This is a genomic window from Pseudomonas marginalis (genome assembly GCF_008692035.1).
GTDB lineage: Bacteria > Pseudomonadota > Gammaproteobacteria > Pseudomonadales > Pseudomonadaceae > Aquipseudomonas > Aquipseudomonas marginalis.
Genome location: NZ_VTFG01000001.1, coordinates 2,977,501 through 3,033,505 on the forward strand (window position 1 = coordinate 2,977,501; position 56,005 = coordinate 3,033,505).

Here is a 56,005-nt window from a genome sequence, read left to right on the forward strand (position 1 = left end):
GGGACGACCTGGTGATGGATCGGTATGAGCGGGAGGTGTTCGGATTGCTGGTGCGACAGGGGGATCTGCCTGGAGTTCTGCTGAAGATAGACGAGTGTATGGCGCAGGCGCTGGTCGCTTTGGGTGGGGCCGATACGGTATTGGGACGTGAGCTGCAGCGGTTGTCTACCGACGTACAGCAAGCCTCCACGCTGGAGGAACTCAAGCCACTGCTCGCGACACTGAAGGACTACCTTAAAGCCATTCAATAACGGACTCACCACAAGGACCTTCACATGATCGACTTCAATAACAAAGGCTTCTTCAAACTCAAGCAAAACAACGAATACGCCGAACGCGTCGCGGCCCTGCTGCTGGACGGCGAAGAAGTCATCGACGCCTACAAAGCCATGCGCGACGGCGTGGTCTTCACCACCAAACGCATCATCGCAGTGAACGTACAAGGCATAACAGGCAGCAAGAAGGACTTCACCTCGCTGCCGTACAAAAACATCGTCGCGTACTCGGTGGAAACGTCCGGGACGTTTGACCTGGATTCGGAACTGGAGATTTACTTTTCGTCGTTGGGGAAAGTGAAATTTGAATTCACCGGCAAGACCTCGATTGTTGAAATCTCGCGCTTGATCTCCAAGCACTTGCTGAGCTGATCAGCAGGCATGCTTCAGAACATCACCGATGACGCCTATTGATCGTCACCCACGCTGTTGAACCGAGCCCGATCACCTAAAAGTAAACCGAGGCTGACGACACGCAACCTCATCAAATAAGTGGAGCCCCCAGTCAACAGCTGACGCTACCCACATTCACCAAGCCAGAACTCAGAAGCATGAGGCTACCGCCCCCCAATCTGCATTTCCTACACCGTCGCCCCTTATTTCACTAGCCCACGTTCACAAACCCTGTCGTTATTCCGTCCTGCTTGCTCCGGCCAGTGCCCCACACGCTTTGCAAAAAAAGCCTGTCGGGCCTGGCGCCGCAGTTGATCAGGGAATGATTATGGCGAGTGACAGGGATGCGAAGCCGCACGGTGTCGAGCACGGCTGTGCGCCGAATGAAATTTGGCTGTTCTTGATCCATCACGACGCAATCATTCGTCAGCGCTGTCGACGGTTGCTGCGCCGCCCCCAGGATGCAGAGGACGCCTTGAGCGAGGTGCGCCTGCATTTGTTCAACCTGTTGAGCAAGGCCCCCGAACGCTTGAATAGCGTGGAGAATGTGCCCGCCTGGCTCAAGCGGGTGGCGCACAACTTTTGTATCGACCGCCTGCGCAAAACGCCGGTCACCTGCAGCCTTGAATGGCTTGATCACGATCTGTATGAAAGCGTCACCTGGCAACCTCCGCATGATGACCCGGAACGCAATGCGTGCGGACAAGAAGCCTTGCAGGCCCTTAACCTGGCCATCGGCCGGTTGCCGGCGACACTTTCGCAGGCGTTGGCGCTGCGTTGCATCGATGGCCTGGAATACGAAGGTATGGCAGGCACGTTGCTGATCAGTGAGTCCAACGCCCGAAAGCGTGTGCAACTGGCACGGCAGCAATTACGGGGTTTACTCGGTCCGATTTGCGGCACTTGATTCATTGGCAAGCCCGCAAGAACAAGCCTGCCCCAAATCATTGGGGCAGGCTTTTCCATACTCAGAAAGCCGCGATCGGGAAGGCTGAACTCACCCACCAAACCAAGGCAGCACCAGGCGCAGGGGGAATACCGTTGAGATAGCCGCCAACCGTAAATGCCAGCCCTTGCTCATCAACACAATAAGGATTGGGAACGACGGCGATCACCGTCGGCGCGGAAGGCCCGAAGAAAATCTGGCTGTTTCCCCCACCCATCACCAGGCCAGAGCTCAAGTGCATGAAGGCATAGCGAATCGACGCGACAACCTGCTGTTGCGTGCAACTGTCGGGGAAGAACGTGGAAGGCCCTGCCTTGGCCACCCACGTCCCCGTCGCCACGTTAAACACTTCTACGTTGGCGTTTGCATAGCGGTAATCGTTAGGTTGATTAAGCCCGTAAGGCACCATGTATGTACGAGGACCGATGGTACGCGCGGCAACCGGGTCAAGCGCCAGCGGCCCCACCAGCGGATCATGGTTACCGGGCCGAGAGTGAAACCCCACCGCATTGCCAGCGGCGTTGATCTCGCCACAGAAGATATGCCGTTGGTTTATCTGCGGGTTGCTCCGGCTGTTAGGGATAGCCACGTTGCTGACCTGCACCGGTAGCGGGATCACCGCGGCTGAAGCCGCAGCGCAGTCCATCTGCGCAGCAGCCGACAGGCTCAGTAGTGCGCTGGCCACACCCATGGCAACGACGGTAAGTGCGTGCATGACAAGACTCCTTTCTGACAATCGGGACGGAATGCCCCTTCGTCAGGACGCAACGCGACTACCAGTTGTGAAGCGTACATGACCGCGTCTGCACGGCTTTCTTGCACAGCGAGGAAGAAGCTGAAACAGATCTTCACAAGCGGTGACGCGGTACGTCAGGAGGGATAAGCCAAGGCATGTTGCTCCGGCTTGAACAGGGAACAAGGAGAAGGACAATGACCACATTCAATGTGAACTTCGCTGTCGATGATATGGAAGGCAAGACCGTTCTGGTATTTCTCAAACCCCAACAGCCTCAGCGCGATTATCGGATTCACGCCTGGCAGATCCTGACCGGCTCTGCCGGTGCCACTGAGTCGTTCGACTACGAGGCCATCATCGAAACCGATGTCACCACCCTTGGTGAAAAAGACAGCAATACCATCATCTCGGGCCGTCGCACGCTTAACCCTGGCACCTTGCTTCAGGCGGTCAGCCCTAACGGATTGTCACCGTACCTTGAGCCGGCGGCGCTTTCACTGGCCAAGGAGAAACTCACACCGCAGCAGTGCGGCATCATCAACAAAACCAACCCGTACCTGCAGTTCGACAGCAACTGGTACGTCAACGGTCGGCCTGTAGTGACCATGCCGAAAGTGGACTCGAGCATGACCGTAAGCTTTGAATACGAGCCCAATTTTTACTTCATGGTGGCAACGCCTCCGATGGTCGGGCAAACCTATATCGTGCAGAACTTCTCGGATATGACCCAGTTCATCGCGCCCATCACCGCCACTGAGGTGAACGTGACGGTAAGCCGTGCCAGCGGCCTGTGGTCGTTCGATTTCGCGCCGATGTAACGTTGAAACACGCGGCGAGCAAATCGCCGCGTGCCTTACCTGCCCCCCCGTCCCCCTCGTAGCCTCACTCCCTAGCACAAGGAAGTGAGCCATCCATGTCAGAACGCTTTTATCCCCCCACCGAAGAAGAGTTACTCAAACAGCGAATCCTGACCCCACAGCCGTCGCGGGCGCCGTATTCGCCATCTGTTGATTTTTACGAGCCATCCCCGCGTTCGCAGATGCGCTTGCATATCGAGCAACGCGAGGACGGCACGCTCAAGGGGTATGGGTTTACACCGGCAATAATCCTGATTGGCAAATGATTGATGTGGTGCAGTTCCAAAGCCGTGGCGATCAGTTTGTGGCGGATTTGGGTGAGGGTGTCGAGCTGATCTGGACACCCGCCGTTGATCCAAGTGGCACGCTGGGTATTCCGACCCTGGAGGCTGCGCCACAAGCACCGGTGATCTGGATTTACCCGCCGACGGATAAAGCGGCGCAGATTCTGGTGAACCCGATTTATCCGCCGTCGTATCGGGATTTTATTCTGGTGTTCCCGGTGGAGTCGGGGATTCGACCGCTGTATGTGGTGGTTAGTGTCAAGGCTGGGGATCACAAGTACCACAAGGCTCCAAATACTGAACAAATAACTGGCTTTGGAAACCTGATAAAAGCAAAACCCATGGCTCCCAGACAGGGCGGTGCCGGGCTGAGAGAGCGTTGGATTGAGGAAAAAGGCAGGAAAGTTTATGAATGGGATTCCCAACATGGAGAGTTGGAAGTTTATCTTGCAAGTGATGGGTCGATAGACGAGGACGTCAATAACGGTATGTTTGAACTGCGGCGTGAATGGCTATCACTGATACAGACACACTTCTCTCATGAAATTGCTCTCTCAGAAAGCGACTACTTCATCGCGTTTGATTACGAAGGTGCAAACGAATAACACAGACTTAGAGAATTCATCTTCATGCGCAGACTGTCGTTCAGGCAGGCCTCCAAGAAGTTGGCTTTCACTTCATCCACGAGGACGAAAAAGGAAACGTTTTCGAATCAGAGCATTGGTACTTCGGCGAAGTCAGCACAACCGATGAAGACCCTGGCGGAGAGCGCTGGAAGTATCAAACCTTCAGGTCCTTCCAAGCGCATCATCCGCATTTGTTCGGCCGTCCACCTAACCCTCTTTCGCCTCACTCCCCTCCCCCCCAATCAGAACCCGTTTCCCCGGATCCGTAATATCAAACACCTGCTGCGCACACGCCGAAGGTTTGAACTGGAACTCCACCAGATACACCTTGCCCTTTTCAGGCTGGAAGCTACTTAACAGAGGCCCGCAAATGGCGTAGATGCCAGGGCGTGAGTCGGTGGACGAACTGGCAACGATCAGCTTCTTGCCAGGTTCTGCCTGGATCTCCAACTGCGGGAAGCGCTTGAACCCAGCGCTGGCCACCGTCTGGTTGAGCTTTGCAATCCAGTTGAAGACGCGGCCTTCACCTGTATCCATCACCGTGCCCAGGGTTTCCATGCGTTCATCGGGGTCGCCTTCGCGGCGTATCGAGAACTCGACGGGAGCGGTGCCGCCGTAGGCTTTCATGATGACTTTGGCATGCTCAGCATCGACGGCCACGGCTTTCTGGCGCAGCTGGATGCCGTCCTTGAACAGGCTGGGCGATGAGTCGCGTTGGTTGGATTGGCAGGCACATAGCGCCAGGGCCAGGGAGAGCAGTGCGATTCGCTTCACGGGAGGATGTCCTTATCTTATCAAGGTGAACGATGATGACTGGACCTGCGATTAAACAGAATGTTCCGCCATGATCGCCTCAGGTCTCGTTAAACACCAACCGCGCACACAACCCGCCCTGCTCCCGGTTATGCAACGCCAACCGGCTGCCGATCTTGCCCACGATCATCTCCACAATCGCCAGCCCCAGCCCAGCGCCATTGGCATTGCCACGGCTGTAGAACCGCTCGAACAAACGCCCCATTTCCGCCTCATCAATGCCCGGCCCCTGGTCCTCCACGCTCAGGCAATGGGCGCCAATCACCACTTTCACTTCGCTGCCCGGCGGGGAGAAGTTGAGGGCGTTGGTCACCAGGTTTTGCAGGGCGATGGCCAGTGCCACCGGTTCGGTTTCGATCCAGCAGTCTTCATCCCCTTCCAGCACCAACTCCACGCCTTTCTCCATGGCCAGCGGTGTCAGTTCGGCGAGTTCTTCGCGCACCAGCTCGGTGAGTTGTACGCGGCTGCGCTTGGGATTGTTCAACTGCGGTTCGATACGCGCCATGGTCAGCAGTTGGCTGCCAATACGGGTGGCGCGATCGACGCCGTTGACCAGGAAGTCCAACGCTTCGCGCCGCTGGGCCTCGGTGCCGGCACTTTGGGCGTTTTGCGCATGGATGCGCAGGATCGCCAGGGGTGTGCGCAGTTCGTGGGCGGCGTCGGCGATGAAGCGGCGCTCGCGTTCCAATAGGTCATCCACCTGGACCAACAGCCGGTTGAGCGCGGTTTGCATCGGTTCCAGGTCGCTGGGCAGCGGCTTGAGGTGCAGCGGTTGCAGGGTCTCGGCGGTTCGCCCGCGAATCTTGCGGGCCATGGCGCGCAAGGGCTTGAGGCCCCAGCCGATCACCAGCCAGATCAACACCGTGAGCAGCGGCACGCCGATCAAGGTGGGCCAGAGGGTGTGGCGCATGATGCGCTGGATCACGTCCTGACGAATGTCGTCGCGCTCGCCCACCCAGATCAGCAGGCCCTGTTGCGGATCGGCGAGGAGAAAGGCGCACCAGTCGTTGCCGTTGTCCATGATGTCGTGGGACCCGAGGGTAGCCGGCGGTGCGACCAACACCGGCGCTTCGGCGGAGCGTACGAGTAATTGGCCGTCGCTGCGCCACACCTGGAAGGTCAACCGGGTTTCATAAGGGTGAGCGACGCCGTCTTCGCCGACACGGCTCATGGCCTGGTCGAAGGCCTGGTACAGGCGGTCCCAATCAGCCTCGCCGGGGTCGCGTTGGCGTAGCACGCCTTGCAACAGGCGCGCGCTTTGGGCGAGTTGGGCGTCGTAGACTTCTTCGATTTCGTGGTGGCTGTCGCGCAGCACCAGCCAGCTGATCAGGGCGTCGCCCAACAGGATCAGCACCAGGACAGGGATGAGGATACGAGCACGCACGGAGGTCATGGTTTGAGCGCCAGTACATAGCCAACGCCGCGCACGGTGCGGATCAGCTCGGTGGATAACTTTTTACGCAGGTTGTGGATCAACACTTCCAAGGTGTTGCTCTCGACCCGGTCCTGCCAGCCATACAACGCGCGGGACAGGCGCTCGCGGGTCACCACTTTGCCGGGGCGCACCATCAGTTGGTGCAGCAGTTGGTACTCCATCGGCGTCACGATGATGTCCGCGTCCAGGTACCGCACCTGCTGGGTGGCCGGGTCGAGGCTGACGCCGGCATGTTCCAGCATCGGTTGCGCGCGCCCCTGGCTGCGGCGCAGCAGGGCACGCACGCGGGCCTTGAGTTCTTCCACATCGAACGGCTTGACCAGGTAATCATCGGCACCGGCATCCAGACCGGCGATGCGCTCGGCGGTGCCGTCGCGGGCGGTGAGGATCAGCACCGGCAGGTCGTGCTGCTCGGCACGCAGTTGCTGCAGCAGGTCCAGGCCATCAAGGCGCGGTAGACCTAAGTCGAGCAGCAAAAGATCGAAGCTTTCCGTGCGCAGGGCATGCAGGGCCGCAACGCCATCCTGCAACCAATCCAGGGTGTAGCCCTCAACGCCCAATGCCACGCGAATCCCTTGGCCAAGGGCACGATCATCTTCGACAAGGAGTAGGCGCATAGCAAAGTCTCTGTAGGAATCGGCGGCATCATGCCGGGTTCTGGGCGGGGCTATTCCAGCCAAGATGTTACGGCGCGTTGCCAACTAAGGTTGCCCTAAGGTTGGTTTTGCACTGTTAAATCTCCCACATCTGCTGAGAGCTTTTCCATGCGCAAAATTCTCCTGCTGTCCCTGATTATCGCCAGCCCCCTGGCCGTTGCCGGTCCGCAATGCACCACCGCCGAACGCTCGCAATGGCAAGACGAAAAAGCCTTCCAGGACAAGCTCAAGGCCGAAGGCTACGAGATCAGCAAGTTCAAGGTCACCGATGGCAACTGCTACGAGATCTACGGCTTCGACAAGGACAAGCGCAAGGTGGAGATCTACCACGACCCGGTCACCGGCAAGGCCGTGAAGACTGAGATCAAAGGCTGATGCCAGGCGAATCCCTGCGTCTGTGGGACCCACTGGTGAGGCTGTTTCATCTGTCGATCGCCGGGGTCTTCGTCGCCAATTACTTCTTTAACGAAGCGGGCGACGACTGGCATGTCTGGCTGGGCTACTACGCCATGGCCTGGCTGCTGGTACGAACGGTGTGGGGGTTCATCGGGCCGCGCAGTGCGCGCTGGGCGGACTTCTGGCCGACCCCGAAACGCTTGAACACCCATCTGCGCTCGCTGCTCAACCGCCGCCCGCAGCATCGCCTGGGCCACTCGCCCATCGGTGCGCTGGTGATGCTGTTGATGTTGCTCGCGTTGCTGGTCGTCGGCATCAGCGGCTTTTTGATGCAGGAAGTGGATGCCCTGTGGGGCGCCGATTGGCCCCTGCAAATCCATGAGACCGCCGCCAATGTGCTGTTGGGCCTGGTGTGCATCCATGTGCTGGCCGCGGTGTTTGAAAGTATCCAGGTGCGGGACAACCTGCCGTTATCCATGCTCACCGGTCGCAGGAAGCGCCTGCCGGATGAGCGTGCGCAGTAATCCTTTTCTCGACAGGTCCTCTATGCGCTCCGCCTTACTGATCTGCAGCCTGCTCGCCGTCTTCGTGGCCGCGTGGCTAAGCCATCCGCCCCATGTGCTGGCCCCCTTTGCCCAAGTGACGCCAAACACCTCGAAGGTGGCGGCGCCGCCGCAATACACCAGCCGTTTTGTGTCCTCGCAGCTCACTGACTTTGTCCACGCGTCCTCGGTCACCGCCCTGCCCGGTGGCGACTTGATAGCCGTGTGGTTTGCCGGTTCCCGTGAAGGCGCCGCCGATGTACAGGTGCGCACCGCACGCTTCGATGCGCGCAGCGGCGAATGGGGTGCCGAGCAGGTGCTGGCCACGCGGGAAAGCACCCGCGCCGGCACCCAGCGTTATATCCGCAAGCTCGGCAACCCGGTCATCGCCCTGGGGCCGGATAAACGCCTGTGGATGTTTTATGTCTCGGTGTCGGTCGGCGGCTGGGCCACCAGTGCGATCAACCTGATGGTCTCGGATGACCTCGGCGCCAGTTGGTCCGCGCCCCGACAGTTGGTGACCTCACCGTTTTTCAACATCAGTACCCTGGTACGCGCCGCGCCGGTGTTCCACGCCGACGGCTCCATCGGCCTGCCGGTGTACCACGAGTTCATGGGCAAGTTTGCCGAGTACCTGTACTTGAGTGCCGACGGCGCGGTAATCGACAAATTCCGCATCAGCCGCGGCAAGAATTCCCTGCAACCGACCATCGTGCCGCTGGATGGCAAGCGTGCCGTGGCGATGTTGCGCTACGCCGGCGACACCCACCACCGCGTCCTGGCCAGCCGCACCGAAGATGCGGGGCAAACCTGGAGCGAGCCATACCCGCTGGAACCGGCAAATCCCAATTCATCGTTGGCGGCGGTGGGTACCGAGGATGACGGGCTGCTCGTGGCCCTCAACGACCTGCAGGACGGCCGCTTCAAGCTCAGCCTCTACGGCACCGACGCCCAGCTCAGCCAATGGCGCACCGTGGTGCAACTGGATGAGTCACCCGACCCGCTCGGCCAACCGTTCTCCCCCGAGGCCTATAAAGCAATCATCGGCGAAGGCTTCCGCGCCTCCAGCGGCGCCAAACGCCTGCCGCTGGAACAGCGCTTTCTCAGCAACCTCGATTACCGCGTATGCAAACCCCAAGGCTGCGATTTCGAATACGAGTACCCGTACTTCAGCCGCAGCCCGGACGGCATGTACCACGTGGTGTACTCGTGGAATAACACCTTTATCAAACATGTCAGCTTCAACGAAGCCTGGCTGGCGGAGCGTCTGTGATGGTTTCTGTGTGGCAGGCCCATTTGAGTTTTGTGCTGCTGGGGTTTGTGCTGTTGAGCGCGCTCAGGTTTACCGCTCCCTGGCGGCCATGGCTGCTGCCGGTGCTGGTGGCGGTCAGTTTTATCCCGGTCAACGCGCTGCCGCTGGCGGCGTATGTGCGCAGTTTTACCGATGACCTGGCGATCAGCACATTGGTGCTGTTGGCGTGGGTCGTGCTCAGCCGCCTGGGCTTAGTGCAACCGCTCGCTCGTCGGCATCAAGTGCAGACGTTGCTGCTGTTTGGCCTGCTGAGCCTGGTGCTGTACCCGGCCACGTTGGGCCTGACCTACTTCGACCCGTACCGCTGGGGCTTCAACCCGCGGCCGATGATCGTCCTGGTGGCGGCAGCCGCACTGTTGATGCTGTGGCTGCGTAATACGCTGGCGGCGTGGATGCTGGCGGTGGGCACGTTGGCCTTTGCGTTACGGCTCAAGGCGTCGGAAAACTATTGGGATTATCTGGTCGATCCGTTGCTGACCGGTTACTGCCTGATCGCCGGCGCGGGGCTGCTGATCAGCGCCGCCTGGCGCCCTCTTTTGAAATGGCACCGGGGTCAATGATGAGTGCGTTGCAATCACGCCGCCTGCGCTACGGCCTGGGCGCGATCGGGTTGGTATTTGTGTTGCTGGCTGCGTTGCGGCTGGTGTTTGTGCTGGGTTTTTCCGGCCTGGACTTGAACACCCCGGCGCTGCTGGAAACCCTGGGAATCGGCCTGCGTTTCGACCTGCGCCTGGCGGTGTTGATCCTGCTGCCGCTGGCCGTGCTGGCGTGGCTGCCGCGCTGGAACCTCACCACCCTGCCGGCCCTGCGCTGGCTGGCGCGCGCTTACCTGGTCATCGCACTGGCCGTGGTGGGGCTGGTGTACATCATCGACTTCGGCCACTACGCCTACCTCGGCGTGCGTATCAATGCGACGGTGCTGCGCTACCTGCAGGATGCGCAGATTTCCCAGCAGATGGTGTGGGAAACCTACCCGGTACTGTGGATAACCGCCTGCTGGCTCGCGGCGGTGGCGCTTTGGGTCTGGGCGTTGGTCTGCCTGGAGCGGTTGACCCTGGATCGAGCGCCCGCCCTTATCGGCAAACCGGCACTGGCAGTGGTGAGTGTGATGGGCGTCGTCGCGGTGCTGCTGGCCCTGCTCGGCCGTGTCGCCCATCTCAACCTGGAAAACCCGGTGCCCCTGCGCTGGAGCGATGCCTTCTTCGCCGGCAACAGCCAACTGGCCGCCGTGGGCCTGAACCCGGTGCTGTTTTTGTATGACACCCTCAAGGTCGGCCAATCGCAGTTCGATGAGGCCCAGGTCCGCCAGTATTACCCGCAAGTTGCCCAATACCTGGGCGTGACCCAGCCCGATGCCCAGTCCCTGGACTTCATCCGCGAACAAGGCGTGCAGCCCTATCGACTGGCCGGCGAGCGCCCGCCCAACGTGATTTTCGTGATGCTCGAATCCCTCGGCACCAGCGCCGTGGGCGCCTATGGCAACCCGCTCAACCCCACGCCGAACCTGGACAAACTGGCGACGCAAAGCTGGTTCTTCAAACACTTCTACGTGCCTGTGACCGGCACCGCGAAAACCGTGTGGGCCAGCATCACCGGCGTGCCCGACGTCACCCGCCAGGAGACCGCCACGCGCAACCCGCTGATCACGCGGCAACACACATTGATCAATGCATTCGAGGGCTACCAGAAGTTCTACATGATCGGCGGCAACGCCGGCTGGGCGAATATCAATGCACTGATCCGCCAGAGCATCGACGATGTGCAACTGTTCGAGGAGAGCGACTGGCAGTCGCCACGGGTAGACGTGTGGGGGATTTCCGACCTGGACCTGTTCAAGGAAGCTGACGATCTGCTGAGCACGCTTCCCAAGGACCAACCGTTCTTTGCCTACCTGCAAACCTCCGGCAACCATCGCCCCTTCACCATCCCCAAACACAACGATGGCTTCCAGCTCAGCCACGTGACGCTGGAACAGGCCCAGGCCGCGGGGTCCCGCAGTGTCGAGCAGTACAACGCCGTGCGTCTGCTGGACTACAACATCGGCCGGCTGATGGACATCGCCAAGGCCGGTGGCTACTACGACAACAGCATCTTTGTGTTCTTCGGCGACCACAACACCCGCATCAGCCAGATCCCGCACATGGCGCCGGCCTTCGAGCAGCTGGGCCTGGAAAGTAACAACGTGCCGCTGCTGATCCACGCTCCCGGCCTTGCACCGCGTGTGATCGAAGAAGCGGTGGGGCTGGCCGACCTGCTGCCCACCGTGGCCGGCATGGCAGGCGTACCGTTCCGCAACGGTGCGATGGGCCGTGACATCCAGCAACCGGCGCCCGAGGGCGAGCGCGTGGTGCCGCTGGTATTGCGCGAAGGCACCTTCCCGATCATCGGCGGCGTGACCCGGCACTTTTTGCTGCAGATGCAGCAAGACGGCAGCTCACCCACCTTGCATGACCTGGCATCACTCACCCCGCGTGACGATGTGGCCGCGCAGCACCCCGAGGAATTCCAGCGCCTGCAGGCACTGACCCGTGGGCTGCACGAAAGTGCGCGGTTGATGCTGTTCAGGAATGTGCGTGAGTGATTACTTGGGCTGGAACGTCTCAAGGTACGCCAGGATATTGTCGATTTTTTCCGGGTCGCTGATGCCCCAGAAAATCATGCGCGTACCACTCACCACCTTTTTGGGCGCTTCGATGTAGGCCGCGAGCTTGTCGCGGGTCCAGACCACACCGGAGTTTTTCATCGCGTCCGAATATTGATAGTCGGTGGTGGTACCGGCAGGTCGGCCGATGATGCCGTTGAGCTCCGGGCCAAAGCCACCGCGAGCGCCTTCGCCGACGCTGTGGCAGCCGCCGCAGGTCTTGGTGAAGAGTTTGCCGCCGGCCTCGGCATCGCCGGCGGCATTGGCGGCGCCGGTGTTGAGGATCAGCGCGAGGGTCAGCAGGACGTACTTCATGGGTGACTCCACATCGGTGTTGGCGGCGATTATGCCCGTTTGTCAGGAGCGCATGCCCATCCAGATCACCGCTTCGGTCCACGCCGTAACCACCGGCGTCAGCGCACGAAACCAGGGATCCTGCACATCGATCTGCGCAGCCGAGTGGTCGTGGTGGTGTTGCTCTTCTTCAACGATGGAAGCAATGGCCGCCACGGCCAGTGGGTCGATTTCGCGTAACGCATGAAGCTGATGAGCCAGGTGCTTGAGCACCACGCTTTCCACCGCGACGGTGGTGGCAACAATAGCCTTGCGCCCGCACACCCCGGTGAGCAGGCCCAGCACCAGCCCGCCAAGGCCGCACAGCCAGTAGCTGCGGCAGCGTCGGTAACCCCGTCGTTGCAACTCGGCCTGGAACACCGCGCGATGGCGACGTTCGTGGGACAGGAATTCCTCGAGCTCACCCACCATGCCGGGTACAAACAATCGCGCCATAAACAGCTGGCCGCTGTAGATACAGATCGCGCCATGCTCGCCGGCGTGATCGACTTTGATCATGCGATTGCCCAGGTCCGGGTCGATCAAGGGGGCTGCGGAAGCGTTCACGGTTGACGACCTTGTGCGAGGGCCCACGGGATTCGGGCCGATCCTGATTGCAGAGCGCCAGTATCCTGCCGTACCTCCGCGCAAATGCGCAACCTAGACCCTCGAAACTGACCACCCATCGCCCCATACGCATCCAATCGAACCTAACCGGCCCCGTTCCACTCCACCTTACTGAACCCTGATGGTGGAGTAAGGATCATGGCTCAGCCATCGATTTTGGTATTGGAAGACGACGAGATCATTCGGTCGTTGATGGTGGATGTACTGGAGGATTTCGGCGCGGTTGTGACGTCTTTTCCTTCAGCCGATGAAGGAATGATTTACCTGGAACGCGGCGATGATCCGGTGGACTTGATTGTCAGCGATGTGCAGATGCCGGGGTTGCTCAACGGCTATGACTTGAGCCGGGTAGTGGCTCATCGCTGGCCGTCGGTGCCGGTACTGCTCACCTCCGGCAATGCCAAACTTGCACAGCAATTGGGCGGCTCCGTGCGGTTTCTGCCCAAGCCGTGGAGCACCGAACATTTGCTTGAGTGTGTGCAAACGGCGCTGACTCAGCAGGGCTCATCCATGCATTGATAGCTTCGCGATATCACTTTTGCCGAACTTCACAGCCTGCCTTGTGGTCACTTGCATCAGCAGGGAGCGACTTTTCTGATCCGCTGGTCAGCCTTTTCGTCTTGTGCGTTCAGCTGATGCTCACCTGTTGTGTAGAATTGTCGCCTTTTACAACGCGTCATTCATGGCCGGAAGGCCCACAGTTCGAGCTCATTGCATGCATTCACAGGCCCATGATGGTGGTGCGCCCTCATTGCTGGACGCGTTGCGCGCAGGCACCGGCCTATTGCACGTAGCCTTGGAAGAACGCCTGCCGTTTTTTTCCGAGGAGCTGGATGCCGACTGGTATCGGCGCCTGATCCAGGCGTATTACGGGTTTTACCGGCCGATTGAAGCAGCGCTGTACAGCTGTGAGTTTATCCCTGAAGGCTTCGACCCTGCGTTGCGTATGAAAACGCCGACGCTGATCGACGATCTTCACGCCCTTGGCCTGGACGCCTGCGCGATCAACGCCTTGCCGCACTGTGGGCAATTGCCCGCTTTCGACACCCCCGCCGCCTGCCTCGGCGCCTTGTATGTGCTTGAAGGCGCAACCCTGGGCGGCCAGGTACTGCGTCGGGAAATGGCTCGACGCCTGGCGCTGGACGCCGACAACGGAGGGGCGTTCCTCGATGTGTACGGTGCCGAAACCGGTCGGCTCTGGAAAGATTTTCTCGACTACCTGGGCCGCCTGCCGCTGGACACGCCAGCCAAACAGCGCGCGGTGCACGCGGCCCGCTCGACATTCAGCTGCTTTGAGCAATGGCTCGACAGCCAGGAGGTACTGCTATGAAACCCGAAGACTTTGAAGAGCTGCTTGCCAACTGTGCCGACGAGCCCATCCGCTTTCCAGGGGCGATCCAACCCCACGGTGTGCTGCTGACGTTGTCGGAGCCCGACCTGAACATCATTCAAGTCAGCACTAACGTCGCCAGCCTGTTCAACCGCGCCCCCGAGTCGTTGCTGGGCCAGCCACTGCACACGCTGATCGGTGCCGAGCATGCCCAGGCCGTGCAGGCCATGGCCGAACACAACAGCTTCCTTGATGCGCCGCCTTTGCACGTCACCCTCAACGGCGCCGAGTTCGAAGGCCTGTTGCACCGCCATCAGGACGTGCTGGTGCTGGAATTCGAACCGCGGCTCAAGGACTTCCGGCCGCGGGCCCTGAAAGGCCGCAGCAGTGACTTGGGCAAGATGCTGCAACGTTTGCAATCAGCGAAAACCCTGCAAGCGCTGTACGAAATCAGCGTGACTGAAATCCAGGCCATGACCGGTTACGACCGGGTGTTGATCTACCGCTTCGAAGAAGAAGGCCATGGCCAGGTGATCGCGGAAGCGTCGGCACCGTCCATGGAGCTGTTCAACGGGCTGTTCTTCCCCGCGTCCGATATCCCGGAGCAGGCCCGCGAGCTGTATCGCACCAACTGGCTGCGCATCATCCCGAATGCGGCCTACGAGCCGGTGCCATTGCTGCCCAAGCTGCGCCCGGATACCGGTGAGCCGCTGGATTTGAGCTTTGCCACCCTGCGCAGCGTGTCGCCGATTCACTGCCAGTACATGCAAAACATGGGCGTGCTGTCGTCCATGAGCATTTCGCTGATGAAGGGCGACAAGCTCTGGGGCCTGATCAGTTGCGGCAACCGCGAGCCGCTGCTGGTACCCAATGATTTGCGCATCACCTGCCAGACCATCGGCCAGGTGCTGTCATTGCAGATCAGCGCCATGGAAGCCCTGGACCTGAGCCGTCAGCGGGAAGAAAAAGTCGAGGCCCTGGCGTTGCTGGATAAAGCCATGAAGGCCTGCGAAGAAAACGTGTTCGACGGCCTGGCCCAGCGCGGCCAGGTGCTGATGGACCTGACCTTGTCCGGCGGCGTGGCGATCATCGAAGACAAGCAATTGCACCGCTACGGCAACTGCCCGGAACCGGCGCAGATCCGGGCCTTGCACAAGTGGCTGCAGGACAGCGGCGAGCCGGTGTTCTCCAGCCATAATCTGGTGTCGATCTACCCGCCAGGCGCCGAGTTCCAACAGGTGGCCAGCGGTGTCCTGGCCATGAGCCTGCCAAAGCCTGTGGATAACGGCGTGCTGTGGTTCCGCCCGGAAGTGAAAGAAAACATTAACTGGAGTGGTGACCCGAAAAAGCCGCTCGACCTGGAAAACTCCGACGCCGGCCTGCGCCTTCGCCCGCGTACCTCGTTTGAAATCTGGAAGGTGGAGATGGCCGGTATTTCCACCAAGTGGAGCCATGGCGACCTGTTCGCCGCCAACGACCTGCGCCGCTCTGCCTTGGAAAACGACCTGGCCCGCCAGGTGCTGCGCGAACAACAGGCCGTGCGCGCCCGCGATGATCTGGTGGCGGTGGTGTCCCACGACCTGCGCAACCCGATGACGGTGATCTCCATGCTCTGCGGCATGATGCAAAAGGCCTTCAGCTCCGACGGCCCGCATACCTCGCGACGCATTTCCTCGGCCATCGACACCATGCAACAGGCTGCCGGACGCATGAACGTCTTGCTGGAAGACTTGCTCGACACCTCGAAAATCGAGGCCGGGCGCTACGTGGTCAAACCCGTGGCCCTGGACGTCAGCCAAATGTTCGAAGAGGCCTACTCCCTGCTCGCGCCGTTGGCGATGGAAAAAGGCATCGACCTGTCGTTCAACGCAGAGCCTGGCCTGCAGATCAACGGCGACCCGGAGCGGCTGTTCCAGGTGCTGTCGAACCTGATCGGCAATGCCATCAAGTTCACTCCGCGCCAGGGCAATATCGGCATCAGTGCGATGACCAATGGTGAAGAGATCGTGTTTTCGGTGCGTGACTCAGGCGAAGGGATTGCGCCCGATCAACTGCCCCACGTGTTTGATCGCTACTGGACCCAGTCGGAAAACAATCCCACCGGCACCGGCCTGGGGCTGTATATCACCCAGGGGATTGTCCAGGCCCATGGCGGCAAGATCATGGCTGAAAGTGAAGTGGGCCGTGGCAGTGAGTTCCGGTTTACGGTGCCGAAGGTGATTGAGGACTCCCATACCTGACCGCCCCTGTGGCGAGCACCGGTTACACCGGCAACACCACCACCGCCTCCAACCCACCACCCTGGCGCTCCGACAGGGTGAGTGTGCCGCCGTGTTCCAGCACAATCGCCCTGGCGGTAGACAGCCCAAGTCCGACGCCGCCGGTGCTTTTGTTGCGTGAATTTTCGAGGCGGTAGAACGGCAGGAACACCTGTTCGCGATACTGCGCCGCAATCCCCGGGCCGCGATCCAGCACGCGGATCACCACTTCGGCCGGCCCTTGTTGCAGTTCGATTTCAGGCGCCCGGCCGTAGTGGATGGCATTGTCCATCAGGTTGGTCATCACCCGCTTGAGGCCCAAGGGCCGGCCAAAGTACACCAGGCGCGGCGGTCCGCTGAAAGCCAGTTCAATCGCCTGGTCGCGGTAGTCGTCGATCAGGGTTTGCAGCAGTTCCGCCAGGTCCAGCTGGGTGGCCTGCTCCAGGCGTGCGTCGTCGCGGAAGAACGCCAGGGCCGTGTTGATCATGGCCTGCATTTCATCGACATCATTGAACAGCCGGCGTTGCTGGTCGGCATCTTCGATGAATTCACCGCGCAGGCGCAGGCGGGTCAGGGGCGCACGCAGGTCGTGGGAGATGGCCGCGAGCATTTGCGTGCGATCCTGGATAAAGTGCCGCAACTGCGCCTGCATGCCGTTGAACGCGAGGATCGCCTGGCGGATTTCGTGGGGCCCGACCGGCTCGATGGGCGGCGCGCGGAAGTCGGCGCCAAAGCGCCGCGCGCCCTGGGCGAAGTGTTGCAGGGGGCGAGCCAGGCGACGGGTCGCGACCAGGGTGACCAGCGCAGTCGAGATCAGCACCAGCAGCACTACGATCACGCTGCGCACGCCCTCGTCCAGCCCCCAACTGCGGGCACGGGCGCTGAACATCAGCCAGGACTGATCGGCCAGTTGCATCAGGAGCACATACTGCCCGTTGCCACCTGGCCAGTCGGACGGTTCGTAGGCTTCCATGGGCCGGGTCGGTCCCTGAAGCAGGTGCTTGAACGCTTGCTCCCCCGAATCAAAGTCCGGGTCGTTCAGCACGGGCAAATCAAAGGCCGCGCGCTGCGCTACCCACGTCACGCTGAAGGACTCATCGCCCATCACCTGAGCCAGGTGTGCTCGCTGGGCAGGCTGCGACGCCTCGACCGCGCGCACCACCACGGCGATCTTTTCCAGCAAGCCGATTTCGGTCAACGGTGGTCGTGCCCACACGCCCGCCAATTGTACGAACAGGGCGTTAAGCGCCAGCGCGGTAAACATCGCAACCAGGATGGTCAGGGCAATCCAGCGCGCTACGGTGTCACGCGGGCGGCGGCTCATGAACGGCTCACACTGGCGGTGAACTGGTAACCGCCGTTGCGCACGGTGCGGATCATGGCCGGACGCTTGGTATCGAACTCCAGCTTGCGGCGCAGGCGGCTGACCTGCACGTCGATGCTGCGGTCGAACGCGTCATGGCTATGGCCCCGCGCCAGGTTCAGCAGTTGTTCGCGGGTCAGCACGCGCTGGGGGTGTTCGACGAAGACCAGCAGCAGGTCGAATTCGCCGGATGACAGCGGGATCATCACCTCGTCGGGGGAGCGCAGTTCACGGCGCGTAACGTCCAGTTGCCAGCCCGCAAAGCGAATCAAGGGACGGGCAGACCCGCCCAACACTGGCCGCCCCTCGCCTGCCCGACGCAATACCGCACGCACCCGCGCCAGCAGTTCACGGGCGTCGAAGGGTTTGCTCAGGTAATCGTCGGCGCCCATTTCCAGGCCTACCACGCGGTCGCTGAGTTCGCCCATGGCGGTGAGCATGATCACCGGTGTTGCGTACTGCTGGCGCAGGCGCTGGCACAGCAACAGGCCGTTCTCCCCCGGCAGCATCAGGTCAAGAATGATCAGGTCGGCAGGATGACGCTCCATGGCGGCCCACAGCTCGGTGCCACCGGCGACGGTCTCGACCGCATAGCCATGTTGCATAAAAAATTTCTTCAGCAGCGCGAGGACTTCAAGGTCATCGTCCACGATCAAAAGGTTGCTCACAGGCGGGCATCACTGGGTGTTGTCGATGCGCCATCTAAAACCATTCGACGCAGCCCGTCATATATTTCAATCGTGCAATAAAGCGTCAGCGCCGCAATAAACCAGACATCTTTGCGCAAGGGACGGCTGCCAGCATCGGCCTCCCTTTTGCGGAGACCGTGCTTATGCGCTCGCTGACCTATCCCCGGCACCTGGCTCGCCAGGTCGTGCTGTTGTTGACCGTGTCTTACCTCACGGGCTGCGCCAGCCCGGCCCCCTCGGGCACCACCACCCGCTGCGCACAGGTGAATTACCCGGTGTACGACCCGGCCGAACCGCTCAATCGCGGGGTGTTTGCCTTCAACCGGACGGTGGATAACTACGCCCTGGCGCCGGTAGCACGTGGCTACCGCTACCTGCCGGATTTTTTCCAGCAGGGTGTGCATAACTTTGCGAGCAACTTCAGCGAGCCGAAGGTGTTTATCAATGACCTGTTGCAAGGCAACCCAAGGCGCTCGGTCAATACCCTTGGCCGTTTTGCGCTGAATACCACAGTGGGCGTGGTGGGGCTGATCGATGTATCAGACCGCGTGGGCATCCCGCGCCATAGCGCCGACTTCGGCCAGACATTCGGCGTGTGGGGCATCGGCAACGGGCCGATTGTCGAACTGCCACTGCTGGGCACCGGCAACAGCCGCGATGCGGCAGGCAAGGTCTTGAGTTTCCTGGTCTCGCCGTTGGGAGACAGTGACACCGTGCAGACCCTGGGCACCCTCAGCCTGGTAGGTGGCACCGTGGATACCCGGGCATCACTGTTGCCGCTCACCGACAGCCTGCAAAAATTGCCGGACTATTACAGCGCAATACGTAATGTCGTGGCACAAAACCGTGCGGCCTTTGTGCTGGATGGCAAGGACGGCGCGACCACTCCCGCGACCGGGGGTTGCGCGGACGGCGCCGCTGATGACTTCTGAGCCGAGTAGCCAAAGGTCGTCATATCTTGCAGCAGGACGTTTATAGCTCGCCAGCGCCCTGCTCTATAAGTTTGGCGGCACTTCGCTCCAAGGGGTGAAGTAACACTCGACTAATAGATAAAAGGACACTGCCATGCTCAGCTCTATCAACGCCACACCGCTCCCCCCTCCTCCCCCCACTACGCCGCAGGACGACACAGCCCTGCAACGCAAGAAACGCAGCATTGAAGACCCTCAGCCGCAACTGGAGCCTCAGGAGGCTGACGGTTCATCGCGCAACCGCCCCAGAAGTGGCGGCCTGGATAGCCTGGGCAAGGGGAACTTGCTCTGAACCGCAGGAAGAAGGGCAGCGTATTGCCCTTCTTCTTTTTTACAGACCGCTCCGCTTTAACAAAACACTGACATCCGTTGCGCTAACCTTGCCGGTTCAACCCTGGCCGGAGCCTGTTACCGCATGCCACATCCCGACACCTTGCCCGCCGTACTCGCCGGCCCTCTGCTGCGGCGCCTGGAACCCCGGCGCCTGGTGCTGTGGCTGGTGGGGAGCCGGGCATTGCCCCTGAGCCTGAAACTGCACTGTGCCGACCAGTGCCTGGACATGCCGCTGGGCCAGGACCGGTGCCAGGTCGTGCCGGTGGGGCGCCAGGCGTACATCCATCTGATTGATGTACGGTTGGACGAGGCGCTGCCCCAGGACATAGTCATCCACTATGACCTGCTGGTCGACGACGCCGGCATTGCCGAATGGGCATCGCACCTGCTGTACGCCGACACACACTGCCCAAGTTTCGTACTGCACAGCCACATCCATCAACTGGTACACGGCTCCTGCCGCAAACCTCACCACAGCGCCGACGAAGGCCTGCTCTGCGTCGATCGGCTGCTGGCGGATGCGCCTACCCCGGCCGACCGCCCAGCCTTGCTGATGATGAGTGGCGACCAGGTGTACGCCGACGATGTGGCCGGGCCGATGTTGCGGGCGATCCATGGGCTGATTGCGCGCCTGGGCCTGTTCGATGAGTACCTGGAAGGCGCGGTGGTAGACGACAGCGCCAGCCTCTACGGGCATCACGCCAGCTACTACCACCGCGCTGACCTGCTACCCGCGCTGGACAGCAATGAGACCCTGCGCGAACGTTTCTTTGGCGGCGTGAAAAAGCCGATTTTCACCAGCAGCACCGCCGACAATCACCTGGTGACGTTCGCCGAAGTCATGGCGATGTACCTGCTGGTGTGGTCGCCCACCCCCTGGTCCCTGATCACCGTACAGCCACCGCAACTGAACGCCGATGAAGCTGCACGCTATGCCCGCGAACAGGTGCAGGTGGATAAATTTCGCGACGGCTTGCCGGGCGTGGCGCGGGTATTCGCCCATCTGCCCACCTTGATGATCTTTGACGATCACGACATCACCGACGACTGGAACCTCAGCGCGCAATGGGAAGAAACCGCCTACGGCCATCCGTTCTCCAGACGCATCATCGGTAACGCCCTGCTGGCGTACCTGCTGTGCCAGGGCTGGGGCAATAACCCGGACGCCTTTGATGAGCTGGTGGGCCACACCCAGGCACTGGCCACCCAGGCGCAGGACAATCACTTGGACGCCCAGGCACAGGATGATTTGCTCGCGGCGCTGCTGAAGTTCCAGCAGTGGCACTACGTACTGCCCACCACCCCGGCCCTGGTGGTGCTCGACACCCGCACCCGGCGCTGGCGCAGCGAATTCACCCTCAAGCAACCGTCCGGCCTGCTGGACTGGGAAGCCTTGAGCGAACTGCAACAGGAACTGCTCGACCATCCCTCGGCCATCATCGTCTCCCCCGCGCCGATCTTCGGCGTCAAGCTGATCGAGACCGTGCAGAAAATCTTCAGCTGGTGCGGCCACCCGTTGCTGGTGGACGCAGAAAACTGGATGGCCCATCGCGGTGCGGCCCAGGTGATCCTCAACATCTTTCGCCACTCGCGCACACCGGGTAACTACGTGATCCTCTCGGGGGATGTGCACTACTCGTTCGTCTATGAAGTGCTGATCCGCCATCGCAACGCCGGCCCCAGAATCTGGCAGATCACCAGCAGCGGCATCAAGAACGAATTCCCGCCGCGCTTGCTGGAATGGTTCGACCGCCTCAACCGCTGGCTGTACTCGCCGCGCTCGCCTCTCAACTGGTTCACTCGCCGCCGCACCATGCAGGTGGTGCCGCACATCCCGGAGCATGCCGAGGCCGGTGAACGGTTATGGAATTCGGCAGGCATCGGCCAAGTGTTTTTCAACGAGCGGGGGCAACCTGACACGATCTACCAGCACAACGCCGATGGGAAGGCGCGTACGAGGATGATCGCGCCGAAGCAATAGCCCATGGCCACCCTCCTGTAGCCGTCCATCCGCCCTATTCAAAGCGCACAAGCTCCGTTGTACAGTAGCTCCAGCCACGGAGTATCGGCATCAATATGACTGGCCTTGGACGCCAGCCCATGCAAGGAGCGCACAGATGGACGATACCTCCGACAACGGTAATTTCTCCCACCTCAATGCCGACATGCTGCATACCGTGCTGGAGCTGGTCAGCGACGGGATCTGGGACTGGAACGCCAATACCGGGTTCGTCTACCGCAACCCAGGCTGGTACGAAATGCTGGGCTACCCCCGCCACTCCCTGGAAAACAGCGTGTTCACCTGGGAGACCGTCATCCACCCGGAAGACTACCCCCACGTGATGACGCTGTTCGATGACTACATCCACCGTCGCGCTCCCCATTATCAAATCGAATACCGTTGCCGCAAAAAAGATGGCAGCTACCTGTGGATTGAAGACCGGGGCTACGTGATTGCCCGTAACCCCGATGGCTCGGTGGCGCGGATGGTCGGCGCCCATCGCGATATTCATATACGCAAGTGCTCCGTCGAACAGCTGGAGCGGCGCAACCAATCCCTTGAGGCGCTGGTGGCCGAGCGCACGCGCGAATTGTCACGGGTCAACCAGCAGTTGCAATTGCAGCTGGACGAAAACCGCTCCCTGGCCGAACGGGATGCCCTGACCCTCGTCGCCAACCGCTATCGCCTGGAAAAAGTCCTGCTGGAAGAGTGCGACCGCGCCCAGCGTTTTCGCCTGCCGCTGGCATTGATCGCGATGGATATCGATGATTTCAAGCCGATCAATGACCAGCATGGTCACGGCGTGGGCGACCAAACCCTTTTGCAGGTAGTGGAATGCCTGGAAAGCTGCCTGCGCCCAGGCGACCTGCTCGCGCGCTGGGGTGGCGATGAGTTCATCGCGGTCCTGCCCAAAAGCGCACTGGAAACCGCCAGGGAGCTGGCCGAGAAAATCTGCCAAAAGATGCGCAAGATCCCGATGCGCGGCGGCCTCCACGTTACCCTGAGCGTGGGCGTGGCCGAGCGCCGTATGGATGAATCCCCCAGCGCGCTTATGGCGCGTGCCGATCAGGCGCTGTATCGCGCCAAGGCGGCGGGCAAGGATGGGGTGTCGGCGTAGCATCGACGGGGCTACGGCGTTGCCAAAAACGAGCTTTTGGCAACAGCTCTTCCGATTTGGAATGACCCGGCGACTTTATTTCGTTTGCGGCAGGGCCTGGCCCACGGCTTAGATAAAAGCACGCCCGCCACTGCCGAGTTCGAGATTCATGAGCCGCGAAACCATCAGCCAGTCGATTTCCATCGTTCATCCCATCAGCCTCAGCCATGGCAGCAACGCCGAGGTCTGGGACACCACGGGCAAACGCTATATCGATTTTGTCGGCGGGATCGGCGTGCTCAACCTTGGCCATTGCCACCCGGGCGTGGTGGCGGCGATTCGGGAACAGGCGACGAAGTTGACCCACTATGCGTTCAACGCGGCACCGCACACGCCCTACATCGAACTGATGGATCGCCTGACCGGGTTTATCCCGGTGGACTACCCCGTCAGCGGCATGCTCACCAACAGCGGTGCGGAAGCGGCAGAAAACGCCTTGAAGATCGTGCGCGGCGCCACCGGCCGCACGGCGGTGATCGCCTTTGACGGTGCTTTCCACGGCCGCACCCTGGCCACCCTCAACCTCAATGGCAAGGTGGCGCCCTACAAACAAAAGGTCGGCGTCCTGCCCGGCCCGGTGTATCACCTGCCCTACCCCAGCGCCGATAACGGCGTGAGCTGCGCTGAAGCGCTGAAAGCCATGGACCGCTTGTTCAGCGTGGAAATCGACGTCGCTGACGTCGCCTGTTTCATCATCGAGCCGGTGCAGGGCGAAGGCGGTTTCCTGGCGCTGGATATCGAGTTTGCCCACGCCCTGCGGCGCTTTTGCGATGAACACAATATCCTGTTGATTGCCGATGAGATCCAATCGGGCTTCGGGCGCACCGGCCGGCGTTTCGCCTTCTCACGCCTGGGCATCGAACCGGATCTGATCCTGCTGGGCAAAAGCATCGCCGGCGGCGTGCCGCTGGGTGCGGTGGTCGGGCGCAAGGCCTTGATGGATAACCTGCCCAAAGGCGGCCTCGGTGGTACTTACTCGGGTAACCCCATCGCTTGCGCGGCAGCATTGGCTACCCTCGATGCGATGACGGACGAACACTTGCAGGCCTGGGGCTCGCAACAGGAAGCAGCGATCGTCGGCCGCTATGCCGCCTGGCGTTCGCAGCACCTGTCGCCGTACCTGGGCCGCCTGACCGGCGTCGGTGCCATGCGCGGCATCGAACTGGCCAACGCCGACGGCACGCCCGCGCCCCGGCAACTGACCCAATTGCTGAGCCTGGCGCGAGACGCCGGGCTGTTGTTGATGCCCAGCGGCAAGTCGCGGCACATCGTGCGCTTGCTGGCACCGCTGACCATCGAGCCTGCGGTGCTGGAAGAAGGACTGGATATTCTCCAGGCGTGCCTGAAGCAGTTGGTTTGACGCCCTGCATTCGCCGGTCGGCAGCCTTGACCTGATCCCCCTCCCCGCTGAAAATGCGCGACGCTTTTTTGTCTTCCGTTTACTGAAGTAGTGAAATTTCAATGTCCGATTCTTACACCGAACACTCCGCCGAAGAATCCGTAGTCGCCTTGCACGCCAAGGCTGAATACGAAAACGCCATCAATCTTTCACAGCATGTGCCAGCCGCCAAGATCATCAGCGAGATGGTGCTGGACGCCTTTCACACCTCCAAGGAAAGCGACCAGATCCGCGAACTGCGCGTGGCCATCCGCCAGGCCCACGACGCCTTCGACGACGACAAGGCCTACGACCTGATGGGCCAGCTCAAGCAGCTCAAGGACGCCGAAGCCGCTGACAACCTCGCCCTTGAAGACCTGAGCGGCAAGTTCTCCATCAGCCGCATCCTGTCGAGCTTCAAGGATGATCCTGAGTTTCAGGAGCTGGTCTACGGGCTGGCCCTCAAAGTGCTGAACCAGTCTCACCAGGCCATCAGCAACCCAAGCGCCGGCAAAGGCAAGGCCGCTCGCCCCAAGAAAGAAGCCGAAGTGTTTGTGATCAGCAAGGACGGCACCAGCGTCACCCTGCCGCTGCGCACGCCACGCTCGCGGTTGAACGTCGACCGTGAGGCGTTTGAGTTCCTGGGCTTCAGCTTTGTAGGCGAAGGCGACGAAGCCGAGCTGGAGGTTGAAAGCTTTGTGGATAACGCCGGCGTCGAGCAGCCGCTGAGCCGCAAGAGCGTGATTACTGCGCTGCAACAGCAGACGGCGTTTGAGGGCTACAGCATCGCGCAGCAGTGACATCCCTGAACTGAATGTGGGAGGAAGAAATCCTCCTCCCACATCGGCGCTAGACCGTCGCCGCAAACACCTCGCGAAACCGCTCCATCTCCCGCTTGTTCCCCACCGTCACGCGCACCCACTGTGGCCAGTTTTTCCACACCCGCCCGATCAACACGCCCTGTGCGGCAAGCTTGTCGATGACCTGCTCGGCCGGTTGCTTCACGTCGATCATGAAGCAGTTGGCCTGGGAGGCCGTGCAGGTGAAGCCACGGCCCTTGAGCCAGGTGATTGTTTCATCGCGCAGCTGGGCATTGAGTGCCTTGCGTTGTGGCAGCAGCTTTACGTCTTCCAGGCTGGCGAGGCCGCCGAGCAGGGAAGAACCCGCCGGGACATTGTCACCGCCGAATACCGCCAGCCGTTCCAGCAGCGCCGGGTGGCCGATCGCCAGGCCCAGGCGGGCGCCGGCCATGCCGTAGATTTTCGAGAAGGTGCGCAACACCAACAGGTCGTCATGGTCCTTGACCCAGCTCACCACGCTTGGGGTGTCGGCGAAGTCGATGTAGGCCTCGTCCACCACCAATACGCTGCCTTTGGGCTTGTTCGCCAACGCCTGGCGAATAGCCTCGGTAGAGGTGAGGGTGCCCGTCGGATTATTGGGATTGCAGACATAGAGCATCCCCGCCTGGGGATCGGCGGCGAGCATGGCGGGAACGTCGTGGGCGTGGTCGGCGTCAAGGTCCACTTCGCGCACCGGCGCCTTACGGGACTCGGCGGCCTGGCGCGGTACTTCGTAGGAAGGCGTGGCCATCACCAGGCCGCGGGTTTCGCTGGTGAACGCCAGCACCGCGTAGCGCAGCGCGGCCATGGAGCCGGCGAACACCGCCACCTGCTCTTCGGCAATCCCGTGCTGCTGGGCAAACAGGCCGGCCAAGGCGTACATATGTTTGTACGGATAACGGCCGGCTGTCGCGATGCCGCGCTGCATCGCTTCGCGGGCCGCCGTCGAAGGCCCGTAGGGGCTTTCGTTGTAGTTGAGCAGTACCTTGTCAGTCTTGGTCGGCGCAGGTGCGGCGAGCGCCCAATCCAGGCGCCCGAGCAAAGGCAGGGCGGCGCCAAGAGCGAGAAGGGATCGACGACTAACGCTGACCATGGTGACTACTCCTTGTAGACGGGTGAGGAATTCGCACAGCTCGTATAGAAGGGTATGACGAGACAAGGAACGAAGGATTTAACCGAGCCACCATGAAAAAGCCCCGTACAACGTGCGAAGACGGGGCTTTTTTCGAGCAGGGCGCTTCAGCGTTCCCAGTAGCCGGCGATGGGATATTTCGCACACAAGGCTTCGAGTTCTGTACGCAGTTGTTGCTGCAGAATCGGTTCGAGGCGGTACGCGTGCTCCCCCAGCGGGGTGACATTGTCCAATACCCGGCACACCAGATCGATGATGTGTCGACAGCCCTCGGCATCGACACCGCGTTGCGCCATGGAGCCCGTGCCGATACACAAGCCACTGGCAACGGCAGACGAACGCGTCTCACCCGGTATGCGGTTTTTATCCACCACGACACCGCAGCTTTCCAGCGCCGACTCGGCGATAGCGCCGGTAACGCCGCCGCGCAAGCGAATCAGCACGGTATGGTTTTCACTGCGCCCGCCGACCACTTCATAGTCATGGGCCTGAAACGCGCTGGCCACTTCATCGGCCAGGGCGCGAATCCGCCCCATGCACGCGTCGAACTCCGGTGTCATCGCGTAGCCCAGAGCAGCGGCTTTGGCGGCGATCATATTGACCGCCGGCGCGCCCTGCATGCGTGGGAACACGGCTTGATCAAGTACACGGCTGAAGGTCGCCCTCAAGCCGGGCACCTTGGTATGGGCATCGCGGCCGGACAGGATCAAGCCTCCGCGCGGCCCACCCAGCTGCTTGTGGGTACAGGTGGTGGTGACATGCGCGGCGTTGATCGGACTCGGGTGCCGCCCCGTCACGACCAGCCCGGCAATATGAGAAATGTCGGCGAGCAGGATCGCACCCGCTTCATCGGCTATGGCGCGAAACCGCTCGAAATCCACAACCCGCGAATAAGCCGATGCACCGCAGATGATGATGCGTGGGCGATGGGCAAGCGCCAGACTACGCACCTGCGCGTAATCGATCAGTCCGTCGGCGGTGGTGCCGTAGCGAATGGCCTTGTAGTAGGCACCGGTAAATACGGCGGGGCTGCCATGGGTAAGGTGCCCACCGTGATCGTGGGCCATGCCCAGCAGGGTATCCCCCGGTTCAAGCAGGGCGGACAGCACTTGGGCGTTGGCGTTGGAAGCCGAGTGCGACTGCACGCCGGCGTAGTGGGCATCGAACAATTCACGCGCCCTGCGGATAGCCAGGGACTCGACCAGATCGACATTCTCGCAGCCCGCCCGATGGCGTCGGCCAGGCGCGCCCTCGGCGGTGATGTTCACCAATGCAGACGCGGAGGCCACCAGGGTGCGGGGTTCGACCGCACAGGAGGACGCGACCAGTGACAGTGTGCGGTGCTGGCGCGCCACTTCCGCGTCCAGCAGCATCGCCAACTCCATGTCCTCGGCGTGCAGATCCGCCATGCCTCGGCGCAACAGGTCAGCCTGATCCTGCAGGTGTACGGTATTGACTGCCATGGGGAGTGTCCCTTCCTTGGTTGCTGCGTAGCGGTTCGTCCTGAACCGTGGCGCCCAATTAAACAGGAAATTAAACATTTTCCAAATTAAATGTTCGCTTTTGTCCCCCTTTGCCGAGTAACTGGCCATTTGCCTTTCCGCCTGACAGGGTCGAGCATCTTGGGCTTTATTGTTAAGCCACGCGCGTGCAACACTTGCGCCCGCCGCAAAGCCTGAACGCCCTGGATGGGTACTTCAGTGCTGAAACAGCCTGCGTGGCGTCTTCAAGGATCAACGGTTTTTACTAAAGGGAAGTGGTGAGCACGTGATGCACAGACGAGAAAAAGCCGAGCACTTGAAGAGCAACATCAAGTACTTGATCAAGAGCCGCGGCGAGACCCAACTGTCGTTGTGCAGCGCGGCCGGCCTGACCCGCACCACGATCTACAACATCCTCGAAGGCAAGGTCGTCAACGTTCAACAGTCGACCCTGCGCAAGATTTCCGATTTTTTCGGCGTGTCTTACGAAGAAATCGAGACCATCGATTTTGAAGCCAAGGAAATCATCGAGAGCAGTGTGTCGCCCCAGGGCAATATGAACCCGGCAGCCGTGCCTGTGCTCAAGCAAAGCCAGGTCATGCAGCACCTGGACAAGCGCATCGGCGAACTGGCCACCCTCTTCCCGCTCACGTACTACTTCGGCGCGTCCCATAACCTGATCGGCGTGCAGTTGGAGCATCCCATCGCGGGTGTGAACGAGCCAGGTGACCTGCTGATCATCCAGAAGGGCTCATCGAGCGATGCCAAGGAAAAGCTGGTGTTCGACAAGGTCACTCAGGCGCTGTTGATCAGCCGTGAGGCCTGCGCCAACTCAGAACGCCTGTGTGTACTGGGCGATATCATTGAGGAGCGCTTCAATGACCACGCATGAAAGCGAGATAGAAAACAGCAAGTACAAACTGCTTGGCTTCGAAAATGACAAGAGCCTGGCCGTGATCATGATCATCGCCACGGGCAAGATCATCCGGGTCAAGTTGAGCGAAGTCATCAACAGCGAAATCATGGACAACTTAAATAAAATGGAAGTTAAAAACCTGTACAAGAAGTTCTATTCCCAAGGCGGCTCGGTGACCGCGTACGACCTCAATGACCGTAATGAAAACTCATGGATGATCTACATCATCCTGAACCTGCTGCTCTTCACTTTTTATATTTTCACCAGCATCGCCGCGACCAAACCGATCTACATCGAGTCACTCGACATCATCGTCACACCCGGCACTTTCCTGTATCCGTTGACCTTTTTGATCGTGGACCTGCTCAACGAAAACTTCGGCCTGAGACTCGCCAGAAAGGCCATTCTGTTTGCCTTTGCCAGCAACGCGATGATCATCATCCTGCTCTACGGCTCGACCTTCCTGCCCGGCCTGCCAGGTTGGAAGCTCGACGGTCCTTACAACGATGTGATCGTCCAGGTATCGTCGGTATTGATCGCCTCTTCGGTGTCGTTCCTGGTGTCGGAAAATATCAACTCGTATTTACTGTGCAAGATCAAAGAGCTGACCAACTCCAAATACCTGTACCTGCGCATTTTCCTCAGTACGTTCTTTGCAGTGATTATCGACAGCTTCCTGTTCTGCTTCATCGCGTTCTACGGTGCCATGCAGACCAGCGACATCCTGAGCATGATCTATGTACAGATCGCGATCAAAGTCGGTTTTGCGTTCTTCAATATCCTGCCGGCCTACGGTGCGCGCTCGTTGTTCAAGCGCTACCTGACCGCCGCCACTGCCTGATGCGTAGCAGCTGTCGAGCCTTGTCGAGGCTCGACAGCTGCGTGTTGGAGGTCAGTTCAGCTGCAATTTCTGCTTAAGGCTCTGCATGACCGCTGCCTTGTTCTGCAGGTAGTCATTCAAGCCACGTGCACGCAGGTTGCACGCATCGCACTCGCCGCAGCCGGTGCCGATAATGCCGTTGTAGCAGGTCAGGGTCTGCTCGCGGACCAGGTCCAGTTGCTGGTGGTAATCCGCCAATGCCCAGGTCTCGGCCTTGTTCAGCCACATCAACGGGGTTTCCAGGCGTACGTCGTACTCCATGCCCAGCTTGAGCGCCTGGTTCAAGGCTTTGACGAACTCATCGCGGCAATCGGGGTAGCCGGAGAAGTCGGTTTCACACACGCCGGTGATGACCGTCTCGGCCTTGACCTGATACGCGTAGATGGCCGCCAGGGTTAAAAACAGAATATTGCGGCCCGGCACAAAGGTGCTCGGCAGGCTTTCGCCGGAGCTGTTCACGGTAGGCACCGGGATGTTGTCGCGGGTCAGGCTGCTGATCGCCAGTTCGTTGAGCAGCGACACGTCCATCACTTTGTGAACGGTGGCCCCCAGTTGCTTGGCCAACTGCCGGGCGACTTCGATTTCCGCCACATGGCGCTGACCGTAATCGAAGGTGATGCAGTGCACTTCGTCATACAGCGGCAGCGCCTGGATCAGGCAGGTGGTCGAATCCTGACCGCCACTGAACACCATAACGGCTTTTTTACTCATCACTTTGCTTCCTGCAGGGGTAGGGTTTGGTCGTAGTTTAAAGGTCACTCAATAAAAAACCCCGCGCTTCTTTCGAAGGCGGGGCCTTTTTATTACTCAGACACTCAGTGGGCGTAGGTCAGCAACAGCTCTTTCGGCACTTGGAAATCCAGGGACATCATCACGCTGAGCGCGGTGATGGTGAAAATCGAGAACACGAACAGCTTGCGCGCCCAGACGGTGTCGTCCACCGCCTTGTAGCCGGTCCAGGCCATGTACAACCAGTACATGCCCATGGCGGCGGCGACGGCAAGGTAGCTCATGCCGGCGTAGCCACTGAAGGTCAACATCAAGGTCGCCACGAGGAAGGCCAGGATGTAGAGCAGGATGTGCTTCTTGGCGACCTGGATGCCACGCTTGACCGGCAGGACCGGAATCGAAGCAGCCAGGTAGTCGTTGAAGCGGAAGATCGCGATGGCGTAGGAATGCGGCATCTGCCACAGGCTGAACATCACCAGCAGCACCAGCGCAGCCATGTCGAAGCTATTGGTCACAGCCACATAACCAATCACCGGCGGCATCGCCCCCGACAGACTGCCCACCAGCGTGCCGTGCACCGACTTGCGCTTGAGGTACAGGCTGTAGAGACCGACGTAGATGACAAAACCGATCACGGCAAACAACGCCGCCAGCGGGTTGGCCACCTGGTACAACAGGGCCACACCGGCAACACCCAGGACGGTCGCGAAGATCAGCGCCAGTTTCAGGGAAATCAGGCCCTGGACCAGCACGCGATTCTTGGTGCGCTCCATCTTGATGTCGATGTCACGGTCGATGCAGTTGTTGAACACACAGCCGGAAGCCACCACCAGGGACGTACCGATCATCGCAGCCAGGAAGATGGCCAGATCGACATGTCCCTTGGAGGCCAGGAAGAAACCGCCCGCCACAGAAAGCACGTTACCGAAAATGATCCCCGGTTTGGTGATTTGGATAAAGTGCTTAAGCGACATCGGGTCTTACCTCACTTCGCCATCATGAACGTATGGATGCTGAACATGATCCATATCGACAGGCCAACCAGCAGCAGGATTACTAAGCCTGCGAACACGAACGCAATCACGTTATCGCGCTGCTCTTTAGAGCGATCCAGGTGCAGGAAGTACACCAGGTGAACCAGAACCTGAATCACCGCGAACGCCAGTACGATCATCAAAGTGATCGACTTCGGCAGGGTCGGGTACATCACCAGACCGAACGGGATGAGCGTCAGGATTACCGACAGGATGAAGCCGATGGCGTACGACTTAACGCTGCCGTGGCTCGCATCATGGCTGTCATGGTCATGGGAGTGTGCATTAGCCATTACAGAGTCCCCATCAGGTAAACAACGGTGAAGACGCAGATCCAGACCACGTCCAGGAAGTGCCAGAACAGGCTCAGGCAGCTCAGGCGAGTCTTGTTGGTGTTGGTCAGGCCGTGTTTATTGACCTGATACATCATCACCGCCATCCACAGCAGGCCGGCCGTCACGTGCAGACCGTGGGTACCAACCAGCGTGAAGAACGCCGACAGGAAGCCGGAACGGTGCGGGCCGTAGCCTTCGGAGATCAGCAGGTGGAACTCGTTGATCTCCATGCCGATGAAGCCCAGGCCGAACAGGAAGGTCAGTGCCAACCAGCTCAGGACGCCTTTCTTGTTGCCCTTGTAGAAGGCCAACATGGCGAAGCCGTAGGTGATCGAACTGAACAACAGCAAGGCGGTTTCGCCGAGCACGTAAGGCAGTTCGAAGATGTCGTGGCCCGACGGGCCACCCGCAACGTTGTTTACCAGTACCGCGTACACCGCGAAGATCGACGCAAACAAGATGCAGTCGGTCATCAGGTAGAGCCAGAAACCGAAAACGGTCATCGGCCCCGAGTCGTGGTGATGGTCATCGTGCCCATGGTCATCGACATGGGCGTGTCCAGCATTGGTCACTAAGTTCGACATGGTTTAAGCCTGTTCCAACGAGGTTTCTACACGGTTGGCCGGGATTTTCTTCTCGGCGACCAGGCGAGCGTGCTGCTCGGCTTCGATGCGCTCGATCGTTTCGACCGGCACCATGTAGCCTTGATCATCACGTGCTGCGTGGACAATGAAGTAGCCGATGGTGCCCACCAGGCTCACGATTGCCAGCCACCAGATGTGCCAGATCATCGCGAAACCGAACACGGTCAACAGCGCACCCATCACCACGCCAGTAGCGGTGTTGCTTGGCATGTGGATCGGTTCGTAGTGCTTAGGTTGCTGGTACGCAGTACCGTCTTCCTTGGCTTCGGTGAACGCATCGATGGTGTTCGCAGTCGGGATCACGGCGAAGTTGTAGAACGGAGGTGGCGACGAGGTCGACCATTCCAGGGTGTGGCCATTCCATGGGTCGCCGGATTCGCAAGCGTTCTGCTTACGGTCACGGATGCTCACGTACAGTTGGATCAACTGGCAGGCAATACCCACAGCGATCATGAGTGCACCGAACATGGCGACGTACAGGTACGGCACCCACTCAGGGTTGGTAGTGGCGTTCAGACGACGGGTCATGCCCATGAAGCCCAGTGCATAGAGCGGCATGAACGCAACGAAGAAGCCCGAGATCCAGAACCAGAACGCAGCCTTGCCCCAGCCTTCGTGCAGCTTGAAGCCGAACGCTTTCGGGAAGTAGAAGCTGAAACCAGCGATGTAGCCGAATACCGCACCACCGATGATCACGTTGTGGAAGTGCGCGATCACGAACAGGCTGTTGTGCAGTACGAAGTCAGCACCCGGGATGGCCAGCAGTACGCCGGTCATGCCGCCGATGGCGAAGGTCACCATGAAGCCCAGGGTCCACAGGACCTGGCTGGTGATGCGCAGACGGCCGTGGTAGATGGTGAACAGCCAGTTGAATAGCTTCACCCCCGTCGGGATGGAAATCAGCATCGTCGCCAGGCCGAAGAAGGCGTTGACGCTGGCCCCCGAACCCATGGTGAAGAAGTGGTGCAGCCACACCATGAAGCCCAGTACGGAGATTGCGCCCGATGCGTAGACCATCGAGTGGTGACCGAACAGGCGCTTGCCGGTAAAGGTCGAGATCACTTCGGAGAAGATACCGAACGCTGGCAGGATCAGGATGTACACCTCAGGGTGACCCCATGCCCAGAACAGGTTCACGTACATCATTGGATTACCACCAAGTTCATTGGTGAAAATGTGGAAATCCAGGTAACGGTCAAGCGACAGCAGCGCCATGGTAGCGGCCAGGATCGGGAACGACGCCACGATCAGGACGTTGGCCCAGGTGCAGGTCCAGGTGAAGATCGGCATGTCCATCAGTTTCATGCCAGGGGCGCGCATTTTCAGGACGGTGGCCAGGAAGTTGACCCCCGTCAGCGTCGTCCCGAGTCCTGATAACTGTAGCGCCCAGATGTAGTAGTCCACACCCACGCCAGGGCTGTACTGGATACCCGACAATGGCGGATACGCAACCCAACCGGTCTTGGCGAATTCGCCGACACCCAGGGAAACGTTGATCAGCACCACGCCGGAAACCAGCAGCCAGAAGCTCAGGGAGTTCAGGAACGGGTAGGCAACGTCACGCGCACCGATCTGCAGCGGCACTGCAAGGTTCATCAGGCCGGTGAAGAAAGGCATCGCCATGAAGATGATCATGATCACACCGTGGGCGGTGAAGATCTGGTCATAGTGTTCAGGCGGCAGGTAGCCAGGCGAACCTTCGGTGGCCATGGCCAACTGGGTACGCATCATGATGGCGTCGGCAAAACCACGCAGCAGCATGACCATGGCAACGATGATGTACATCACGCCGATTTTCTTGTGGTCGACCGACGTCAGCCACTCGGTCCACAGGTAGGTCCACTTCTTGAAATAAGTGATTGCTGCAAACAGTGCCAGACCACCCAGCGCGATCATGGCGATGGTAATCATCACAATCGGCTCGTGGAACGGGACCGCATCCCAACTTAATTTACCAAACATCGTTTACTCCTCTGCCCCAGCAGTTGAATGCGAGCCCGTGTCAGAACCTTCAACCGCGGCCACTTCTTTCTTCTCGTGCTTGACCGGCTTGCCTGGCTTCATACCTTCGTACTTGTCGACGATTTTCTGAAACAGGTTCGGCTCATACGCGGAGTACAGGGCGACTGGGTTGTTCTGGCTTGGTTTGGTCAGGGCGTCGTATTCAGCTTGATCAAGCTGTTTAGGTGCGGCCTTGACTTCGGCTACCCAGGCGTTGAAATCTTCCTGGCTCGTCGAGATCGCTTTGAATTTCATGCCGGTGAAGCCAGCGCCGCTGTAGTTCGCGGAGATGCCTTCCATTTCAGCTTTTTCGTTGGCGATCAGGTGCAGTCGGGTCTGCATGCCTGCCATCGCGTAGATCTGACCGCCCAGGGCAGGGATGAAGAACGAGTTCATCACGGCGTCGGAGGTGATCCGGAAGTTAAGCGGGGTGTTCTCAGGGAAGCGAATCTGGTTAACCGTGGCGATACCCAGGTCCGGGTAGATGAACAGCCACTTCCAGTCCAGCGCGACCACTTCGATGTTGATCGGCTTGACGTCGGACTCCAGCGGACGGTACGGGTCCAGCTCGTGGGTCGACTTATAGGTGATGTAACCCAGGGCGATGATGATGAGGATCGGGACCAGCCACACCGCGATTTCGATCTTGGTGGAGTGCGACCACTTAGGCGCGTAGGTCGCGCTGGTGTTCGACGCGCGGTATTTCCAGGCGAAGGCAAAGGTCATGATGATCACAGGCACCACGACCAACAGCATCAGCAGGGTGGCAGTGATGATCAGGTTTCGTTGATCCAGACCGATCTGTCCTTTTGGGTCCATCAAGGTCCACTTGCAGCCTCCCAGCATTAACATCATGCCAAGCAGCGGCAAAAAGCCTAGTAATCGGGGGTACCTGTTTTTACTCATCTCACGACCTCTAAAGCAGCTTGCGCAATGCAGTTGGGTTTTGATCGCCAACACTTCACCCTGCCAAGGGTTGGCATTTCTCTTCGATTGAATAAGAGCCTGCCCGGCACGCCATATAACGGAGCGTTTCACGGACCTGCGGTGAGTTCTTATTCGATTTCGTGGTTAAAGGCCTTGTTACAGACCAATTCCCTTTGGTGCGGATAGTTGAAAGGCTGCCGGAACCTTGGGGTCGCACAGAGCCGTCCATCTGCCCCTCGACCGCTCCAGTGCTCAAAGATTGAGCAGCACCGGACATTCAGTGCGGGCGATTGTAGTTAGCTAGCGATGTATAAACCATGTCTTATAAAGAAATAATTTTTATCGATTACAGCAATAATCCTTCACCAATATTGCAATGGTTCGCGATCTTATCGCGTTCAATTCTCAACAAAAACCACAAAAATTGCCGTGTTATAGGGCAAACGGTCACAGCCCTTACCCCCCGTAAGGGCCTACGAAACCTATGCAACCCCCCATAAAACAAGGCATTCGGACATCACTCAAAGCCTTGTACGACGTGAGGTACGTGGCGGCGTCCAAACCACGAACTGACAGCACATCCTGGAGGCTTTTTGCAAATTTAAGCGTTGGTTTGGCGGGTCAGAAACGTCCTGCGGCGGCTTCCGTGTGACAACATGTCGCACACTGCGCGCAGCCAAAATTGTCCGGCGTCACGCTCTGTTCACAAAAGCCTACATGCAAAAACGCCCCGGCCTACCTTGAGGAAAGACCGGGGCGTTTCACTGATGGGTTCAGCCTTTGTGGCGGCGATTGCGATAGATGCCCAGGGGCACCAGGATGACCGTCAGCACGAACGCCACCAGCGCCCATTGCGCCAGGGACAGGCCCAGCACCGGCGGGTATGGGGTGCTGCAGAAACCGTCGACCTGGAAGCCCAGTGGGAAGACCTTGGCCAGGGGCAGGTCGTCGACGATAGGTTGCAGTACATCGACGCCGCAGCTCACCTGCGGGAAGAACTGGGTGTACACATGGTGACCGGCCGCAGCCACCCCACCGAGAGCGCTGAGTACCACCAGGCCTTCGAACAGCGTGAGGGCGCCCTTGGTGCGCATGGCGGCACCGATGAACGCGAAGATCGCAATCAACAGCAAGGCATAGCGTTGCAGGATGCACAACGGGCACGGCGCCTCGCCCAACACCACCTGCATGTACAACGCCCCACCGATCAGCGCCAGGCAGATGATGCCCAGCAACACCAGAAAGCGCCGCTCCCTGCCTAAACGCAATTCGTCACTCATCCCCGTATCCCTTTGTTTGGTTGTGCCAATGGCCGCAAGTTTACACACAGAGAGTGGTTTAAACAGAGAGGGGTTAACAGGGGATTAATCGAGAGGAACAGAGATCCAAATGTGGGAGAGGCGAGCCCCCGCCCACATTATTTTGAACAGTGTGAACCTTCAGGTCCTATTCCAAGGCAGCCGCCGGGCCGAAGAATTCGTAGCGGCTTTGTTTCTCGGGTACGCCCAGGGCCTTGAGGTGGCGCTTGATCGCCGCCATGAAGCCTTTAGGTCCCAGGAAGTACGCGTCCAGGTCACGCTGCTCCGGCAACCATGCGGCCAGTTGCTCCTGGCTCAACAGACCGACTTTATCCGCCGCCGGGCTCACGCCATCGTCCTCGGCATAGCAATAAAAGCGCTTGAGCTGCGGGTGCTTGGCTGCCAGGCCGTCGACCCAGTCACGGAACGCATGCACCCCGCCATTGCGCGCGCAGTGGATAAAGTGCACCGGACGCTGGGTGGCCAGTGCGGCCTCCAGCATTGGCAAGGTTGGGGTGATCCCTACCCCGCCGCTGATCAGCACCAGCGGCTTATCGCTGGCCGCCAGGGTGAACTCGCCCGACGGCGGAAACAGGTCAATCGTCGCACCGACCTGCAACTGGTCATGCAGGTGATTGGAAACCCGCCCGCCGGCCTCGCGCTTGACGCTGATGCGGTATTCACCCCCATCACTCAACGCCGACAGTGAGTAGTTGCGGCGCACTTCCTCACCGTCGAGCACCAGCCTCATGCCGATGTATTGGCCCGGCGCGGCCGCGAGGATCGCCCCGTTGTCCGCCGGCGCGAAATAGAAGGAAGTGATCTCGGCGCTCTCCTCTACGCGCTTGACCACAGTGAACGCCCGCGCACCGCGCCAGCCGCCGGGGGCCTGGGCTTTCTCTGCGTAAATAGCGGCTTCGGCACCGATCAGGATGTCCGCCAGTTGGCCGTACGCGGCGCCCCAGGCATTCATCACCTCAGGGGTGGCGATCTCACTGCCCAGCACCTCGGAAATCGCCCGCAGCAAGCAAGCGCCCACGATCGGGTAATGCTCCGGCAGGATCTGCAAGGCGACGTGCTTGTTGATGATCTTCGCCACCAGGTCGCCCAGTTGGTCGAGCTGGTCGATATGCCGCGCGTACATCAATACGCCATTGGCCAGGGCCCGGGGCTGGTCACCGCTGGCCTGGTGAGCCTGGTTGAACAGCGGGCGAACCTCAGGGTACTCGGAGAGCATCATGCGGTAGAAATGGGTGATCAGCGCTTCGCCGCCGCTTTCCAGCAGGGGCACGGTGGATTTGACGATGGCACGGTCTTGGGCACTAAGCATGGGAGCCTCCTGGGCTTCTTTACTGATTGCCCTTAGCTACTCAGTATTCATGCCAACTTATAAATCCTTTAATTTCAATAAGTTGAACATTATGTAGTCAGTATGACCTCCTACACCTTATAGTCTTATGGACTACAAGGAGTCATTATGACTGCACACTCGCTGCTCACCACCCTGCTGCCGCTGGTCGCCGACCTGTCGCGGGAACTGCCCGAAGGCGAACGCTATCGACGCCTGCTGCAAGCCATGCGCGCCCTGTTGCCGTGTGATGCGGCCGCCCTGCTGCGCCTGGACGGCGAGTCGCTGGTGCCGCTGGCGGTGGATGGCTTGAGCGCGGACACCCTGGGCCGCCGCTTCAAGGTCAGCGAACATCCGCGCTTCGCCGTGTTGCTCAGCAGCCCTGGGCCCACACGCTTTGACAGTGACAGCGAATTGCCCGATCCCTACGACGGCCTGGTCGATGGCGTGCACGGCCACCTGGAAGTCCACGACTGCATGGGCTGCCCGCTGTTTGTCGACGATCTGCCCTGGGGCCTGTTGACCCTGGACGCGCTGGACACCGAACGCTTCGAACGGGTGGAACTGGACGCCCTGCAAGCCTTCGCCAGCCTCGCCGCCGCCACGGTCAACGTGGCCGAACGTATCGAACGCCTGGCGTTGCGCGCCGAAGACGAACACCAGCGCGCCGAAATCTACCGCCAGGCCAGCGGCCAGCAGCACAAGGAAATGATCGGCCAGAGCAAAACCCACAAGCGCCTGGTGGAGGAAATCAAGCTGGTGGGTGGCAGCGACCTCACGGTGCTGATCACCGGCGAAACCGGGGTGGGCAAGGAACTGGTGGCCCAGGCCATTCACGCGGCGTCGTCCCGGGCGGACAAACCGCTGATCAGCCTCAACTGCGCGGCCCTGCCGGAAACCCTGGTGGAAAGCGAGTTGTTCGGCCATGTGCGTGGCGCCTTTACGGGCGCGCTGAATGAACGGCGCGGCAAGTTCGAGCTGGCCAATGGCGGCACGCTGTTTCTGGACGAAGTGGGCGAACTGTCCCTGAGCGTGCAGGCCAAGCTGCTTCGGGTGCTGCAAAGCGGCCAGTTGCAGCGCCTGGGCTCGGACAAGGAACACCAGGTGGACGTGCGCCTGATCGCCGCCACCAACCGCGACCTCGCCGATGAAGTGCGCAACGGCCGCTACCGCGCCGACTTCTACCATCGCCTGAGCGTGTACCCGCTGCAAGTGCCGGCCCTGCGCGAGCGCGGGCGTGATGTGTTGCTGCTGGCCGGCTTCTTCCTCGAGCAGAACCGCTCACGCATGGGCCTGGGCAGCCTGCGCCTGACCAGCGATGCCCAGGCGGCGCTGCTGGCCTATAACTGGCCGGGCAATGTGCGGGAGCTGGAACATTTGATCGGCCGCAGCGCGCTGAAAGCCCTGGGTAACTGTCGCGAACGCCCGAAGATTCTGAGCCTGAGTGCCCAGGACCTGGATTTGCCCGACGTCAGCACGCCAATGATCGAAGCACCGGCAGAAGCAGCCCTGGCCGTCACCGGTGACCTGCGCCAGGCCACCGAGGACTACCAGCGCCAAGTCATCAACGCCTGCTTGGAACGCCACCAGCACAACTGGGCCAGCGCCGCCCGCGAACTGGGCCTGGACCGCGCCAACCTCGGCCGGATGGCCAAGCGTTTAGGGCTCAAATAAACCAGACAACTCGGTCAAATGTGAGAAATGCAGGAAATGTGGGAGGGAGCTTGCCCCCTCCCACACTAGACCTGCTTTGCCTGAAGGATCGGATTCACCGGCTGAGCCACCTTGGGCTTACGAAACACCAACACATTCCCCAGCATCACCAGTACCAACCCCGCCAACGCCGGCGCGGTCCACTGGTAGCCTTCGGCAAACGCCGACACATTCAGCGCCACCACCGGGAACAGCACCGTGCAATACGCCGCACGCTCCGGCCCCATGCGCCCGACCAACGTCAGGTAAGCGGTAAAACCGATCACCGACCCCGGAATCACCAGGTACCACAACGCACCGATGTACCGTGCGCTCCAGTCCATCTCAAACGGAATACCGCGCACCACGCAGTAGGTCGCCAGCATCAACGAACCATACAACATGCCCCAGGCATTCGTGGTCAGCGGCCTCAGACCGGCCTTCTGCTGCAGGCTCGAGAGCATATTGCCCGCCGAGAAACACATCGTCCCCAGCAACGCCAACCCCAACCCCAGCAAGGTCTGCGGGCTGGCGGTATGCCCCACCAGTTCCGGCCAGAACAGCAGGCCCAAGCCGGCCAAGCCCAGGCTACCGCCCATCAACACATTGCGTGCCACCCGCTGGCCGAAAAACACCCGGGCGTTCAGCGCATTCCACAGCGTGGCCGTGGAAAACACCACCGCCACCAGGCCGCTGGGGATCCATTGGCTGGCCGTGAGAAAGCACATGAAGTTGACACAAAACAGGCACAACCCCTGGGCCAGGCAGATGAGGTGCCCGCGCCGGTTCATCACCTGCAACTTGCGACTGACCAGCAGCAACGCAAACAACACCAGGGCCGCCAGGCCGAAGCGGTAGACGATGGACACGGGAATCGCCACCACGCCAAGCTGCCATTTGAGGGCGATCCAGGTGGTGCCCCAGATCAGCACGGTAAGTAGATACAGGGAAAGGTTCATAGCGGGCTCCATCGATTGAGCCACAGTGTCGCCTTCAACCCGGGCAAGGCTCTTGCACAATCTTGCGCTTTTGTCGGGCGATGGGATCACAGCGCCAGCCTCGCGGAGTAGGATGCAAGGCGTCGGAGAACACACACCATGCCAGACCTGGAATCCCTGCAAGTCTTCCAAGCCCTTAACCGCTCGCCCAACGCACGCCTGGAAGCCTGCGCCGAGCTCGGTGACGGCTTGTCCGCGGCCTTGTGGAGCAACCATCACGATTCCCAGGACTACCAGGCGCCCAGCCATCACACCTTGTCCTGCTATGTCGGTGGCGGCACCGGCACGTTTCGGCGCGACCGGCCGGGCACCAAGGGCGGCCCCGACAAGCTGTGCATACTGCCTGCCGAGCACCAATCGGCCTGGGTGATCAACGGTGAAATCCGCCTGGCCCACGTGTATTTCAGCCCGGAACAATTTGCCCTGGGCTGCGTTACCCTGCTTGATCGCGAACCGCGCGCGCTGGAACTGCGGGAAAGTACCTTCCTGGAAGACCAGCGCCTGGCCCGACGCTTCCACCAGTTGATCGCCCTCAACTGGGACGAACCCGCCGAACGCCTGCTCACCAGCAGCCTCGCCCATGAAATGCTCAGCCACACCCTGCTCAGCCAGGTGGGCGCCCGCGAAGGCCTGCGGTTGAAAGGCGGGCTGGCCGCCTACCAACGACGGTTGCTGGTGGACTACATCGACCAGCACCTGGAAGACCCCATCAGCCTTGGGCAACTGGCTGGGTTGTGCGCGTTGTCGGAGTACCATTTCGCCCGGATGTTTCGCCAGAGTTTCGGCCTGCCGCCCCATCAGTACCTGCTGGCGCGCCGGCTGACCCGCGCGCAAAACCTGCTGCGTGGCGGCGCCCTGCCGTTGGGCGAGATTGCCCTGCTGTGCGGTTTCTCCAGCGCCAGCCACTTTACCCATCGCTTCCGCCAGGCCATGGGCGCCACGCCCGGCGACTACCGTCAGGCGTTCATCTAAACCATCAGGCCCAAGGTCTTGGCCTTGGCCACCGCCTGGGTGCGCCGCTCCACGCCGAGCTTGCTGTGAATGCGCCGTGCGTGGGTCTTGACGGTGTGCAGGGAGATAAACAGGCGGTCGGCAATCTCCAGGTTGGAACTGCCGAGGGCGATCAGTTGCAGCACTTCCAGTTCGCGCTGGCTCAAGGGGTTTTCCACCGTGCCCGGGGTTGATGCCTGAGGCTCCAGGCCCAGCTCACTCAGCAGTCCCGGCGCGCGCAGACGCAATTCGCGAATCGCTTGCTGCACCTGGCAACGCGCCGCCAGCTCCAGGCCGGCTTGCAGCGAGCGGCGCGCCAAGGCCGGATCACCCAACTGCCAGGCGACTTCGCCCAGCACCAGGTGCAGTTCGATTTCCAGGCACAGCATGCCGCGCTGATGGGTGGCTTGCAGCAACGCGTGGAGCCGTTCCAGCGGTTGCTCGGCGCAGCCCAGCTTCACCTCCGCCAGCACCAACAGGTATTCAAGACGCGGGATCAGTTCCAGGGTGGCCGGCGGTGCTTGTTTGGCCTGGGGCCCACGGAAGTGACGCAGCACGCGGCGCACCGCTTCCACGGTCAATTCGGCGCGCCCCTGCTGCAACCAGAAGTGCCCGCTGACCAACAGCAGCACCGCGCGGTACACCGTGTCCGGCACCTGGCGTTGCTGCATCAGCCGCTCAGCCTCACGCAACTGGACAAAAGCCTGGGCGTAATCGCCACGGTTGGCAGCCAACAGCGCCAGGCCGAGAAAGCCGTAGAGCACGCGCTTGTCCTGGCTGTGCAGGCACATCTTCAAGCCCGTGTCGAAACACTCGGCGGCCAGGCTGTCCTGGCCCTGGCGCAAGGCCAGGTGCCCGCGTCGCAAGGCGATACGCCCCACCAAGGGGCCGGCCTTGAGCCGCTGTTCAAGCAACATGGCCTGTACATTTTCCAGCAGGCTCTGGGCCCGGTACGGTGCCCCGCGCTGTTCCAGCAGTTGAGCGTGATCCAGTTCAAGCAGCGCCTCCAGCAGCAACGAACCCTGGGCGCGCGCCAGGCACAGCGCTTCGCGGTTCAGGCGTTGGGCCACGTCCAGTTCGCCGCGCAACAAGGCCTGCTGGGTCAGGCCCGACAGGCACATCAGCCGCGAGGTCCACGCGCTGTCGGGCAAGGCTTGCAGCGCCTCCAGAAAATGCAGGCGCGAGCCCTCGGCATCGCCGCTCAGATGCAGCAGCCAGCCCCATTGCGCCTGCCAGCGCGCCAACAAATACCGCTGCTGCGCCGCCGTCGGTTGCGGGGCAAACCGGGCCAGTTGATCGATGCACACCGCCGCCTGTTCGAAGCGCCCGGCAAACAGCAACGCCGCCGTCACCAGCCCCACCAGTTGTGCCGAGCCGAGCATCAATTCATCGCCATGCTGCTCATGCAGGTGCAACAGCAAGACGGCGTTCTGCTGGCGGAACAGGTCCTCGAAACTGAAATGCTGCAACAGGCTCACCGCCATTTCATATTCTTCGGCCAGCAGCGCCTGTTCGAAGGCGGCCTGCCAGTCCTGCTCGGCGCAGAACCATTGGCAGGCGCGGCGATGCCAGGAGCGTTTGGCCGGCCAGGGTTCGTTTTGCATCAGCTGCGCCAGGGGCGGAAAAACCTGCAGCCAGTCGGTGTCTTCCCACGGCTGGATAAAGGCGCCGAGCACCTGCAGATCCCTCAGGTACTGGTCACCGTCCCCCGCGCCGAACAAGTGCTCGCACAAGCCGGCGTTGAAGCGCGGCAGATGGGCCAGCACGCGCCAGGCCTCCGCCAGCTCCGGCGGCAATGTGCTGAACAGTTCGTGTTGCAGGTAGTCGAGCAAGGTCTTGTCGGGGTGCCCATCCCCCAGCAGGGCGATGCGCACGCCCGCGCACCAACCGGCGCTGAACTGCTGCACGCTGTCGACCGAATGCCCGGGGGCATGGCTGAGCAGCTGCTGGATTTCCCCAGGGCTGAAGGCCAGTTCGGCGCCACATTCGAGCAACTCATCGTCGAGCAGCAGGCGCGGCCAGTTGCACGCCGGTCGCCGTCGTGCGCCCAACCACCAGCTCAGGGCCGGGCTGCTGGCGGTGAGCAGGCGGTCGAGCAAGGCGTCGGTGTCGGGCGTGGGCAAGCGGCAAAAATCATCGAGGAACAGCCACGCCGAGGCCTGCCAGCGGCTGAGGTCGAGCAGCAAGGTGGTTTCATCGGTAAACGTCAGGCCCAGGTTTTGCGCCAGCCGCAGGCACAGGTCGAGGGGGCTGAGCACCGCGCCATTGAGGGGCAACCAGTACACCTGGCAACCCGCAGGCGCCTGCAACGCACATTCGGCGAGCAGCGCGCTCTTGCCACTGCCGCCGGGGGCGCAGAGTAATTTGACCCTGGCCTGGTCCGTCAGCAACGGCTCGGCCAGGCGTGGGCGCAGCAAATGGTGAGCGGACAGCCGGGGCATGAATCCAGGACGGTCCAGGCAGCGTGTCATGGCAGTCATTGCTGCATCCTGCTTTTTTATTGTTATGCAACCTGATGCTTACCCTAGTCCTGTGGCGGGTGGTTGTTGAAGAAGTATTCAGCAGGGTGATTGAGGGCCATGCACAGAACCCCATGTGTACAAAACCCACTGTGGGAGGGGGCTTGCCCCCGATGAGGGACTGTCAGTCACTGGATTGGTTGACTGATACACCGCCATCGGGGGCAAGCCCCCTCCCACATTTGATTGCATTTCATATTGGGATCAGCGCACGCCTTCAGCCCTCAACGCCGCCGGGGTGTAGTCCGCTGCCTTGGCCGCAAAGCCGAACACGAAGCTGCTCTTCTCCTCGTTCTTCATGCCCAGTGCGATGTAGCGCCCGGCAATGATGTCGTACAGGGTCTCGACGGTGTAGGCCGGCACCTGGTGGTCGTAGTAGAACTGCGCATGGCCTTCGGCGACGCGCCACAGTTGGCCACGACCGTCGTAGTGATCCACCAGCGCGACTTGCCAGCTGTCTTCGTCGATGTACATGTGGCGCTTGGCGTAGATGTGCCGCTCGCTCGGCTTGACCGTGCCGACCACTTCCCACACGCGGTGCAGTTCGTAACGGGTCAGGTCCTGGTTGATATGACCGGCCTTGATGATGTCGTCGTACTTGAGCGACGGCGAATCGAGCTTGTAGCTGTTGTAGGGGATGTACATCTCTTTCTTGCCCACCAGCTTCCAGTCATAGCGGTCGGGGGCGCCGGAGAACATGTCGAAGTTGTCGGTGGTGCGCAGGCCGTCGGATGCGGTGCCCGGGCCGTCATAGGACACTTGCGGCGCGCGGCGCACGCGGCGCTGGCCGGCGTTGTAGATCCAGGCCAGGCGCGGCTCCTTCACCTGGTCGAGGGTCTCGTGCACCAGCAGCACGTTGCCCGCCAGGCGCGCCGGGGCGGTCACCGATTGCTTGAAATAGCTCAGCACGTTGGCCGCCTTGGCCTGGTCGATATCGGGAATCGCCTGGGGCACCGCCACTTCCTCCTCGAAGCGGATCGGCGTGTAGCTGCCATTGGTCTGCGGGGTGGCCTGGGTGATGATGCGGCGCAGGTTGCCGCCGTGGTAACGGGTGATGTGGTTCCACAGCACTTCCACGCCATTCTTGGGAATCGGGAACGCGTAGTAACGGTTGCCGGTGAAGTTTTCCAGGCCGTTGCCGTCGTTGATCGTCTTGACGTTCAGCGCGCTGCGCTTGATCGACTCGTAGATATCCGGTGGCAGGTTGACCGTACGGTGGCTCGGGTACACCGGGATCTTGTAGGTCTCGGGGTAGCGCTTGAACATCGCCACCTGGCCGTCGGAGAGTTTGTCCTTGTACTTGTCCACCGTGGCGGCGGTGATCACGAACAGCGGTTTTTCATTGGCGAACGGGTCGGCGAGGAAGCCTTTGCTGTCTATCGCGCCAGCGTTTTTCGGGATACCGCCGGTCCACGCCGGGATCGAGCCATCGGCGTTGCCGGCTTTTTCGGCGCCGACCGGTGTCAGGGTGGTGCCCAGCTTGGCCGCCTCTTCCGGCGACACCGCCGCCATCACGTGGGAGGCCAACAGGCTGAGGGCCAATACTGCAATTGTCTTACGCATGGATTCTTGTCCTTCTTTAAGCCAAATCAGAAGTTCACGCCGAAGCTGAGGGCGAGAAAGTCGCGGTCGGTCAGGGTGTTGTAGTCGCCGCCAAAGAAGTCGGTGTAACTGAGGCTGGCGGTGTAGGTGCTGCGATAGTCCGCATCCACGCCGACGCTGATGGCCTTGGCGCCTTTATTGAAGATCCCGTTGGGCCCGTAGCCGGCCACGTCATGGGACCAGGACAGGTTGGGCTTGAGGTTCACCCCGGCAATCGCATTGTTGTAGTCGAGGATCGCCCGCGCGCGGTAGCCCCAGGAGGTGGAGGTGACGAAACCGTCGGTGTCACCCTGGAAACCATAGGCGCCGTACACCGAGTCGCGGCCGTAACGCAGCTTGGATTTATCCTCCAGGCCGGCCACATGCACCACGGCCGCTTCGCCCACCAGGGTCAAGCGTTCAGCGCCCAGCACCTGGTCGAAGAACTGAGTCATGGTGCTTTGGATCTGGGTGATTTCCTTGCGGCGGTAGCCCTTGTTGTCGGCACCGAAGGAGGAACGGATCGGCGATGCCGCATTGCCGGCAATCGGGTTGATCAGGGCCAGGGTCAAGTCAGTGGTGTTGAGCTGCACCGGTGCATTCGGGCGGTAGCTGATCTCGCCGGTCCACGCCGTGCCGGTGGGCAAGGTGGTGGAGAAACTGGCGCCGAACAGGCGGATGTCTTCCGGATAGTCGAGGTAGTACTGGCCACGGCCGAGCATGGTGCTCTGGGCCAGGGCCGAACCGAAGCCCGCCGGAGCGGCCGCCGCGATACCACCGATGGTCGCCAGATTGGTGTTGGCGGTAATCGTGCCCACAGTCGGGGTGCGGCTGTGGTAGTTCATGAAGTACAGGCCGTACTCCGTGTCATCGCCCAGCCAGCGCAAGGCTGCACCGAATTGGCCGGAGTCCCGTGCATCGCGGTCACCGGCACGCTGCACCACCACGCCTTCGCGGGTCACCACAAAGCCTTGGCCGCGAGCCGCTGCGATCGGTTGGAGCGGTGCAATCGCCGGACTACCCACCGTGTAGTTGCCGGTGCAGCCATCCGCCGCCACGTCATTGCCAAAGAAGGTGCCGCAGTTATCCAGCACCGTCTGGTCCCACTCCAGCTGGTAGAAGCCTTCCACGGTCAGTTGGTTGGTCAGGCTCTGGGACGCAAACAACATGTTGACCGGGATCAGCCCTTCCTTGATCTCGGCACCGGGCCGACGGAACGCCGACACGTCAATCGGGTTGATGCTGTTGATGGAGTTGCCGATGAAGGTACTTTCGCCCCAACTGACCACCTGCTTGCCGGCACGCACGGTGCCCGGCAGGTCGCCCAGGGAGTAGTTGTGGTAGACGAACGCATCGAGGATCTGCGCACCGCTGGACTTGGCGCCTTCCTTGCGGTTGTGGTCGCTGATCTGCTTGAACTCGCGGTCTTCGTCCTTGAGTTCGAAGTCGTACCAGTACTTGCCGCGCACGAACACACCGGTGTCGCCGTACTTCAGCTCCAGGTCATGCAGGCCTTTGAAGATCTTGGAGAAGGTCTCACCCTTCTTGAAGTTGAGACGCCCGTCATCCCCCGTGGAAGCCTGGCCCGTGCCACCATTGACGGTGCCCACGAGCTTTTTATCGGCATCGCGCATGCCCCAGCTCGAGCCGACCGACAGCGAGGAGTCGAATTGCCCTTCGATCTCGCCGATGTTGAAGGAAACAGCCTGTGCCTGGGCACAGCAACCCAACGCAACCGCAGCGGCCAGCGCCTGTGGCGTGAAGATGGCGCGCATTGTTGTTTTTGTCATGCGTCTTCCCCGGTGAGTGACAGAAGGCCTCACCCTACTGCCGCGCATCAGGAGCGATAAGCGCACCAAGGAGGGATTCGCTCTATCGCTCGAAAGGATGACAAGCCGCTCTGGCCGGGGTGCGGGCAGCCCCATGGATTGGGTGGATGGCGGGCTATCAGGGGAATGGATGGCTTGCCCTGAAACTGTTGCGCTTTCAGTAACAGTCCTTGTCATGAATCGGGATTACTCATTTTGTAACAACCGACTATTCTTGCCTGGCTTTCAGGGCAAACAGCCCGCTTCCCCCTCGGGAAGAACAGCCAGACTTGAATGGATTGATGCCTGTTTTCAATCTGTTACCTGTGTTCACTGACGTTGATTTGTCGCTCCTTGATCCAACGTCTGACTTCAGCCGCTGCGTTTGCAGCGGCTTTTTTTTTGCCTGAAATAAAACGGGGCGCCATCAGCGCCCCGTGGGATTCAAGCTTTTTCAAGCAACGATCACAGGCTGTACTTCTGCAAGTTCGCCATCATCTCCTTCAGCGCTTCGATGTTGTCGGTGGGGTGGGCTGCGCCTTCAAAGTCGCAGATCTGCGCCCAATGCGCCGCCACGTCATCGGGGGAGAACCCGGCTTCAGGGTCGAAGCCTACGCCCAGGCTGCGTTCCCAGCGGGTCTTGCCGATCCAGCCGCCACCCACCTCGAACAGCCCGGACGTTTCCTGGCACGCTTCGCTGCCCAGGTACACCACCAGCGGGCTGACCAGTTCCGGCTTGAGGCGCTCGAACACTTGCGGCGGGATCAGGCCTTCGGTCATGCGCGTACCGCCGGTAGGGGCAATCGCATTGACCAGGATGTTGTTCTTGCGCCCTTCCAGGGCCAGGGTGCGGGTCAGGCCGTACAGCCCGAGCTTGGCCATGCCGTAGTTGGACTGGCCGAAATTGCCGTAGATGCCCGAGGTGGACGCGGTGAAGATCACCCGGCCGTAGCCTTGCTCACGCAGGTGGGGCCAGGCGGCGCGGGTGACTTTGTAGGCGCCTTCGACATGCACGCGGTAAACCAGGTCCCAGTCGGCGTCGTCCATTTTGTGGAAGGTTTTATCACGCAGGATGCCGGCGTTGTTGACCACTACGTCGACGCGACCGAAAACGTCGAGGGCGTTCTGGACGATTTTGTCACCGTCGGTGACAGAGTCATGGTTGGCCTCGGCGACACCGCCCGCAGCACGAATCTCGGCGACCACCCGATCGGCGGCGGAGGCATTGGCGCCCTCGCCCTGGGTAGAACCGCCGAGGTCGTTGACCAGGACCTTGGCCCCGTGCCTGGCGAACAGCAGCGCATGGGCCCGGCCCAATCCGCCGCCGGCACCGGTGACGATCACGACCTTATCCTGGAACTGCACTGACTCACTCATACCAAACTCCGCTGGCGACAATGGGAATGGTTCGAGTGTCCGGCAACGCGCCTGCGGTCACAATAAATACGGCGGAGGCTGAATGGTGCTCGATAAGGCTGGGGGATGATGAAGATGACCCGATGGCAAAGTGTCAGTCAGCCCATTCAGTGACTGACACTCTGCCATCGGGGGCAAGCCCCCTCCCACACCACGGGCTGCCCGAGCCGATCACGAAAGGCCTGGTAGTGCCTGAGCACCTGCACCGGCGCCTCGATCTGCGGGTAGTGGCCGATATTGGCCAGCAACACCGTGTCGGCGTCGGGCACCAGTTGCTGGTAACGCTCGACCATATGCGCGCCGGAGATCGGGTCCACTTCGCCGTCGATCACCCGCAACGGCACTTCGCCGCGCTGCATCGCGCCGACCCAGCGATCACGCAGGCGACGGCGCTGGGGGACGTAGGCGATCAGTTTGTGCAGGATGCGCGTGCCGCCGTTGGCATTGATCAGGCTCCAGAAATCATCCAGGGCACTTTCACTGGGGCGGGTGTCGGGGCCGAATATCTGGCCGAAGCTGTCAGACAGGGCACTTCGCCCGAAGGCGCGGCCGATCATCCAGCCCAGGGGGCTGAGCAAGAGTTTTTGCACCAGCGCCAGGCGATGGGTTTCGGGGAACAACCCGCCATTGAGGAACACACAGCTGGCCATCTCAAACCGGCCTTCGTAGTGCCGGGCCAGGAGTTCCTGGGCGACGCTATCACCGTAGTCGTGGGCCAACACATGCACCGGCTGTTCCACTCGCAAGTGTTCGAGCAGGGCCTGTTGCAAGTCCGCCTGCTCCAGCAGGCAATAATCGTGGTCCAGCGGCTTGGCCGAGTCACCGAAGCCGAGCATGTCGCAGGCGATCACCAGGTGCCGCTGGGCCAGGGGTTGCCATAGGTAATGCCAGTCCCAACTGGCCGTGGGGAAGCCATGGATCAGCAGCAGCGGTTCGCCCTGCCCGGCCACCCAATAGCGAAGGGTACGGCCGCGAAAGACGAAATCCTGGCCACGCTTGCGCCAGACTCTGAGCGGGATTTCGGCGAGTGGCATCAGCGGTTATACCCTGGGTCTTGCTGGTCCAATTTGCGCAGCAAGGCCGGCCAGGCCAACGCGCCGCCCATGCCTTGGGCGCTCTTTGTGACAGCCGCCACCATCGCCTTGGCACCGGCAAGAATCTGCGGCCCGATGGCGATCAATTCGGCGCCGCCGCTCTGCGCCAGCACCTGAATATCGCAGGCGCGCTGGAAGGTGAACATCATCAGAAAGGTGTCGGCAATGGTACTGCCGCAGGTCAGCAGGCCATGGTTGTGCAGCATCAGGAAATTGCTATCCCCGAGGTCGGCCTGCAGGCGGGCTTTTTCTTCGTGGTTCAAGGCCACGCCTTCGTAGGCGTGGTAGGCCAGGCTCGACAGCACGAAGAGCGATTGCTGGCTGATGGGCAACACGCCCTGCTTCTGCGCAGCGACGGCCACACCCGCGGCCGTGTGGGTGTGCAGCACGCACGTCACATCATGGCGAACTTCATGGATGGCACTGTGTATGGTGTAGCCCGCCGGATTGATGTCGTAGGGGCTGTCCATCAGTTTGTTGCCGGCCAGGTCGACCTTGACCAGGCTCGACGCGGTGATCTCGTGGAACATCAGCCCGTAGGGGTTGATCAGGAAATCATCGGTGCCCGGCACCTTGGCCGAGATATGGGTAAAGATCAGGTCATCCCAGCCATGCAGCGCCACCAGGCGATAGCAGGCCGCCAGGTCGACGCGGGTCTGCCATTCGGCAGCGCTGACCTGGTCTTTGACATTCTGCGGCGATAGAACGGGGGCTAGGCTCACGGCGATGACCTCCTTGGCGCACTGTCTTATTGTTGTTTTTTTGTGTGATGGGCCAGTCTAGTCAGACCTCATGGCCGCCGGAGTTGCCTTGGCAGCCAGCTTGATGACCGAGCGGGTCAGTTCAGAGAATAGTTGAAGTTTGTTTAAAGCGCGTCAGAGAAGCGCCGCCAAAAAAGGCACGGCAAACAGGTTGAGCAACCCCGTCAACACCATCACCAGGCCGGCGACCGAGCCCTCTTCGCCACCCACTTCATGGGCGCGGCTGACACCCGCACCGTGGGCGCCCACGCCAAACAATGCGCCACGTGCCAGGGGTGTCCGCAGCGGCAGCCATTTGAGCAAGACACCACCGAGCATGGCGCCGAACACACCGGTGAACATCACGAACACCGCCGTCAGCTCCGGCACGCCACCCAGGTCGGAAGACACCGGCATGGCGAACGGTGTGGTGATCGAGCGCGGCACCAGCGACATCGTCACGGCGCTGTCCAACGCCAGGGCTTTTGCCAGGCCGAACGAGGTCGCGATCGACGCCACGCTGCCCGCCATCATGCCCAGCAACAACGCTGGCCAGTGCCGCGCCAGCAAGCGGCGCTGCTGCCAGATCGGCACGGCAAACGCCACAGTCACCGGGCCCAGCACCAGCATCAGCCAGTGGGTGTCGGTGGCGTATTCGGCATAGGCGGTGTGCATCGGCAAGGCCACCGCCAGCAACAGTGCCGGCACCAGGATCAGCGGCGACAGCAGGTAGCGCCCGGTACGTCGGTAGAGCCAGCGGCTGAATACGTAGGCGCCCAGGGTCAAGGCGAGCCAGAACACCGGCATCAGCTCAAGCTTCATGGCGCAACCTCCAGCGGCACACCGCTTCTACCGTAAACGCCGTGACCAGCATCACCGCCAGCGTGCTCAAGCTGATCACCAACAGGATGCGCCAGCCATCGTTGCGCAGCAGGCCACCGTAATCGAGCAGGCTCATCAGGGCCGGGATGAAGAACAGCAGCATCTCGGCCATCAACACCCCGGCGCCCAATTGCAGTGCCGCCGGTTTGACCAGGCCGCTGGCGAACGTTGCCAGCAACAGGCCCAGGCCCACCACGCCACCGGGAATGGGCCAAGCTAGCCAGCTCGCCAACTGGGTGCCCAGCAGATAAATCGCGAGCAGCACGACCAGTTCAGTCAGCAAACGGCCAAGGTGTTTGAAGGGAAAACGTTTCATGGGCTTTGGGTCCTCGCAGGCCCCCATTTTAGAGTGCGGCCTTCCATCCCCACAGCGAATTGTTAGACTGCCAGCCATTCCAAACTGGAATCAGGCCGATGGAATTCAAACAGCTGCGCAGCTTTGTCGAAGTGATCCACCGAGGGGGCTTTACCCAGGCGGGGAAAACCCTGCATATCAGCCAGTCCGCCGTCAGCAAACAGGTGGCGCAACTGGAGCAAAGCCTTGGCACACCGCTGCTCGACCGCATCGGCTCGCAGACCCGCCTGACCGCCGCCGGCCAGGTCGTACTGCAACGCGCCGAAGCCATGTTGCGCCTGCAAGCCGAACTGCTGAGCGAGCTGGACGATATGCAGCAGCTCACCCGCGGCGAGTTGCGCCTGGGCCTGCCGCTGCTGGCGGGTGACACGCTGTTCGCCGGGTTGTTTGCCGAGTACCGCCGGCGCTACCCGAACGTCACCATCCAACTGCTGGAAGGCGGTAGCCGCAATATCGAACAGGCCATCCTGAGCGGTGAGCTGGAAGTGGGCGGCAGCTTGAAACCCAATGATCCGGCGTTTGCCTGGCAAGCCTTTTGCGATGAACCCCTGGACGCACTGCTGCCGATTGACCATCCCCTGGCGGACAACGCTCAGGTGCGCCTCGAGGAATTGGCGGACACACCGTTCCTGATGTACCAGCGCAGCTTTGTGCTTAACGACCGCCTGATGCAGGCGTGTCAGCAGTTGGGTTTTACCCCGAAGGAAATCGGCCGCAGCGGCCAAGCGGATTTCCTCGCCGCCTTGGTGGCCGCCGGCCAAGGCGTGGTGCTGCTGCCCAGCGTGGTCGCCCGTGGGCTGGTGCGACCTGGGGTGGTGCGCCTGACGTTGAAGGCGCCCGACTACCTGCGCTGGGACATTGCCTTTATCTGGCGTGAGGGCGCCTACCTGTCGAGAGCCGCCCAGGCCTGGCTGGCGTTGTTACGCGAGTTTCCGGTCAAGCGCGCAGTGCAGTGACCAGCTCGGCCAGCCATGGCTCGGCGTCGGCTTCCGGGGTGACGCTTTCGCTGGCGTCCAGGCGCAGCATCGGCAGCACTTCACGCACACCCAACTCGCCGAACAGCTCGCGCATTTGCTCGCCGCCGCCACAGAAGGTATCGCCGTAGCTGGCATCGCCCAGGCCGATCACTGCGCCGGGCAGGCCGCGCCAAGCGGCGGGCAGTTGGTCGCGAATGGTTGAATACAGGGGTTGCAGGTTGTCGGGCAATTCGCCCATGCCGGTGGTGGAGGTCACCGCCAGAAAGGCTTGCGGACTGAAGGCTATTACATCCGCCAAGGTCGCACGGGGATTGTGCCAGGCCTCAAAGCCGGCCTTGTTGAGGAGGTCGGCGGCGTGGCGCGCGACTTCTTCAGCCGTGCCGTACACCGAGCCGGAAAGGATGGCGACTTTCATCAATCTGATCCTGTAGTTGAGCGAAAGCCTGGGATATTAGCAGCTGGCGCAAATATTTCGGCGCCCGCCGTGCAAGATTCAAGGCATGTCTTAAACTGCCCACTCCAACCACAAGCCATGGACCGCTCAATGATTAACGCCAAGCTGATGCAAATGGTGATCAACGCTTCCAACGACGGCATCGTCGTCGCTGAAAGAGAAGGCAAGGACAAGCCGCTGATCTACGTGAACCCTGCATTCGAACGGCTGACCGGCTACACCCTCGACGAAATCCTCTATCAGGATTGCCGCTTCCTGCAATCCGGCGACCGTGACCAGCCGGCCCTGATGGCCATCCGTGAAGCGCTGGAGAACGGCGGTGCCTGCCGGGAAACCCTGCGCAATTACCGCAAGGACGGCAGCCATTTCTGGAACGAACTGTCCCTTTCAACGGTTTACAACGCCGCGGACAAGCAGACGTATTTCGTCGGTGTACAAAAGGACGTCACGCTCCAGGTCAAGGCCCAGCAGCGTGTCGCGCAGCTGGAAAGTGAACTGGCCGAGGTCAAGGCCGAGCTGGCAGCGCTCAAAGCGACAAGCGGATTAAACAAAATTTAGAAACTGCGGCCATAACAGCGGATAATGGCACTTTAATACCTCTCCATTGAGCAAGCACGATGCAACGCAATGCGCTTCTGACCCAGGATGAGCTGGATTTCATTCAGAGCATGCAGCACAACCCGCAACTCAACCTGCGGGATGCTTCGTCGAGCCTGACCGTCAACGGCGGTGCACAGATTCGCGACTTGCTCACCCGCCTGGCCGCCCATGACCACCTCACCATCCAGGCGCAGTTCGACAACCAGCAACTGACCTTCCCCCTGCATCTGGTAGAGGATGAGTTCAATGCGGTGCATCTGCGTTTGGGCGTGCCGAGTATTTTCGAAGACGGGCCGATGATACGCCCGTGGCGCCTGGCGCTTGAAACGCCGGTGGCGCTGGAGAACATCCGCGGTGCTGCTGGCGCCCTGCGGGTGCATGAAGTGTCATTCAAGGGTGTGCTGGTGGAGATTCGCAGCCGGATCAAGCCGCCAAAAACCTTTTCCCTGTGGTTCAGCCCGTCGGGCTACGAACGCATCGCGCTGCGCGGCTCGTTCGAGCGGGAAACGGCGCGAGGTTTGTTTGCCTACCGCTTGAGCCAAAGCGACGTGGATGAAACCGAGCGCCTGCGTCAGTTCATCCTGCACCAGCACCGCCTGGTCCACCCGCACATGCATGCCTGAAATCAGGTATCCAGCGCGCCGCTGAGAAACTGTTGCAAGCGCCGCCGCATCAAGCGACCTTCATTGCCCAGGCAGCCGATGGACGTGCCGGCCAGGCCGTCCTCGGCAAGATCCGACGCCGCACCTGCAAGCAGCAGCGGGCAATCCAGGGTCAACGCCAAGCGGTTCAAACGCCCGGCAAGATCATGGTTATGCGAGTAATTAGAGAAGAGGATCAGCGCCTGTGGGTGAGTCTTCTCGCAGACCAGCGTCAACTCGTCAAACGGCTGTCCCATGCCCAGCACTTTCACGGCCAGGTCATCCCGGCTCATCAAGAGCGCCGCCACCAGCAACTCCAACTTGCGGCACTCACCCGCCATGGCCGCCAGCAATACCCGCGGCACGGTTGAAGCACACGCCAGTTGCAGGCGCTCCAGGGCACGCACTCGCAGGAAGTTGTCGAAGAACAGCCACTCGCTGGCCTGGCCGAAACGCCCCTGATGACGCAACAGCTCATTCCACAGGGGCATCAGAATGTCCTGGAACACCACGTCAAGTGGGTAGGTAGCCAGGACCTGCCCATACACACGCTCCAGTTGACGGTCATCGAAGTCGCTTACGGCCTGCATCAGCCGCGCCTGCCACTGCGGCCATTCGCTTTCCTCGACCGCATTGCGCTGCGCACGAACGGCTTCGGCCTGCTGATCGTCGCGAGCGAGGATCTTGCCCACTTTGCTTACGGCGACGCCGCGTTCGATCCAATCGAGAATACGATGGACTGTCTGTATATCGGCCTTGGAATAGAGGCGATGCCCGCTTTCAGTGCGCGTGGGCTGTATCAGCCCATAACGGCGCTCCCAGGCACGCAGGGTGACCGGGTTGACGCCTGTCAATCTCGAGACTTCACGGATCGGAAACAGCTCATCGGAATCAGTGGAATCCAGATGCGAAACACTTTCAAGCGGAGCAGTAATCACGGGCATTTTTGACCAAAAAACCAACGTTAACTGGGCGCTCATTTAACGCCTTTACACCTGTCTTTTTCAAGTTTCCCGCTTTTCGGACCAATGTCGCTGGTGTATTCGGGTAAAACAGGAATAATCCTTGCCTGCTTTTTACGCGTCGCTGCAACACCCCGCAGCTTCGTCTGTGCGCCACCTACACGGTCCAGTGCACCCGTACATTTGGAGATACACAATGTCTACCTCTCCCGTCACCTTGATGGTTGCGCGCCGCGTGGCCAAAGGGCGCTATGAAGAACTGATGGCCTGGCTGCGCGAAGGCGAGCAATTGGCCACCGACTTCCCCGGTTACCTGGGCTCCGGCGTGCTGGCCCCACCGCCCAATGACGATGAATTCCAGATCATTTTCCGCTTCGCCG

At 60.8% G+C, this 56,005-nt stretch carries 55 protein-coding genes and 1 pseudogene (2 of these 56 running past the window's edge); 27 read left to right on the forward strand and 29 right to left on the reverse strand.

Annotation, left to right across the window (positions count from 1 at the left end; all coding sequences use genetic code 11):
- From FX984_RS13890 to FX984_RS13900, 3 genes are all read left to right on the forward strand, one after another.
- Window positions 1-251: the 3' portion of a hypothetical protein gene (locus tag FX984_RS13890; RefSeq protein WP_027607589.1), read on the forward strand. Its footprint begins 79 nt before the window's first position; the window shows 251 of its 330 coding nt (coding positions 80-330); its start codon lies beyond the left edge, outside the window; it ends in the stop codon at window positions 249-251.
- 24 nt (window positions 252-275) lie between these two features.
- Window positions 276-647: a PH domain-containing protein gene (locus FX984_RS13895; RefSeq protein ID WP_027607590.1), complete on the forward strand. Its 372-nt coding sequence runs from the start codon at window positions 276-278 to the stop codon at window positions 645-647.
- Window positions 648-996: 349 nt separating this feature from the next.
- Window positions 997-1,575, forward strand: coding sequence for an RNA polymerase sigma factor (locus FX984_RS13900; protein ID WP_065926019.1), 579 nt, complete (start codon window positions 997-999; stop codon window positions 1,573-1,575).
- 61 nt (window positions 1,576-1,636) lie between these two features.
- Here FX984_RS13900 and FX984_RS13905 read toward each other — a convergent pair whose 3' ends face one another.
- Complete coding sequence (locus FX984_RS13905; RefSeq protein WP_027607592.1) at window positions 1,637-2,329, reverse strand: EndoU domain-containing protein; 693 nt, start codon at window positions 2,327-2,329, stop codon at window positions 1,637-1,639.
- Window positions 2,330-2,544: 215 nt separating this feature from the next.
- On the opposite strand from FX984_RS13905, the gene FX984_RS13910 reads away from it, so the two are divergent.
- The 3 genes and pseudogenes from FX984_RS13910 to FX984_RS32885 all read left to right on the forward strand — a co-directional run bounded on the left by FX984_RS13910 (window position 2,545) and on the right by FX984_RS32885 (window position 4,096).
- Window positions 2,545-3,168 carry a hypothetical protein gene (locus tag FX984_RS13910; protein ID WP_027607593.1) on the forward strand — a complete coding sequence of 208 codons (624 nt, stop codon included), beginning with the start codon at window positions 2,545-2,547 and terminating at the stop codon, window positions 3,166-3,168.
- A gap of 95 nt (window positions 3,169-3,263) precedes the next feature.
- Window positions 3,264-3,955 (forward strand): annotated as a pseudogene (locus FX984_RS13915) (S-type pyocin domain-containing protein); the annotation flags it as partial.
- Between the two features lie 24 nt (window positions 3,956-3,979).
- Complete coding sequence (locus tag FX984_RS32885; RefSeq protein WP_175472335.1) at window positions 3,980-4,096, forward strand: colicin E3-like toxin immunity protein; 117 nt, start codon at window positions 3,980-3,982, stop codon at window positions 4,094-4,096.
- Between the two features lie 228 nt (window positions 4,097-4,324).
- Here the strand turns inward: FX984_RS32885 and FX984_RS13925 are convergent, their stop codons facing one another.
- The 3 genes from FX984_RS13925 to FX984_RS13935 all read right to left on the reverse strand — a co-directional run bounded on the left by FX984_RS13925 (window position 4,325) and on the right by FX984_RS13935 (window position 6,982).
- Window positions 4,325-4,891, reverse strand: coding sequence for a hypothetical protein (locus tag FX984_RS13925; RefSeq protein WP_098480106.1), 567 nt, complete (start codon window positions 4,889-4,891; stop codon window positions 4,325-4,327).
- Between the two features lie 79 nt (window positions 4,892-4,970).
- Window positions 4,971-6,323 carry a sensor histidine kinase gene (locus FX984_RS13930; protein ID WP_146478298.1) on the reverse strand — a complete coding sequence of 451 codons (1,353 nt, stop codon included), beginning with the start codon at window positions 6,321-6,323 and terminating at the stop codon, window positions 4,971-4,973.
- Complete coding sequence (locus tag FX984_RS13935) at window positions 6,320-6,982, reverse strand: response regulator (protein ID WP_027607596.1); 663 nt, start codon at window positions 6,980-6,982, stop codon at window positions 6,320-6,322. Before FX984_RS13935 ends, FX984_RS13930 begins: the two co-directional genes overlap by 4 nt.
- Window positions 6,983-7,129: 147 nt before the next feature.
- Between FX984_RS13935 and FX984_RS13940 the strand changes: the two genes are divergently transcribed.
- Genes FX984_RS13940 through FX984_RS13960 form a run of 5 tightly spaced genes read left to right on the forward strand, consistent with a single transcriptional unit; the run spans window position 7,130 to window position 11,852 of the window.
- Entirely contained in the window at window positions 7,130-7,396 is a 267-nt protein-coding gene (locus FX984_RS13940; protein ID WP_048722823.1) for a PepSY domain-containing protein, read from the forward strand.
- Entirely contained in the window at window positions 7,396-7,941 is a 546-nt protein-coding gene (locus tag FX984_RS13945) for a cytochrome b/b6 domain-containing protein (RefSeq protein ID WP_027607598.1), read from the forward strand. Before FX984_RS13940 ends, FX984_RS13945 begins: the two co-directional genes overlap by 1 nt.
- 22 nt (window positions 7,942-7,963) lie before the next feature.
- Window positions 7,964-9,232 carry a sialidase family protein gene (locus FX984_RS13950; RefSeq protein WP_108574757.1) on the forward strand — a complete coding sequence of 423 codons (1,269 nt, stop codon included), beginning with the start codon at window positions 7,964-7,966 and terminating at the stop codon, window positions 9,230-9,232.
- Window positions 9,232-9,831, forward strand: coding sequence for a hypothetical protein (locus FX984_RS13955; protein WP_027607600.1), 600 nt, complete (start codon window positions 9,232-9,234; stop codon window positions 9,829-9,831). Before FX984_RS13950 ends, FX984_RS13955 begins: the two co-directional genes overlap by 1 nt.
- Window positions 9,831-11,852, forward strand: a complete 2,022-nt coding sequence (locus FX984_RS13960; protein WP_146478297.1) for an LTA synthase family protein — start codon at window positions 9,831-9,833, stop codon at window positions 11,850-11,852. The genes FX984_RS13955 and FX984_RS13960 overlap by 1 nt, the downstream gene beginning before the upstream one ends.
- Here the strand turns inward: FX984_RS13960 and FX984_RS13965 are convergent, their stop codons facing one another.
- Both FX984_RS13965 and FX984_RS13970 read right to left on the reverse strand, forming a co-directional pair.
- Complete coding sequence (locus FX984_RS13965) at window positions 11,853-12,227, reverse strand: c-type cytochrome (RefSeq protein ID WP_027607602.1); 375 nt, start codon at window positions 12,225-12,227, stop codon at window positions 11,853-11,855.
- 42 nt (window positions 12,228-12,269) lie between these two features.
- Window positions 12,270-12,812 (reverse strand): demethoxyubiquinone hydroxylase family protein, encoded by a 543-nt coding sequence (locus tag FX984_RS13970; RefSeq protein ID WP_223841625.1) that lies wholly within the window; start codon window positions 12,810-12,812, stop codon window positions 12,270-12,272.
- Between the two features lie 198 nt (window positions 12,813-13,010).
- On the opposite strand from FX984_RS13970, the gene FX984_RS13975 reads away from it, so the two are divergent.
- From FX984_RS13975 to FX984_RS13985, 3 genes are all read left to right on the forward strand, one after another.
- Window positions 13,011-13,391: a response regulator gene (locus FX984_RS13975; RefSeq protein ID WP_027607604.1), complete on the forward strand. Its 381-nt coding sequence runs from the start codon at window positions 13,011-13,013 to the stop codon at window positions 13,389-13,391.
- A gap of 196 nt (window positions 13,392-13,587) precedes the next feature.
- A complete protein-coding gene (locus tag FX984_RS13980; protein ID WP_027607605.1) occupies window positions 13,588-14,202 on the forward strand; it encodes a biliverdin-producing heme oxygenase in 615 nt (204 codons plus the stop codon).
- Window positions 14,199-16,442: an ATP-binding protein gene (locus FX984_RS13985; RefSeq protein ID WP_146478296.1), complete on the forward strand. Its 2,244-nt coding sequence runs from the start codon at window positions 14,199-14,201 to the stop codon at window positions 16,440-16,442. The genes FX984_RS13980 and FX984_RS13985 overlap by 4 nt, the downstream gene beginning before the upstream one ends.
- A gap of 22 nt (window positions 16,443-16,464) precedes the next feature.
- On the opposite strand, the gene FX984_RS13990 is transcribed toward FX984_RS13985, so the two are convergent.
- Window positions 16,465-17,784 (reverse strand): ATP-binding protein, encoded by a 1,320-nt coding sequence (locus tag FX984_RS13990; protein ID WP_027607607.1) that lies wholly within the window; start codon window positions 17,782-17,784, stop codon window positions 16,465-16,467.
- Window positions 17,781-18,491, reverse strand: a complete 711-nt coding sequence (locus FX984_RS13995) for a response regulator (RefSeq protein ID WP_092359276.1) — start codon at window positions 18,489-18,491, stop codon at window positions 17,781-17,783. The genes FX984_RS13990 and FX984_RS13995 overlap by 4 nt, the downstream gene beginning before the upstream one ends.
- Before the next feature lie 164 nt (window positions 18,492-18,655).
- On the opposite strand from FX984_RS13995, the gene FX984_RS14000 reads away from it, so the two are divergent.
- From FX984_RS14000 to FX984_RS14025, 5 genes are all read left to right on the forward strand, one after another.
- Complete coding sequence (locus tag FX984_RS14000) at window positions 18,656-19,444, forward strand: MlaA family lipoprotein (protein ID WP_092359278.1); 789 nt, start codon at window positions 18,656-18,658, stop codon at window positions 19,442-19,444.
- A 454-nt stretch (window positions 19,445-19,898) separates the two neighbouring features.
- Window positions 19,899-21,797, forward strand: coding sequence for an alkaline phosphatase D family protein (locus tag FX984_RS14010; RefSeq protein ID WP_027607611.1), 1,899 nt, complete (start codon window positions 19,899-19,901; stop codon window positions 21,795-21,797).
- 136 nt (window positions 21,798-21,933) lie between these two features.
- A complete protein-coding gene (locus FX984_RS14015; RefSeq protein ID WP_027607612.1) occupies window positions 21,934-22,935 on the forward strand; it encodes a diguanylate cyclase domain-containing protein in 1,002 nt (333 codons plus the stop codon).
- Window positions 22,936-23,083: 148 nt separating this feature from the next.
- On the forward strand, window positions 23,084-24,334 hold the full coding sequence (locus tag FX984_RS14020) for a 2-aminoadipate transaminase (protein WP_092359282.1): 1,251 nt from the start codon (window positions 23,084-23,086) through the stop codon (window positions 24,332-24,334).
- A 101-nt stretch (window positions 24,335-24,435) separates the two neighbouring features.
- Window positions 24,436-25,152 carry a hypothetical protein gene (locus tag FX984_RS14025; RefSeq protein WP_092359284.1) on the forward strand — a complete coding sequence of 239 codons (717 nt, stop codon included), beginning with the start codon at window positions 24,436-24,438 and terminating at the stop codon, window positions 25,150-25,152.
- 49 nt (window positions 25,153-25,201) lie between these two features.
- Here FX984_RS14025 and ptaA read toward each other — a convergent pair whose 3' ends face one another.
- Window positions 25,202-26,284, reverse strand: coding sequence for a pyoverdine biosynthesis transaminase PtaA (gene ptaA, locus FX984_RS14030; protein WP_146478295.1), 1,083 nt, complete (start codon window positions 26,282-26,284; stop codon window positions 25,202-25,204).
- A 146-nt stretch (window positions 26,285-26,430) separates the two neighbouring features.
- Window positions 26,431-27,786 (reverse strand): serine hydroxymethyltransferase, encoded by a 1,356-nt coding sequence (locus FX984_RS14035; RefSeq protein WP_027607616.1) that lies wholly within the window; start codon window positions 27,784-27,786, stop codon window positions 26,431-26,433.
- Between the two features lie 304 nt (window positions 27,787-28,090).
- Between FX984_RS14035 and FX984_RS14040 the strand changes: the two genes are divergently transcribed.
- Both FX984_RS14040 and FX984_RS14045 read left to right on the forward strand, forming a co-directional pair.
- Window positions 28,091-28,696 (forward strand): helix-turn-helix transcriptional regulator, encoded by a 606-nt coding sequence (locus FX984_RS14040; protein ID WP_027607617.1) that lies wholly within the window; start codon window positions 28,091-28,093, stop codon window positions 28,694-28,696.
- Window positions 28,683-29,561 carry a queuosine precursor transporter gene (locus FX984_RS14045; protein WP_027607618.1) on the forward strand — a complete coding sequence of 293 codons (879 nt, stop codon included), beginning with the start codon at window positions 28,683-28,685 and terminating at the stop codon, window positions 29,559-29,561. The genes FX984_RS14040 and FX984_RS14045 overlap by 14 nt, the downstream gene beginning before the upstream one ends.
- A gap of 51 nt (window positions 29,562-29,612) precedes the next feature.
- On the opposite strand, the gene queC is transcribed toward FX984_RS14045, so the two are convergent.
- The 8 genes from queC to hmpA form a co-directional block, all read right to left on the reverse strand.
- Window positions 29,613-30,311 (reverse strand): 7-cyano-7-deazaguanine synthase QueC, encoded by a 699-nt coding sequence (gene queC / locus FX984_RS14050; RefSeq protein WP_027607619.1) that lies wholly within the window; start codon window positions 30,309-30,311, stop codon window positions 29,613-29,615.
- 104 nt (window positions 30,312-30,415) lie between these two features.
- Window positions 30,416-31,303 (reverse strand): heme o synthase, encoded by an 888-nt coding sequence (cyoE, locus tag FX984_RS14055; RefSeq protein WP_027607620.1) that lies wholly within the window; start codon window positions 31,301-31,303, stop codon window positions 30,416-30,418.
- An 11-nt stretch (window positions 31,304-31,314) separates the two neighbouring features.
- Entirely contained in the window at window positions 31,315-31,656 is a 342-nt protein-coding gene (gene cyoD, locus FX984_RS14060; protein ID WP_010206434.1) for a cytochrome o ubiquinol oxidase subunit IV, read from the reverse strand.
- Complete coding sequence (locus FX984_RS14065; protein WP_010206435.1) at window positions 31,656-32,282, reverse strand: cytochrome o ubiquinol oxidase subunit III; 627 nt, start codon at window positions 32,280-32,282, stop codon at window positions 31,656-31,658. Before FX984_RS14065 ends, cyoD begins: the two co-directional genes overlap by 1 nt.
- Before the next feature lie 3 nt (window positions 32,283-32,285).
- Window positions 32,286-34,304, reverse strand: a complete 2,019-nt coding sequence (cyoB, locus tag FX984_RS14070) for a cytochrome o ubiquinol oxidase subunit I (RefSeq protein WP_027607621.1) — start codon at window positions 34,302-34,304, stop codon at window positions 32,286-32,288.
- A gap of 3 nt (window positions 34,305-34,307) precedes the next feature.
- Window positions 34,308-35,249 (reverse strand): ubiquinol oxidase subunit II, encoded by a 942-nt coding sequence (gene cyoA, locus FX984_RS14075; RefSeq protein WP_027607622.1) that lies wholly within the window; start codon window positions 35,247-35,249, stop codon window positions 34,308-34,310.
- Between the two features lie 794 nt (window positions 35,250-36,043).
- On the reverse strand, window positions 36,044-36,550 hold the full coding sequence (locus FX984_RS14085) for a disulfide bond formation protein B (protein WP_027607623.1): 507 nt from the start codon (window positions 36,548-36,550) through the stop codon (window positions 36,044-36,046).
- A 166-nt stretch (window positions 36,551-36,716) separates the two neighbouring features.
- Complete coding sequence (gene hmpA / locus FX984_RS14090; protein WP_027607624.1) at window positions 36,717-37,898, reverse strand: NO-inducible flavohemoprotein; 1,182 nt, start codon at window positions 37,896-37,898, stop codon at window positions 36,717-36,719.
- 147 nt (window positions 37,899-38,045) lie between these two features.
- Here hmpA and norR point away from each other — a divergent pair, with 147 nt between their 5' ends.
- Window positions 38,046-39,590: a nitric oxide reductase transcriptional regulator NorR gene (norR, locus tag FX984_RS14095; RefSeq protein ID WP_027607625.1), complete on the forward strand. Its 1,545-nt coding sequence runs from the start codon at window positions 38,046-38,048 to the stop codon at window positions 39,588-39,590.
- A 65-nt stretch (window positions 39,591-39,655) separates the two neighbouring features.
- Here the strand turns inward: norR and FX984_RS14100 are convergent, their stop codons facing one another.
- On the reverse strand, window positions 39,656-40,567 hold the full coding sequence (locus tag FX984_RS14100) for a DMT family transporter (protein ID WP_027607626.1): 912 nt from the start codon (window positions 40,565-40,567) through the stop codon (window positions 39,656-39,658).
- 138 nt (window positions 40,568-40,705) lie between these two features.
- Here FX984_RS14100 and FX984_RS14105 point away from each other — a divergent pair, with 138 nt between their 5' ends.
- Entirely contained in the window at window positions 40,706-41,578 is an 873-nt protein-coding gene (locus FX984_RS14105) for a helix-turn-helix domain-containing protein (RefSeq protein ID WP_098480096.1), read from the forward strand.
- On the opposite strand, the gene FX984_RS14110 is transcribed toward FX984_RS14105, so the two are convergent.
- From FX984_RS14110 to FX984_RS14145, 8 genes are all read right to left on the reverse strand, one after another.
- Window positions 41,575-44,076 (reverse strand): LuxR C-terminal-related transcriptional regulator, encoded by a 2,502-nt coding sequence (locus tag FX984_RS14110; protein ID WP_146478294.1) that lies wholly within the window; start codon window positions 44,074-44,076, stop codon window positions 41,575-41,577. The genes FX984_RS14105 and FX984_RS14110 overlap by 4 nt on opposite strands.
- A gap of 243 nt (window positions 44,077-44,319) precedes the next feature.
- Window positions 44,320-45,678, reverse strand: coding sequence for a DUF1329 domain-containing protein (locus tag FX984_RS14115; protein ID WP_065939021.1), 1,359 nt, complete (start codon window positions 45,676-45,678; stop codon window positions 44,320-44,322).
- 26 nt (window positions 45,679-45,704) lie between these two features.
- Window positions 45,705-47,486, reverse strand: coding sequence for a DUF1302 domain-containing protein (locus FX984_RS14120; protein ID WP_081744486.1), 1,782 nt, complete (start codon window positions 47,484-47,486; stop codon window positions 45,705-45,707).
- Window positions 47,487-47,969: 483 nt separating this feature from the next.
- The gene (locus FX984_RS14125) at window positions 47,970-48,881 is read right to left on the reverse strand and encodes an SDR family oxidoreductase (protein ID WP_027607631.1); all 912 of its coding nucleotides are present in this window, start codon (window positions 48,879-48,881) and stop codon (window positions 47,970-47,972) included.
- 146 nt (window positions 48,882-49,027) lie between these two features.
- Window positions 49,028-49,954, reverse strand: a complete 927-nt coding sequence (locus tag FX984_RS14130; protein WP_146478293.1) for an alpha/beta fold hydrolase — start codon at window positions 49,952-49,954, stop codon at window positions 49,028-49,030.
- Window positions 49,954-50,736: a class II aldolase/adducin family protein gene (locus FX984_RS14135; protein ID WP_098480093.1), complete on the reverse strand. Its 783-nt coding sequence runs from the start codon at window positions 50,734-50,736 to the stop codon at window positions 49,954-49,956. The genes FX984_RS14130 and FX984_RS14135 overlap by 1 nt, the downstream gene beginning before the upstream one ends.
- Window positions 50,737-50,889: 153 nt before the next feature.
- Window positions 50,890-51,576 (reverse strand): LrgB family protein, encoded by a 687-nt coding sequence (locus FX984_RS14140; RefSeq protein ID WP_027607634.1) that lies wholly within the window; start codon window positions 51,574-51,576, stop codon window positions 50,890-50,892.
- Window positions 51,566-51,952, reverse strand: coding sequence for a CidA/LrgA family protein (locus FX984_RS14145; protein WP_146478292.1), 387 nt, complete (start codon window positions 51,950-51,952; stop codon window positions 51,566-51,568). Before FX984_RS14145 ends, FX984_RS14140 begins: the two co-directional genes overlap by 11 nt.
- Window positions 51,953-52,050: 98 nt before the next feature.
- On the opposite strand from FX984_RS14145, the gene FX984_RS14150 reads away from it, so the two are divergent.
- The gene (locus tag FX984_RS14150) at window positions 52,051-52,947 is read left to right on the forward strand and encodes a LysR family transcriptional regulator (protein ID WP_146478291.1); all 897 of its coding nucleotides are present in this window, start codon (window positions 52,051-52,053) and stop codon (window positions 52,945-52,947) included.
- Here the strand turns inward: FX984_RS14150 and FX984_RS14155 are convergent.
- A complete protein-coding gene (locus FX984_RS14155; protein WP_065925982.1) occupies window positions 52,928-53,383 on the reverse strand; it encodes a flavodoxin in 456 nt (151 codons plus the stop codon). The genes FX984_RS14150 and FX984_RS14155 overlap by 20 nt on opposite strands.
- Before the next feature lie 129 nt (window positions 53,384-53,512).
- Between FX984_RS14155 and FX984_RS14160 the strand changes: the two genes are divergently transcribed.
- Together FX984_RS14160 and FX984_RS14165 are read left to right on the forward strand one after the other, a co-directional pair.
- Window positions 53,513-53,980: a PAS domain-containing protein gene (locus FX984_RS14160; protein ID WP_027607638.1), complete on the forward strand. Its 468-nt coding sequence runs from the start codon at window positions 53,513-53,515 to the stop codon at window positions 53,978-53,980.
- A 59-nt stretch (window positions 53,981-54,039) separates the two neighbouring features.
- Window positions 54,040-54,645: a hypothetical protein gene (locus tag FX984_RS14165; RefSeq protein WP_027607639.1), complete on the forward strand. Its 606-nt coding sequence runs from the start codon at window positions 54,040-54,042 to the stop codon at window positions 54,643-54,645.
- Between the two features lie 2 nt (window positions 54,646-54,647).
- Here FX984_RS14165 and FX984_RS14170 read toward each other — a convergent pair whose 3' ends face one another.
- Complete coding sequence (locus tag FX984_RS14170) at window positions 54,648-55,607, reverse strand: MerR family transcriptional regulator (RefSeq protein ID WP_146478290.1); 960 nt, start codon at window positions 55,605-55,607, stop codon at window positions 54,648-54,650.
- A 214-nt stretch (window positions 55,608-55,821) separates the two neighbouring features.
- Here FX984_RS14170 and FX984_RS14175 point away from each other — a divergent pair, with 214 nt between their 5' ends.
- Window positions 55,822-56,005 carry the start of an antibiotic biosynthesis monooxygenase gene (locus tag FX984_RS14175; RefSeq protein WP_027607641.1) on the forward strand. It continues 377 nt past the right edge of the window, so 184 of the gene's 561 nt are visible here — the first part of the coding sequence; its start codon is at window positions 55,822-55,824; the stop codon falls past the right edge of the window.

What these genes read in the sequence shown, in the direction of transcription:
- FX984_RS14165 (WP_027607639.1), top strand. Translation starts at nt 54,040, where the DNA reads ATGCAACGCAATGCGCTTCTGACCCAGGATGAGCTGGATTTCATTCAG.
- FX984_RS13905 (WP_027607592.1), bottom strand. Translation starts at nt 2,329, where the DNA reads ATGCACGCACTTACCGTCGTTGCCATGGGTGTGGCCAGCGCACTACTG.
- FX984_RS14025 (WP_092359284.1), top strand. Translation starts at nt 24,436, where the DNA reads ATGTCCGATTCTTACACCGAACACTCCGCCGAAGAATCCGTAGTCGCC.
- FX984_RS13935 (WP_027607596.1), bottom strand. Translation starts at nt 6,982, where the DNA reads ATGCGCCTACTCCTTGTCGAAGATGATCGTGCCCTTGGCCAAGGGATT.
- cyoE (WP_027607620.1), bottom strand. Translation starts at nt 31,303, where the DNA reads ATGTCGCTTAAGCACTTTATCCAAATCACCAAACCGGGGATCATTTTC.
- FX984_RS14170 (WP_146478290.1), bottom strand. Translation starts at nt 55,607, where the DNA reads ATGCCCGTGATTACTGCTCCGCTTGAAAGTGTTTCGCATCTGGATTCC.
- FX984_RS13960 (WP_146478297.1), top strand. Translation starts at nt 9,831, where the DNA reads ATGAGTGCGTTGCAATCACGCCGCCTGCGCTACGGCCTGGGCGCGATC.
- FX984_RS13990 (WP_027607607.1), bottom strand. Translation starts at nt 17,784, where the DNA reads ATGAGCCGCCGCCCGCGTGACACCGTAGCGCGCTGGATTGCCCTGACC.
- queC (WP_027607619.1), bottom strand. Translation starts at nt 30,311, where the DNA reads ATGAGTAAAAAAGCCGTTATGGTGTTCAGTGGCGGTCAGGATTCGACC.
- hmpA (WP_027607624.1), bottom strand. Translation starts at nt 37,898, where the DNA reads ATGCTTAGTGCCCAAGACCGTGCCATCGTCAAATCCACCGTGCCCCTG.
- FX984_RS32885 (WP_175472335.1), top strand. Translation starts at nt 3,980, where the DNA reads ATGTTTGAACTGCGGCGTGAATGGCTATCACTGATACAGACACACTTC.
- FX984_RS14145 (WP_146478292.1), bottom strand. Translation starts at nt 51,952, where the DNA reads ATGAAACGTTTTCCCTTCAAACACCTTGGCCGTTTGCTGACTGAACTG.
- FX984_RS13985 (WP_146478296.1), top strand. Translation starts at nt 14,199, where the DNA reads ATGAAACCCGAAGACTTTGAAGAGCTGCTTGCCAACTGTGCCGACGAG.
- cyoB (WP_027607621.1), bottom strand. Translation starts at nt 34,304, where the DNA reads ATGTTTGGTAAATTAAGTTGGGATGCGGTCCCGTTCCACGAGCCGATT.
- FX984_RS14065 (WP_010206435.1), bottom strand. Translation starts at nt 32,282, where the DNA reads ATGTCGAACTTAGTGACCAATGCTGGACACGCCCATGTCGATGACCAT.
- FX984_RS14035 (WP_027607616.1), bottom strand. Translation starts at nt 27,786, where the DNA reads ATGGCAGTCAATACCGTACACCTGCAGGATCAGGCTGACCTGTTGCGC.
- FX984_RS13910 (WP_027607593.1), top strand. Translation starts at nt 2,545, where the DNA reads ATGACCACATTCAATGTGAACTTCGCTGTCGATGATATGGAAGGCAAG.
- FX984_RS14020 (WP_092359282.1), top strand. Translation starts at nt 23,084, where the DNA reads ATGAGCCGCGAAACCATCAGCCAGTCGATTTCCATCGTTCATCCCATC.
- FX984_RS14045 (WP_027607618.1), top strand. Translation starts at nt 28,683, where the DNA reads ATGACCACGCATGAAAGCGAGATAGAAAACAGCAAGTACAAACTGCTT.
- FX984_RS14100 (WP_027607626.1), bottom strand. Translation starts at nt 40,567, where the DNA reads ATGAACCTTTCCCTGTATCTACTTACCGTGCTGATCTGGGGCACCACC.
- FX984_RS13900 (WP_065926019.1), top strand. Translation starts at nt 997, where the DNA reads ATGGCGAGTGACAGGGATGCGAAGCCGCACGGTGTCGAGCACGGCTGT.
- FX984_RS13980 (WP_027607605.1), top strand. Translation starts at nt 13,588, where the DNA reads ATGCATTCACAGGCCCATGATGGTGGTGCGCCCTCATTGCTGGACGCG.
- FX984_RS13930 (WP_146478298.1), bottom strand. Translation starts at nt 6,323, where the DNA reads ATGACCTCCGTGCGTGCTCGTATCCTCATCCCTGTCCTGGTGCTGATC.
- FX984_RS14085 (WP_027607623.1), bottom strand. Translation starts at nt 36,550, where the DNA reads ATGAGTGACGAATTGCGTTTAGGCAGGGAGCGGCGCTTTCTGGTGTTG.
- FX984_RS13965 (WP_027607602.1), bottom strand. Translation starts at nt 12,227, where the DNA reads ATGAAGTACGTCCTGCTGACCCTCGCGCTGATCCTCAACACCGGCGCC.
- ptaA (WP_146478295.1), bottom strand. Translation starts at nt 26,284, where the DNA reads ATGGTCAGCGTTAGTCGTCGATCCCTTCTCGCTCTTGGCGCCGCCCTG.
- FX984_RS14010 (WP_027607611.1), top strand. Translation starts at nt 19,899, where the DNA reads ATGCCACATCCCGACACCTTGCCCGCCGTACTCGCCGGCCCTCTGCTG.
- FX984_RS13975 (WP_027607604.1), top strand. Translation starts at nt 13,011, where the DNA reads ATGGCTCAGCCATCGATTTTGGTATTGGAAGACGACGAGATCATTCGG.
- FX984_RS13940 (WP_048722823.1), top strand. Translation starts at nt 7,130, where the DNA reads ATGCGCAAAATTCTCCTGCTGTCCCTGATTATCGCCAGCCCCCTGGCC.
- FX984_RS14130 (WP_146478293.1), bottom strand. Translation starts at nt 49,954, where the DNA reads ATGCCACTCGCCGAAATCCCGCTCAGAGTCTGGCGCAAGCGTGGCCAG.
- FX984_RS14140 (WP_027607634.1), bottom strand. Translation starts at nt 51,576, where the DNA reads ATGAAGCTTGAGCTGATGCCGGTGTTCTGGCTCGCCTTGACCCTGGGC.
- FX984_RS14015 (WP_027607612.1), top strand. Translation starts at nt 21,934, where the DNA reads ATGGACGATACCTCCGACAACGGTAATTTCTCCCACCTCAATGCCGAC.
- FX984_RS14160 (WP_027607638.1), top strand. Translation starts at nt 53,513, where the DNA reads ATGATTAACGCCAAGCTGATGCAAATGGTGATCAACGCTTCCAACGAC.
- FX984_RS14150 (WP_146478291.1), top strand. Translation starts at nt 52,051, where the DNA reads ATGGAATTCAAACAGCTGCGCAGCTTTGTCGAAGTGATCCACCGAGGG.
- FX984_RS13950 (WP_108574757.1), top strand. Translation starts at nt 7,964, where the DNA reads ATGCGCTCCGCCTTACTGATCTGCAGCCTGCTCGCCGTCTTCGTGGCC.
- FX984_RS14155 (WP_065925982.1), bottom strand. Translation starts at nt 53,383, where the DNA reads ATGAAAGTCGCCATCCTTTCCGGCTCGGTGTACGGCACGGCTGAAGAA.
- FX984_RS14120 (WP_081744486.1), bottom strand. Translation starts at nt 47,486, where the DNA reads ATGACAAAAACAACAATGCGCGCCATCTTCACGCCACAGGCGCTGGCC.
- FX984_RS13955 (WP_027607600.1), top strand. Translation starts at nt 9,232, where the DNA reads ATGGTTTCTGTGTGGCAGGCCCATTTGAGTTTTGTGCTGCTGGGGTTT.
- FX984_RS13895 (WP_027607590.1), top strand. Translation starts at nt 276, where the DNA reads ATGATCGACTTCAATAACAAAGGCTTCTTCAAACTCAAGCAAAACAAC.
- cyoD (WP_010206434.1), bottom strand. Translation starts at nt 31,656, where the DNA reads ATGGCTAATGCACACTCCCATGACCATGACAGCCATGATGCGAGCCAC.
- FX984_RS14000 (WP_092359278.1), top strand. Translation starts at nt 18,656, where the DNA reads ATGCGCTCGCTGACCTATCCCCGGCACCTGGCTCGCCAGGTCGTGCTG.
- FX984_RS14105 (WP_098480096.1), top strand. Translation starts at nt 40,706, where the DNA reads ATGCCAGACCTGGAATCCCTGCAAGTCTTCCAAGCCCTTAACCGCTCG.
- FX984_RS13945 (WP_027607598.1), top strand. Translation starts at nt 7,396, where the DNA reads ATGCCAGGCGAATCCCTGCGTCTGTGGGACCCACTGGTGAGGCTGTTT.
- cyoA (WP_027607622.1), bottom strand. Translation starts at nt 35,249, where the DNA reads ATGAGTAAAAACAGGTACCCCCGATTACTAGGCTTTTTGCCGCTGCTT.
- FX984_RS14125 (WP_027607631.1), bottom strand. Translation starts at nt 48,881, where the DNA reads ATGAGTGAGTCAGTGCAGTTCCAGGATAAGGTCGTGATCGTCACCGGT.
- FX984_RS14115 (WP_065939021.1), bottom strand. Translation starts at nt 45,678, where the DNA reads ATGCGTAAGACAATTGCAGTATTGGCCCTCAGCCTGTTGGCCTCCCAC.
- norR (WP_027607625.1), top strand. Translation starts at nt 38,046, where the DNA reads ATGACTGCACACTCGCTGCTCACCACCCTGCTGCCGCTGGTCGCCGAC.
- FX984_RS14110 (WP_146478294.1), bottom strand. Translation starts at nt 44,076, where the DNA reads ATGACTGCCATGACACGCTGCCTGGACCGTCCTGGATTCATGCCCCGG.